The 57,671-nt window shown below is 64.8% G+C and carries 46 protein-coding genes and 1 tRNA gene (1 of these 47 running past the window's edge); 31 read left to right on the forward strand and 16 right to left on the reverse strand.

Annotated elements, in window-relative coordinates; genetic code table 11:
* Positions 1-381: 381 nt before the first annotated feature.
* The 4 genes from H8F01_RS15020 to H8F01_RS15035 form a co-directional block, all read right to left on the reverse strand.
* The gene (locus H8F01_RS15020; RefSeq protein WP_187055887.1) at positions 382-822 is read right to left on the reverse strand and encodes a nuclear transport factor 2 family protein; all 441 of its coding nucleotides are present in this window, start codon (positions 820-822) and stop codon (positions 382-384) included.
* A gap of 413 nt (positions 823-1,235) precedes the next feature.
* Entirely contained in the window at positions 1,236-1,751 is a 516-nt protein-coding gene (locus H8F01_RS15025; RefSeq protein WP_187055888.1) for an REP-associated tyrosine transposase, read from the reverse strand.
* Positions 1,752-2,376: 625 nt separating this feature from the next.
* A complete protein-coding gene (locus H8F01_RS15030) occupies positions 2,377-3,120 on the reverse strand; it encodes an FkbM family methyltransferase (protein ID WP_187055889.1) in 744 nt (247 codons plus the stop codon).
* A gap of 42 nt (positions 3,121-3,162) precedes the next feature.
* Entirely contained in the window at positions 3,163-5,379 is a 2,217-nt protein-coding gene (locus tag H8F01_RS15035) for a coiled-coil domain-containing protein (protein WP_187059426.1), read from the reverse strand.
* On the opposite strand from H8F01_RS15035, the gene H8F01_RS21970 reads away from it, so the two are divergent.
* The 4 genes from H8F01_RS21970 (at position 5,296) to H8F01_RS15055 (ending at position 8,470) form a co-directional block, all read left to right on the forward strand.
* The gene (locus H8F01_RS21970; protein WP_187055890.1) at positions 5,296-5,595 is read left to right on the forward strand and encodes a YadA C-terminal domain-containing protein; all 300 of its coding nucleotides are present in this window, start codon (positions 5,296-5,298) and stop codon (positions 5,593-5,595) included. The two genes, H8F01_RS15035 and H8F01_RS21970, sit on opposite strands and share 84 nt — an antisense overlap.
* Positions 5,596-5,775: 180 nt before the next feature.
* Positions 5,776-6,525 (forward strand): OmpA family protein, encoded by a 750-nt coding sequence (locus H8F01_RS15045; RefSeq protein ID WP_187055891.1) that lies wholly within the window; start codon positions 5,776-5,778, stop codon positions 6,523-6,525.
* A gap of 165 nt (positions 6,526-6,690) precedes the next feature.
* Positions 6,691-7,698: a fimbrial protein gene (locus tag H8F01_RS15050; protein ID WP_187055892.1), complete on the forward strand. Its 1,008-nt coding sequence runs from the start codon at positions 6,691-6,693 to the stop codon at positions 7,696-7,698.
* 319 nt (positions 7,699-8,017) lie between these two features.
* Positions 8,018-8,470 (forward strand): CopD family protein, encoded by a 453-nt coding sequence (locus H8F01_RS15055; RefSeq protein ID WP_187055893.1) that lies wholly within the window; start codon positions 8,018-8,020, stop codon positions 8,468-8,470.
* A gap of 1,057 nt (positions 8,471-9,527) precedes the next feature.
* Here H8F01_RS15055 and H8F01_RS15060 read toward each other — a convergent pair.
* A complete protein-coding gene (locus tag H8F01_RS15060) occupies positions 9,528-10,541 on the reverse strand; it encodes an NAD-dependent epimerase (protein WP_187055894.1) in 1,014 nt (337 codons plus the stop codon).
* 436 nt (positions 10,542-10,977) lie between these two features.
* On the opposite strand from H8F01_RS15060, the gene thrS reads away from it, so the two are divergent.
* The 9 genes from thrS to H8F01_RS15105 all read left to right on the forward strand — a co-directional run bounded on the left by thrS (position 10,978) and on the right by H8F01_RS15105 (position 18,908).
* Positions 10,978-12,879 carry a threonine--tRNA ligase gene (gene thrS, locus H8F01_RS15065; protein WP_187055895.1) on the forward strand — a complete coding sequence of 634 codons (1,902 nt, stop codon included), beginning with the start codon at positions 10,978-10,980 and terminating at the stop codon, positions 12,877-12,879.
* Between the two features lie 44 nt (positions 12,880-12,923).
* Complete coding sequence (gene infC, locus H8F01_RS15070) at positions 12,924-13,448, forward strand: translation initiation factor IF-3 (RefSeq protein WP_304529332.1); 525 nt, start codon at positions 12,924-12,926, stop codon at positions 13,446-13,448.
* Positions 13,449-13,836: 388 nt separating this feature from the next.
* Positions 13,837-14,034 (forward strand): 50S ribosomal protein L35, encoded by a 198-nt coding sequence (gene rpmI / locus H8F01_RS15075; RefSeq protein WP_019467379.1) that lies wholly within the window; start codon positions 13,837-13,839, stop codon positions 14,032-14,034.
* 16 nt (positions 14,035-14,050) lie between these two features.
* On the forward strand, positions 14,051-14,410 hold the full coding sequence (rplT, locus tag H8F01_RS15080) for a 50S ribosomal protein L20 (RefSeq protein ID WP_187055896.1): 360 nt from the start codon (positions 14,051-14,053) through the stop codon (positions 14,408-14,410).
* A 253-nt stretch (positions 14,411-14,663) separates the two neighbouring features.
* On the forward strand, positions 14,664-15,659 hold the full coding sequence (gene pheS / locus H8F01_RS15085; protein ID WP_187055897.1) for a phenylalanine--tRNA ligase subunit alpha: 996 nt from the start codon (positions 14,664-14,666) through the stop codon (positions 15,657-15,659).
* 21 nt (positions 15,660-15,680) lie between these two features.
* On the forward strand, positions 15,681-18,092 hold the full coding sequence (gene pheT, locus H8F01_RS15090; protein WP_187055898.1) for a phenylalanine--tRNA ligase subunit beta: 2,412 nt from the start codon (positions 15,681-15,683) through the stop codon (positions 18,090-18,092).
* A gap of 1 nt (position 18,093) precedes the next feature.
* Positions 18,094-18,393, forward strand: coding sequence for an integration host factor subunit alpha (gene ihfA, locus H8F01_RS15095; protein ID WP_019467382.1), 300 nt, complete (start codon positions 18,094-18,096; stop codon positions 18,391-18,393).
* The gene (locus H8F01_RS15100) at positions 18,374-18,730 is read left to right on the forward strand and encodes a MerR family transcriptional regulator (RefSeq protein ID WP_019467383.1); all 357 of its coding nucleotides are present in this window, start codon (positions 18,374-18,376) and stop codon (positions 18,728-18,730) included. Before ihfA ends, H8F01_RS15100 begins: the two co-directional genes overlap by 20 nt.
* Before the next feature lie 101 nt (positions 18,731-18,831).
* Positions 18,832-18,908, forward strand: a tRNA-Pro gene (locus H8F01_RS15105).
* A 266-nt stretch (positions 18,909-19,174) separates the two neighbouring features.
* Here the strand turns inward: H8F01_RS15105 and serA are convergent.
* Positions 19,175-20,407, reverse strand: a complete 1,233-nt coding sequence (gene serA / locus H8F01_RS15110; protein ID WP_187055899.1) for a phosphoglycerate dehydrogenase — start codon at positions 20,405-20,407, stop codon at positions 19,175-19,177.
* A gap of 123 nt (positions 20,408-20,530) precedes the next feature.
* Here serA and H8F01_RS15115 point away from each other — a divergent pair, with 123 nt between their 5' ends.
* The 3 genes from H8F01_RS15115 (at position 20,531) to pip (ending at position 24,306) form a co-directional block, all read left to right on the forward strand.
* Positions 20,531-21,913, forward strand: coding sequence for an FAD-binding oxidoreductase (locus H8F01_RS15115; protein ID WP_187055900.1), 1,383 nt, complete (start codon positions 20,531-20,533; stop codon positions 21,911-21,913).
* 262 nt (positions 21,914-22,175) lie between these two features.
* Complete coding sequence (locus H8F01_RS15120; protein ID WP_187055901.1) at positions 22,176-23,204, forward strand: YncE family protein; 1,029 nt, start codon at positions 22,176-22,178, stop codon at positions 23,202-23,204.
* Between the two features lie 145 nt (positions 23,205-23,349).
* On the forward strand, positions 23,350-24,306 hold the full coding sequence (gene pip, locus H8F01_RS15125; RefSeq protein ID WP_187055902.1) for a prolyl aminopeptidase: 957 nt from the start codon (positions 23,350-23,352) through the stop codon (positions 24,304-24,306).
* A gap of 65 nt (positions 24,307-24,371) precedes the next feature.
* Here pip and upp read toward each other — a convergent pair whose 3' ends face one another.
* From upp to H8F01_RS15150, 5 genes are all read right to left on the reverse strand, one after another.
* Positions 24,372-25,013, reverse strand: coding sequence for a uracil phosphoribosyltransferase (gene upp, locus H8F01_RS15130; protein WP_187055903.1), 642 nt, complete (start codon positions 25,011-25,013; stop codon positions 24,372-24,374).
* Positions 25,014-25,045: 32 nt separating this feature from the next.
* Positions 25,046-26,644: an ATP-binding cassette domain-containing protein gene (locus H8F01_RS15135; RefSeq protein ID WP_187055904.1), complete on the reverse strand. Its 1,599-nt coding sequence runs from the start codon at positions 26,642-26,644 to the stop codon at positions 25,046-25,048.
* A gap of 254 nt (positions 26,645-26,898) precedes the next feature.
* Positions 26,899-27,246 carry a PsiF family protein gene (locus H8F01_RS15140; RefSeq protein WP_187055905.1) on the reverse strand — a complete coding sequence of 116 codons (348 nt, stop codon included), beginning with the start codon at positions 27,244-27,246 and terminating at the stop codon, positions 26,899-26,901.
* A gap of 341 nt (positions 27,247-27,587) precedes the next feature.
* Positions 27,588-30,398: a lamin tail domain-containing protein gene (locus H8F01_RS15145; protein WP_187055906.1), complete on the reverse strand. Its 2,811-nt coding sequence runs from the start codon at positions 30,396-30,398 to the stop codon at positions 27,588-27,590.
* Between the two features lie 215 nt (positions 30,399-30,613).
* Positions 30,614-32,110, reverse strand: a complete 1,497-nt coding sequence (locus H8F01_RS15150; protein WP_187055907.1) for an aminotransferase class III-fold pyridoxal phosphate-dependent enzyme — start codon at positions 32,108-32,110, stop codon at positions 30,614-30,616.
* 285 nt (positions 32,111-32,395) lie between these two features.
* Between H8F01_RS15150 and H8F01_RS15155 the strand changes: the two genes are divergently transcribed.
* The 13 genes from H8F01_RS15155 (at position 32,396) to H8F01_RS15215 (ending at position 50,466) form a co-directional block, all read left to right on the forward strand.
* Positions 32,396-33,310, forward strand: coding sequence for an ABC transporter ATP-binding protein (locus tag H8F01_RS15155; RefSeq protein WP_187055908.1), 915 nt, complete (start codon positions 32,396-32,398; stop codon positions 33,308-33,310).
* Complete coding sequence (locus H8F01_RS15160; protein ID WP_187055909.1) at positions 33,310-34,095, forward strand: ABC transporter permease; 786 nt, start codon at positions 33,310-33,312, stop codon at positions 34,093-34,095. The genes H8F01_RS15155 and H8F01_RS15160 overlap by 1 nt, the downstream gene beginning before the upstream one ends.
* A gap of 6 nt (positions 34,096-34,101) precedes the next feature.
* Positions 34,102-35,352 carry a sensor histidine kinase gene (locus H8F01_RS15165; protein ID WP_187055910.1) on the forward strand — a complete coding sequence of 417 codons (1,251 nt, stop codon included), beginning with the start codon at positions 34,102-34,104 and terminating at the stop codon, positions 35,350-35,352.
* The gene (locus tag H8F01_RS15170) at positions 35,349-36,530 is read left to right on the forward strand and encodes a sensor histidine kinase (protein ID WP_187055911.1); all 1,182 of its coding nucleotides are present in this window, start codon (positions 35,349-35,351) and stop codon (positions 36,528-36,530) included. Before H8F01_RS15165 ends, H8F01_RS15170 begins: the two co-directional genes overlap by 4 nt.
* Positions 36,527-37,129 (forward strand): response regulator transcription factor, encoded by a 603-nt coding sequence (locus H8F01_RS15175; protein WP_019467421.1) that lies wholly within the window; start codon positions 36,527-36,529, stop codon positions 37,127-37,129. Before H8F01_RS15170 ends, H8F01_RS15175 begins: the two co-directional genes overlap by 4 nt.
* Positions 37,130-37,185: 56 nt before the next feature.
* On the forward strand, positions 37,186-38,394 hold the full coding sequence (locus H8F01_RS15180) for a DUF3142 domain-containing protein (protein WP_238481005.1): 1,209 nt from the start codon (positions 37,186-37,188) through the stop codon (positions 38,392-38,394).
* Between the two features lie 71 nt (positions 38,395-38,465).
* Positions 38,466-40,910, forward strand: coding sequence for a hypothetical protein (locus tag H8F01_RS15185; RefSeq protein WP_187055912.1), 2,445 nt, complete (start codon positions 38,466-38,468; stop codon positions 40,908-40,910).
* 55 nt (positions 40,911-40,965) lie between these two features.
* Positions 40,966-41,994 carry a tRNA preQ1(34) S-adenosylmethionine ribosyltransferase-isomerase QueA gene (gene queA / locus H8F01_RS15190; protein ID WP_187055913.1) on the forward strand — a complete coding sequence of 343 codons (1,029 nt, stop codon included), beginning with the start codon at positions 40,966-40,968 and terminating at the stop codon, positions 41,992-41,994.
* Positions 41,995-42,171: 177 nt separating this feature from the next.
* The gene (gene tgt, locus H8F01_RS15195) at positions 42,172-43,299 is read left to right on the forward strand and encodes a tRNA guanosine(34) transglycosylase Tgt (RefSeq protein WP_187055914.1); all 1,128 of its coding nucleotides are present in this window, start codon (positions 42,172-42,174) and stop codon (positions 43,297-43,299) included.
* A gap of 303 nt (positions 43,300-43,602) precedes the next feature.
* Positions 43,603-43,938, forward strand: a complete 336-nt coding sequence (yajC, locus tag H8F01_RS15200; RefSeq protein WP_187055915.1) for a preprotein translocase subunit YajC — start codon at positions 43,603-43,605, stop codon at positions 43,936-43,938.
* An 88-nt stretch (positions 43,939-44,026) separates the two neighbouring features.
* Positions 44,027-45,898, forward strand: coding sequence for a protein translocase subunit SecD (gene secD / locus H8F01_RS15205; protein WP_187055916.1), 1,872 nt, complete (start codon positions 44,027-44,029; stop codon positions 45,896-45,898).
* Positions 45,899-45,914: 16 nt separating this feature from the next.
* Complete coding sequence (gene secF / locus H8F01_RS15210) at positions 45,915-46,880, forward strand: protein translocase subunit SecF (RefSeq protein ID WP_187055917.1); 966 nt, start codon at positions 45,915-45,917, stop codon at positions 46,878-46,880.
* A 547-nt stretch (positions 46,881-47,427) separates the two neighbouring features.
* Positions 47,428-50,466: a TonB-dependent receptor domain-containing protein gene (locus tag H8F01_RS15215; RefSeq protein ID WP_187055918.1), complete on the forward strand. Its 3,039-nt coding sequence runs from the start codon at positions 47,428-47,430 to the stop codon at positions 50,464-50,466.
* A gap of 145 nt (positions 50,467-50,611) precedes the next feature.
* On the opposite strand, the gene H8F01_RS15220 is transcribed toward H8F01_RS15215, so the two are convergent.
* From H8F01_RS15220 to H8F01_RS15240, 5 genes are all read right to left on the reverse strand, one after another.
* Positions 50,612-51,724, reverse strand: coding sequence for a sterol desaturase family protein (locus H8F01_RS15220; protein WP_187055919.1), 1,113 nt, complete (start codon positions 51,722-51,724; stop codon positions 50,612-50,614).
* Between the two features lie 422 nt (positions 51,725-52,146).
* Positions 52,147-52,848 carry an N-acetylmuramate alpha-1-phosphate uridylyltransferase MurU gene (murU, locus tag H8F01_RS15225; RefSeq protein WP_187055920.1) on the reverse strand — a complete coding sequence of 234 codons (702 nt, stop codon included), beginning with the start codon at positions 52,846-52,848 and terminating at the stop codon, positions 52,147-52,149.
* Between the two features lie 148 nt (positions 52,849-52,996).
* A complete protein-coding gene (locus H8F01_RS15230) occupies positions 52,997-54,010 on the reverse strand; it encodes an aminoglycoside phosphotransferase family protein (protein WP_187055921.1) in 1,014 nt (337 codons plus the stop codon).
* Positions 54,011-54,152: 142 nt separating this feature from the next.
* Positions 54,153-55,481, reverse strand: a complete 1,329-nt coding sequence (locus H8F01_RS15235; RefSeq protein ID WP_187055922.1) for an ammonium transporter — start codon at positions 55,479-55,481, stop codon at positions 54,153-54,155.
* The gene (locus H8F01_RS15240) at positions 55,465-55,803 is read right to left on the reverse strand and encodes a P-II family nitrogen regulator (RefSeq protein WP_121878344.1); all 339 of its coding nucleotides are present in this window, start codon (positions 55,801-55,803) and stop codon (positions 55,465-55,467) included. The genes H8F01_RS15235 and H8F01_RS15240 overlap by 17 nt, the downstream gene beginning before the upstream one ends.
* A 336-nt stretch (positions 55,804-56,139) precedes the next feature.
* Here H8F01_RS15240 and H8F01_RS15245 point away from each other — a divergent pair, with 336 nt between their 5' ends.
* The gene (locus tag H8F01_RS15245; RefSeq protein WP_187055923.1) at positions 56,140-56,574 is read left to right on the forward strand and encodes an SUF system Fe-S cluster assembly regulator; all 435 of its coding nucleotides are present in this window, start codon (positions 56,140-56,142) and stop codon (positions 56,572-56,574) included.
* Positions 56,575-56,621: 47 nt separating this feature from the next.
* Positions 56,622-57,671, forward strand: partial view of a Fe-S cluster assembly protein SufB gene (gene sufB, locus H8F01_RS15250; RefSeq protein ID WP_222615670.1) — the 5' portion only. 432 nt of this gene lie beyond the right edge of the window; the window shows 1,050 of its 1,482 coding nt (coding positions 1-1,050); its start codon is at positions 56,622-56,624; its stop codon lies off the right edge, out of view.

Genomic DNA, 57,671 nt, shown 5'->3' on the forward strand with positions numbered 1-57,671 from the left:
GGGACCCTCCGGGGTCCCTCTTTTTTTTTGCGCCTGCCACCACCCCGTAACCCGGATGAAGCGCAGCGGGAATCCGGGGCAACCCGCGAAAGCGCCCGGGCGAATCCATCCACCATGACTCTCCATTCCCACCGGCAAGTACACGCAGGGTGAGGTACACCCTCCCGGATTCCCGCCTTCGGCTCCATCCGGGCTACGGTGCGACCAGCCCGTAGCCCGGATGAAGCGCAGCGAGAATCCGGGGCAACCCGCGAAAGCGCCCGGACGGATCCATCCACCATGGCTCTCCATTACCCACCCGCAAGTACACGCAGGGTGAGGTACACCCTCCCGGATTCCCGCCTTCGGCTCCATCCGGGCTACGGTGCTGGCCGCGAACCATCACCCCGGCGGCTGCTGCGACATCTGCGAGGCAATCACTCGCCATGCACCGTCGCGTCGCTGGAACACGTCCATGTACATGAAGTTGATCGCCGTCGCCGAGGGGTTGGTTCGATACTGATTGGTGCCGAGCACCACGGCGGTGTCGCCTGACACCTCGACGCGCAGGATCTGAATTTCCTGCATGGCACTTGCCGGCAAGGGCGGGGCAGAGAGCACGTCGGCCTTGGTGCGGATACTGCCGTTGGGCGTGCGCTCGACATACTGGTCGTCAAGCATCTGCTTCATCGCCGCTTTGTCGCCGGTCGACGCGGCCTTCAGCCAGGACTGTTCCATCGAGCGGACAGCCTGCTCATCGTTGGATACTTCAGCGGCGTGGGCATGGAAGCCCGACGCGACGACGGAGAGAGCGAAAAGAAAGGCGGAAACAAGGTATTTCATGGCGAATCCTCCTAGTGGGTACAAGGATTTTCCTCGCCGTCCCGAGGGCCCTCCATAAGACGTATCTCAATCACCCGAACGGAGGCCAGCCCGTAGCCCGGATGAAGCGCAGCGGGAATCCGGGGCAACCTGCGAAAGCGCTTGGACGGATCCATCCCCTTGGGCCTTTCATTCCCACCCGCAAGCACACTTAGGGTGAGGTACACCCTCCCGGATTCCCGCCTTCGGCTCCATCCGGGCTACCTGGTGCGACCAGCCCGTAGCCCGGATGAAGCGCAGCGGGAATCCGGGGCAACCTGCGATAGCGCTTGGACGGATCCATCCCCTTGGATCTTCCATTCCCGCGCGCGTGCACACGCAGGGGGAGGTACACCCTCCCGGATTCCCGCCTTCGGCTCCATCCGGGCTACGGGTCATTCGCCGAACTGACCGGTGGTCTCGCCCGACGAGGCCCAATCCACCGGCAATCGTCCATCACGCACGTAGAGATGGAACGAAGACCACGGCCAGTCGCGAACCCGCCTGACGTGCCCGTGCTTGACCGGGTTGTAGTGGATGTAATTCACGTGCGCGGTGAAATCTGCTTCATCGCGAATCAGGTGTTCCCAGAATCGGGCCTGCCATAACGATGTGCCATCAGCGGTCGCCCTCACGCCAAGCTTCGCCAGTTGCCGCACGAACAGCGATTTGCACATGCGCCATCGGCCTGAATAGTCAGCGTCCCCTTCCGGCAACGACCAGATCGCGTGCAAATGCTCCGGAAGCACCACCATGGCATCGATACGAAACGGTCGCCTCAACTGTGTGAGGTGCAATGCGTGGCGTAACGCACCAATGTGCGAAACCAGCGTATCCGCGCGACGGTCATTCAATGCGACCGTGAAGAAATACGTGCCGCCCTTCATCCGCGCTCGTCGATAATTGACCATCCATCCAACGTATCGAAATCACCCACTGATGCGACAGCGGCATACGCCGCATGAAGCGCAGCGAGAATCCCGAAAGACCGTGCGGCATTCCCCCGGCGTCATCCCTTTATTGCCGCCCAGCAAACACCAGAGCCGACGTAGCCCGGATGAAGCGCAGCGGGAATCCGGGGCAATCTGCGATAGCGCCCACATGGATCCAGCCACCACGTCTCTCCATTCCCACCCCGCGAGTGCGCGCAAGGTGAGGCACACCCTCCCGGATTCCCGCCTTCGGCTCCATCCGGGCTACGTGGGGCTCCCGTGGCCCGGATGAAGCGCAGCGAGAATCCGGGGCAATCTGCGATAGCGCTCGGGCAAACCCATCCATCAAAGCTCTTCGTTCAGACCCGCGAGTACGCGCAACCTGAGGTTTCCCCTCCCGGACTCCCGCCTTCGGCTCCATCCGGGCTACGTGGGCTCCGGTAGCCCGGATGAAGCGCAGCGAGAATCCGGGACGGCCTTGCGAATGCCCATGCTATGGCGACGCACAGGCCCTCACTTTTCCCCCGTTGCAGAGCGTCAACACGGACATCGCCCTGGGTTCCATGGACAAAAAAAAGCCCCCTTGCGGAGGCTTTTTCATCCATCAAATCTCCTGCAGGTGATCAAACGACAACCGCCCTTCGATCGGTGCCGCAATGACGTTCTGCGAGATGCGGCCCGGGAAGCTGTTGTCGGTCTGGTCGGCGTAGTTGTCCTTGTTGAACAGGTAGGGCAGGTGCGACCAGCAGCGGTAGCCGAGTTCCTTGATGGCCTTCACTTCGGCGATGGACTGCTCCACCGTGCCAAGGCGCAGGTAGATCACCGGGCGATGCTTGCGCACGGTTTCGTCGGCGCCGCCCAGTACGCTTTCCAGCGTGCCCGGCTGGTTCACCTTCAGCAGGTGCAGGGCTTCCAGGCCCAGGCTGTCGATGTTGGCCACGCGTACGCGCTCGTTGGCGCTGGCGCTCGTGTCGGGCACCAGGTCCGACAGCTGGGCCGAGGAGGCGTGACGGCCAAGCCATACCGGCAAGGTATGCACGTTGGTCAGGCCGTTGATGGCCAGGTTGGCGCACAGCTGCTGGAAGTCCAGTCGGCGCGGTTCGGCGGTGTGCACTTCGCCCTGCGCGCCCACGGCACGGGACAGCCACAAGGTGTGGGCGCCGTAGTCCGCGCCAAACTCGACCACGGTCTGGCCTTCTTCAACAAAGGTGCTGAGCAGATCCAGCTCCTGTTCCATCCATTCGCCCAGCTGCTTGAGCGAGCGGGAGGTGAGGTTGTCGGCGGCAACGGCATTCATCACGCCATAGCGGGTGTTCCACATGCGTTGTGACATTTCTGAGGCGTTCATGGGGGTGTCTCCGGTAGATGAGTAGGGGGTTTTGGATAGGGATTACTGAGTAGCAAGGCCAATGCTTTGCGCGAGGCGTGTGCACTGGTTCAAGCGTTTCCAATGCGGATCGTTGGCGGCATCGGCCAGCGTGTCCGGCAAGCGGTTGAGTGATTCGCGCCACAGGCGCAGCAGGCCCGCATCGCGGCAGCCGGCATCCCAGGCTGCTTCGCAGAGCTCGCTGGCTGCCTTGGCATTGCCGGCGGCGAACTCGCCGCGTGCCGACAGGTGCATGGCTTCCGCGTCGTACGGCGCAGCGTCCAGCAGGCGCCCGGCGAGATTCGCCAGTTCGCGTGATTCACTGGCCGACGGCGTGACGGTGTCGAACCGGGCAAGGCGTGCCGTGATGGCGCAGCTCAAGGCGCGCGACAGATTGCCGTCGTCCACCGACGTGGCGACATCCGCGTAGCGCACGGCTTGTTCCAGTGCGGTGTGGCGTTCGCTCCGGTCCACCAGCGGGGCACGGGCCAGCGCAACCTCCGCGCGTTCGAGCGAAATGGTTTCGCGGGAGAGCACCGGCGACTGTGCCTTGGCGAGCAGCGAGTCTGCCTTCTCCAGCGTGTCCAGCGCGGCGCCGATCGACTCGTGCGCCGAGCGCAGGCGCAGGTAGTACGCACGGGCAAAGTGCACGGAACCGATGTCCTCGGGCGAAAGCGACTCGACGCGTTCGAACATCGTTTCCGCTTCCGCCAGCTTTTCGCGGGCAGGGCGCTCGCTGAGCGCGGCTGCCCATTCGCGCAACACCTGAATCCACGACAGCAGCGGCAGGATGGAGCGCGCCTGGGCCAGCTTGGGCGCATAGTCATCGCGCAACTGGCGCAGGCGCATCAGGCGCGCGGCGCCCTTCAGTGGACGCACGCGCAGCAGTTCCACGTCGATCAGGCGCGCCAGCCAATGGTCACGCGTGTCCTGCGGCGCGTCGGCGGGTACGTCTGCCAGTGCTTCGGCGGCGCGGGCAAGGGCGGTGTCGGCGGCGCGGCCCTGCATCTGCTGGGCCTGGGCCAGTCCAATCGTCACCATCAGCCAGCGGGCGTCGAGGTCGATGTCCTTGGCAGGCAGGCCCGACAGCAGCTGTTGCGCCTGCTCCAGCCGTTGGGCACGTTCCTCCGGGGAGGCAAGCAGGGCGCGCTCGTACAGGGTGCTAGCGTGCTCCTGCACGAATTTCGCATCGCCGCTGCGACCGGCGGCAGAAGCGTTGCCCATCATGCGCAGGGCGGCGTCCAGGGCCTCCGCACGCGCGTCACCACGCAGGTGTTCGGCCATGAAAAGGTGGCAGCGGATCAGCGCGCTGCCCAGCATGGCTTCGCGATCGGGTTCGGCGGCCATGGCGCGATGGAAAGCCTGGATGGCCTGCACCACGGCCTTCTCCGCCTCCGGCCCGTTGTCGCGCGCCGTGCGCCACCAGCACCAGCCCGCCACCGTCCAGGCTTCACCCGTGGCATGCGGTGCGGCCAGCGCGGGCGCCAGTGCATCCAGTGCCTTCTGGGGATAGCCCGCCGTGAGCAGCTTCTTCGCCTCGGCGACGGCATCCTGTCGGGATACATCCTCGCGTCGTGTCACGGCTTCGGCGGCGGCGCGCTGCTCGGCCTGCACGCGCTGTGCTTCGCGCTCCATCGCCTGGCGACGTTCGGCTTCCACGCGCTCGGCTTCGATACGCGCGGCTTCGATCTCCATCGCCCGCTGTTGGGCAAGGTGTTGGGCTTCGCGTTCCTGTTGTTCGCGCTCCGCAGCTTCGCGATGCGCCGCTTCGTCGCGCAGCGCCTGGTCGCGTTCGGCCTGCGCGTTGTCTTCGGCCTGCACGGGTTCCTGCATCGGGAGCAGGGCAGGGGACGGTGCAGCTTCCTGCACACCCGACACCCAATGGATGAAGGCGTCGTCGTCCAGCGACAGGTCGATCTTCGGCGGGCGGGCCGGCTTCATCAGGCCATAGCGCGCATCGGTGGCGGGCTTCAGGCCGGGCGTGCTGCCGTGGGTCCAGACGTCCAGCTGCACGCGATCCACGGCCCATACCAGCGGCAGCTCGGGGCGCTCGGCGCCAAAGAATTCCGCGCGCGACGGTGCTACGGCGCGATAGCTCCAGCCCTTCCAGCCAATCAACGTCGTCGCGCTCTGCGCGGCATCAGCGGCCTTCCTGCGATGGCGACGGCGCTGGGCGAAAATCAGCAGCCCGGCCGTCAGCGCCACCGTGGCGGCGGCCGGCGCACCCCAGGCCATCCACATCGCATCCGCCCGCGCCACGGCCGCTGCACGCGAGCCCGTCGATGCGCCGGCGGCGATGTCTTCGGCGGCGGGCGCGCCAACTATCGCGGCCAGACCGCGCTGGGCGTGGGCATCTCGCGCTGGTCGGACAACGGTCGCGTCAACTTCAACGCCGGTGTCTCGGCCGCGAAGAACGACAGCCCGGTGGTGCGTGTCGGCGTCGGTTACGTCTTCTAAGCAAAGACCTCATGGAAAGGTGCGGCGGGTTCCGCCGCACCGACCTTCTCATCTTCTTCGCGCCGCTGGCCCGCGCCATCGGCGTCTCTTCCCGAGATCACGACCATGTTTACCCTGATCAAAAGGACAGTCTTCCTCCTGTCCGCCGCGAGCGTCCTGCTGCTCTCGGCCTGCGGCTCGATGAGCCAAGTGAAAAACGGCCAGACCACCGCGCCGGTATGGCCCGATGCGGCCAAAGCCAACCCGCTGATCCCCGGCAGCCAGTACCCCACGCTCGATGCCCTGCGTAACGTCGTGCCGGGCATCAGCAAGCTGGAGGTCTATCGCCTCATTGGCCACCCGCAGTTCCATGAAGGCATGGCCGGCGTGCACGAGTGGGATTACGTCTTCCACCTGCCCACCGGCAACGGCAACGAATTCGTGACGTGCCAGTTCAAGCAGTTGTTCGACGACAACATGCGTGCCGCCGAACACTTCTGGAAACCGGAAAGCTGCGCGCAGCTGGTCAACGCCGTGCCCGCGCCGGCACCGCCGCCGCCGGCCGCCAAGCCGCACGTGTCGTCGGAAATCGAGATCTCCGCCGACTTCCTGTTCGACTTTGACAGCGATCGCCTCTCGGCCAACGCGCCGGCGGCCATCCAGGGCAAGGTGGTGGAAGCACTGGAGAAGGCCAGCAACGTCGAAGTGCTCAAGGTCATCGGCTATACCGATCGCCTGGGCAGCGACGATTACAACCTCAAGCTGTCCATGCGTCGCGCGATGGCGGTGAAGAACTACCTCATCTCGCAGGGCATCCCGGCGGAAGCCATTTCGGCTGAAGGCCGTGGCAGCACGGATCCGAAGGTGCAGTGCAACCAGAAGGATCGTGCTGCGCTGATTGCGTGCCTCAAGCCCAACCGGCGTGTGCTGATCCAGGTGGTGGCGCGCTGATGCCAGCGTTATCGCCGTTGTCGCCGTGATCTCCGCAGCTGTCGACGATCCGTCCCTGATCCACCCCGCGCTATGCGCAGGGTGGATTTTTTGCTGTGGCATTCGCCACGTCAACGATGCGTCTGGCTGCGGCCGATGTGCATCGCATCAATCAGGAGTGAAGCCGTGAGAACTCTGCATAAACTGGGCATGCGTGTGCTGTGTGTGTTGGGCTTGCTGGTGATCGCCGGGCAGGCGCTGGCTACATGTACGGGAACGACCACGACGTCACCGTTTACGCCTGCGCAGGTGTCGATCAACAAGAACACTCCGGTCGGACAGGTGGTGAGCTCGGCTACCGTTACGTTGACAGTGACTTGCAATGGGTCGAGCGCGGTGGGTAACGGCTGGGCGATGAACTACACCCCGCAGGCGCCCCTGCAATCCGGACAGATGGTGCTCAACGCCTACGGCACGTCCATGGCGGGGCTTGGTTACCAGATGTTCGGGACAGGCGGGGTGCTCATTTCACCGACCACTTACGGAACAAACGGAGGCGACAACTTTGGTCCGTCGGGTATGGGTCCGAAGCATCTCGCCGGACTCAATTCAACAAGTACCTATCAGTTTTCTTTGAACCTGGTACGCACCAGTACCAGTCTGACCGCCGGGACCTTTTCCGATTCTCTGGTGAGATTTGGCTATCAGGACGGAAACTATGGCTGCGGTCCTTCGTTAGGCACTTGTACGTCCCAGTTCGGCAACGAGATCACGACGCCGGTGGTGTTCCATTTCGTCAACCCTGCCTGCACGATTACGACCGACACCGCCAATCAGGTGGTTTCCTTACCCAAGGCATCCACTGCGGATTTCGCAGCGGTTGGCGCCATCGCCAAGCCAACGAACTTCAAGATCTCGCTGCAGGATTGCGTTACCCAGACGATCGTTTCCATGCAGCTTGACGGCAATACCCAATTGCCGACCGTGCTGTCCAATACGGGGACGGCCCGTGGGATGGGTGTCCAGCTGACGCGCAACGGTGCTCCGGTATCCTTTGGACAGGTGATGACCATCGGTAACGTAGGCAACGCGACGACGATGGATATTCCCTTCACTGCACAGTATTACCGTACCGGCGCCATGTCCGGCGGCACCGTGCTCTCCGCGGCGACCATTACGATGAGTTATCTGTGATCTGGAAAGCGCACGGATTCGCAGGCCGAATCGAGTAGGGCGAGCCAAGGGGCGGTCAGGCCTGTCCGCCCGGCAGCCGGGCCATCGCGGCCCTGCGTCGAAATTTTGATAGCGAAGGGGCATTCGGGTAGTCCCGAATGCCCGCTATGCACCACCGTGGCCACGCGGTGATGCGCGCTCTGCCCAGTGGACAGGTTGCCGCGGATTGGCGTGAAACCTTGACGCGTCGGGATGCCGGTCCAATCCTTGGGCGACTTCCAGCACTTGCCGCGGGGTTTCCGCTCGGGCGATGGTGCGCACCTCCGTCCCCGAGGAAACCGTGATGACGTATCTCTGGATCAAGAGCTTTCACGTGGTGTTCGTCATCGCATGGATGGCTACGGTTTTCTATCTGCCACGCATTCTGGTCAACGTGGCCGAAGCCGGTGACGAGCCGGCCGTGAAGGCAAGGCTGGTGCTGATGGGGCGTCGCCTGTATCGCTTCGGACACAACATGTTCGGCATCGCGGCACTGCTTGGTCTGGCCCTGTGGGAGGGTTGGCGCGTGTTTCCGCAGACCTTGCCTAACGTGGTGGCATCGATGCACTGGATCGACGCGAAGCTCACCCTGGTGGTGCTGATGCTGGTCTATTTCGGCTGGACCGGTCGCCTGCTCAAGGGCCTGGAGAAGGGCGGGTCGCTGCCGTCGGCGAAGACCCTGCGCATCTTGAACGAGCTGCCGGTACTGGTGTTGCTGGGCATCGTGTTTCTGGTGATTGCCAAACCGTTCTGAGCGCACCGGAAAGCCGTGTAGCCCGGATGGAGCGAAGCGGAATCCGGGGGAATCTTGCGTCATCGCTATGGCTTGTTGGTTGTCGCAAGGCCATCCCGGATTGCGCTGCGCTTCATCCGGGCTACGGTCATTGGCGTCGTGTGGACCGGATGGAGCGAAGCGGAATCCGGGGGAGTCTTGCGTGATCGCTATGGCTGATGCGTGGTCGCAAGGACATCCCGGATTGCGCTGCGCTTCATCCGGGCTACGGTCATTGGCGTCGTGTAGCCCGGATGGAGCGCAGCGGAATCCGGGGGAATTTTGCGTCATCGCTATGGCTGATGCGTGGTCGCAAGGCCATCCCGGATTGCGCTGCGCTTCATCCGGGCTACGGTGATTGGCGTCGTGTAGCCCGGATGGAGCGAAGCGGAATCCGGGGGAATCCTGCGTCATCGTCACGGCTTATGCGTCGTAGCAGGGCCATCCCGGATTGCGCTGCGCTTCATCCGGGCTACGGTCATTGGCATCGTGTAGCCCGGATGGAGCGAAGCGGAATCCGGGGGAGTCTTGCGTCATCGTCACGGCTTATGCGTCGTCGCAAGGCCATCCCGGATTGCGCTGCGCTTCATCCGGGCTACGGTGATTGGCGTCGTGTGGCCCGGATGAAGCGAAGCGCAATCCGGGGGAATCCTGCGTCATCGTCACGGCTTATGCGTCATAGCAGGGCCATCCCGGATTGCGCTGCGCTTCATCCGGGCTACGGTCATTGGCATCGTGTAGCCCGGATGGAGCGAAGCGGAATCCGGGGGAGTCTTGCGTCATCGTCACGGCTTATGCGTCGTCGCAAGGTCATCCCGGATTGCGCTGCGCTTCATCCGGGCTACGGTGGTTGGCGTCGTGTAGCCCGGATGGAGCGAAGCGGAATCCGGGGGGGTGTCATCGCCACGGCTTATGCGTGTTCGCATGGCCTGATTTTGTAGGAGCGCACTTGTGCGCGATCGGGGCCCGGCAAAGGCCGGGCGCTGCAGCGTTACCGGTCGCGCACACGTGCGCTCCTGCAGGTGTTGGCGGCGATGGGTTACTCGCCCCGCTGGACGTATTCCTTGTACCAGGCCACGAAGCGCGCCACGCCTTCGTCGATGGTGGTGCTGGGCGCGTAGCCCACGTCACGACGCAGGGCTGATACGTCGGCCCAGGTGTCGGGCACGTCGCCGGGCTGCATGGGCAGCAGGCGCTTTTCCATGCTGCGCCCGAGGTTCTGCTCCATCAGTTCGATGAAGCGCAGCAACTGCACGGGCTGGTCGTTGCCGATGTTGTAAACGCGATAAGGCGCGCTGGACGTGCCGGGATTGGGGTGCAGCGCGTCGTAGGCGGCATCGGGCAGGGCAGGGTGGTCCAACGTGCGGATCACGCCTTCGACGATATCGTCGATATAGGTGAAGTCCCGGCTGTGGTTACCGTAGTTGAAGACGTCGATGGGCTCGCCGCGGCTGATGCGGTCGGCGAACAGCATGGGCGACATGTCGGGCCGGCCCCACGGGCCGTACACGGTGAAGAAGCGCAGGCCGGTGGTGGGCAGGTCGTACAGGTGGCTGTACGTGTGCGCCATCAGCTCGTTGGCTTTCTTGCTGGCGGCGTACAGGCTGACCGGATGGTCCACGGCGTCCTCGATGGCGAACGGCATCTTGCGGTTGGCGCCGTAGACCGAGCTGGAGGACGCGTAGACCAGATGCTCGATCTTGCCGTGGCGACAGGCCTCCAGGATGTTCACGAAGCCGACCAGGTTGCTCTGCACGTAGGCCTGCGGGTTCTTGAGCGAGTAGCGGACGCCGGCCTGGGCGGCCAGGTTCACGACGCGCTGCGGCCGGAAGTCGGCGAAAGCCCGGTTCACCGCCTCGCCATCGGCCAGGTCCGCGCGCAGGTGGGTGTAGTTGGCGTGGCCGTCGAATTGGGCCAGGCGGGCTTCCTTCAACGACGGGTCGTAATAGTCGTTGTGGTTGTCGATGCCGTAGACCTCGTCGCCGCGCGCCAGCAGGCGCTGGGCCAGGGCGGCGCCGATGAAGCCGGCTGTGCCGGTGACGAGAATGCGCATCGGAGAGCCTCGGGGAATGGGGCGCGCATTCTATCGCTGGCCGAACTGAGACGGGCGACCCTGCTGAATTGACACGGTTCAGTGCGCTAGACTAGCGTTCTGGCTCTATCTGCCCCGGAGACAAGGTGGCCCGCGCCCTGCGCCGGCCGAGTGTGTGACATGGCGACTACCCGCTTCCAATGTTGAGTTGAGCCACGCCTTGTTTTCCAAGAGGGCGCCTGGCGCCTTTTTTATTGATTTTTTCGGGATTCCGAATCGTACGGCTTCTACCTCACCGTCATTCCCGCGAAGGCGGGAATCCAGCGACTTTAGGCTCTAAGTGCAAAGGCACTGGATCCCTGCTTTCGCAGGGATGACGGATAGGAAGGTCTGAGGTTTTCGGGGTTTCTACAGAACCATGAGCACGCCCCATGGGGCGTCTCCTTCAGGTGCAAACATGATCGAAATCACGCTACCCGACGGCAGCAAGCGCCCGTTTGACCACCCGGTGACGGTGCAGGATGTGGCTGCCTCCATTGGCGCCGGCCTGGCCAAGGCCACTCTGGCGGGCAAGGTGGACGGCAAGCTGGTGGATGCCAGCTTCCCCATCGCGCAGAACGCCAGCCTGGAAATTGTCACGGAGAAGAGCCCGGAGGCGCTGGATATCCTGCGTCACTCCACGGCCCACCTGCTGGCGCAGGCCGTGCAGCGCCTGTATCCCGGCGCGCAGGTCACCATCGGCCCGGTGATCGACAACGGCTTCTATTACGACTTCGCCTACGAGCGCCCGTTCACGCCCGACGATCTGCTCAAGATCGAGGCGGAGATGGAAAAGATCGTCAAGGAAGGCCTGCCGGTGACGCGCAGCGTGAAGTCGCGAGACGAGGCGGTGAGCTTCTTCCGTGGCCTGGGCGAGGAATACAAGGCCGAGATCATCGAAAGCATTCCGGCCAATGAAGATCTCTCGCTCTACACGCAGGGTGAATTCACGGATCTGTGCCGCGGCCCGCACGTGCCCAACACGGGCAAGCTGCGCGCGTTCAAGCTGATGAAGGTGGCCGGTGCGTATTGGCGTGGCGATTCCAACAACGCCATGCTCACGCGCATCTACGGCACGGCATGGCTCAACGACAAGGATCTGAAGGCCTACCTGCATCAGCTGGAAGAAGCGGAAAAGCGCGACCATCGCAAGATCGGCAAGGCGCTGGACCTGTTCCACCAGCAGGAAGAAGGCCCGGGTATGGTGTTCTGGCACCCCAAGGGCTGGGCCATCTGGCAGCAGGTGGAGCAGTACATGCGCCGCGTGTACCGCCAGAGCGGCTACCAGGAAGTGCGCTGCCCGCAGGTGCTGGACGTGTCCCTGTGGAAGAAGTCCGGCCACTGGGACAACTACCAGGAGAACATGTTCTTCACCGAGTCGGAGAAGCACACGTACGCCCTGAAGCCGATGAACTGCCCGGGTCACGTGCAGATCTTCAACACCAGCCTGCACAGCTACCGCGACCTGCCGGTGCGTTACGGCGAGTTCGGCGCATGCCACCGCAACGAGCCCTCGGGCGCGCTGCACGGCATCATGCGCGTGCGCGCCTTCACGCAGGACGATGGCCACGTCTTCTGTACGGAAGAGCAGATCGAATCCGAGGTGACGGCGTTCCACCAGCAGGCCATGAAGGTCTACGGCGACTTCGGCTTCGAGGACATCGCCCTCAAGATCGCCCTGCGTCCGGACAAGCGCATCGGCAGCGATGAAGTGTGGGACCGCGCCGAAAACGCCCTGCGCGCCGCCCTGGGTGCCGCAGGCGTCAAGTGGGAAGAGCTGCCGGGCGAGGGCGCCTTCTACGGCCCCAAGATCGAGTACCACATGAAGGATTCCATCGGCCGTGCCTGGCAGGTGGGCACCATGCAGGTGGACTTCATGATGCCCGAGCGCCTGGGCGCCGAGTACGTGGACGAGAATTCACAGCGGCGTCACCCGGTGATGCTGCATCGTGCCATCGTGGGTTCGATGGAGCGCTTTATCGGCATCCTGATCGAGCATCACGCCGGCCTGCTGCCGACGTGGCTGGCCCCGATGCAGGCCGCCGTGTTCAGCATTACGGACGCCCAGGCCGACTATGTCCGCGAAGTGGCGCAAGCCCTTGTCGACAAAGGTTTCCGCGTGCATGCCGATTTGCGCAATGAGAAGGTCGGCTATAAAATCCGCGAACATACGTTGCAGAAAGTCCCTTACCTGCTGGTGGTCGGAGATCGCGAGAAGGAATCGGGGGCCGTTTCGGTGCGTACACGTTCCGGCGAGGACCTGGGCAGCATGCCGCTGGCCGCCTTCGTCGAACGCCTGGAAGCCGAGACCCGTCGCTAAGCGACGGGCCGGCATTAACAAGAACTCTTCTGGAGGATAGTGGTATCGCTACCACCGACACTAAGGGCAATCGCCGTAACCTCGAAATCCGCGTGCCGCGCGTTCGCGTGATCGGCGCCGATTCGGAACAGCTGGGCATCCTGACCCGTGACGAGGCGCTCGCCTTGGCACAGGAAGCGGGCATGGACCTGGTCGAGATTCAGCCGAACGGCGATCCGCCGGTCTGCCGCATCATGGATTACGGCAAGTTCAAGTTCGAAGCCCAGAAGAAGGCCCAGGCGGCCAAGAAGAAGCAGAAGCAGGTCGAGATCAAGGAAGTGAAGTTCCGTCCGGTCACGGACGTGGGCGACTACCAGATCAAGCTGCGCAACATGCTTCGCTTCCTTGAGGAAGGCGACAAGGTCAAGGTGACCATCCGCTTCCGTGGTCGCGAAATGTCCCACCAGGATCTGGGCCAGAATCTGGCCAAGAAGATCCAGGAGGATGTGGGCGAGAACGGCGTGGTGGAGTCCTTCCCGCGTCTGGAAGGCCGCCAGATGGTCATGATGATCGGTCCGAAGAAGAAGTAAGCTTCGGAAAGATATGGAAAAAGCGGCCCTTGGGCCGCTTTTTCTTTTTGGCGATCCACATCACTTCTTCCTCTCCCCTCCGGGGAGAGGACCGAGGTGAGGGGCGGGTGCTCGCGAAGGCCTGTCTATCTGATCGTTGGCCCTTTTGAAGCGTCTGGCGAGGTTGACCCCTCACCCCAACCCTCTCCCCGGAGGGGAGAGGGAGCCAAAAGCGATCCCGCCGCTAGCAAAACCCTGATTTCATCCGTATAATCGCCGGTTCGACCCACCAGGACGGGTCGTGAACCGATGCTGGCAGGACGGAAAGAGCGCCCCATGGGCGTCGCCAGATCAGTCAGAAACCGGGGCAGCTCTTTCAACGGAGCGGGTCCCATCAAGGAGCATTTCCATGCCCAAGATCAAGACGAACCGGGCGGCTGCGAAGCGTTTTCGCAAGACCGCGTCGGGTAAGTTCAAGGCCGGTCACGCCTTCAAGTCGCACATCCTGACCAAGAAGTCGACCAAGCGTAAGCGCAACCTGCGCGCTACCAACCACGTCAAGGCATGCGACACCAAGGGTGTGGCACGCATGTTGCCGTATCTCTAAGGCGGAGGACTAAACCATGGCTCGTGTTAAGCGTGGCGTTACCGCCCGTCGTCGTCACAAGAAGATCATTGGCCGCGCGAAGGGTTATTACAACGCCCGTCGCAAGGTCTTCCGCGTTGCTAACCAGGCTGTCATCAAGGCCGGTCAGTACGCCTACATCGGCCGCAAGCAGCGCAAGCGTCAGTTCCGCGCCCTGTGGATCGTTCGTATCAACGCTGCGGCTCGCCAGTTCGGCCTGTCCTACAGCCGTCTGATCAACGGCCTGACCAAGGCCGGCATCACCGTCGACCGCAAGGTGCTGGCTGATATCGCCGTGCACGACATCAAGGCGTTTGGCGCGATCGCAGAGAAGGCGAAGGCCAGTCTGGCCGCTTGATCGTCTTGCGCCTCGCGCGCTGACGATATGATGTGATCAAGCGGGGAGGAGGCCATCAGCCTCCTCCCCGTTTTTGTTTTGGTGGCTCTAGGTTTTCGCTCCCTCTCCCCGCCGGGGAGAGGGTTGGGGTGAGGGGACACGCTGGCCTCCTCCTCCCATCGAAGCGTGCTTCGATCAAGCGGTGACGCAAGAGTGACCCCTCACCCTAGCCCTCTCCCCAAAGGGGAGAGGGAATAAAGCGAGAGTCGCATCGATGGAAGATCTGGATAGCCGCGCGGCCGCCGCGCTGGCCGATATCGAGAAGGCCGACACGCTCGACGCGCTCGACGCGCTGCGCGTCGGCTTGCTGGGCAAAAGTGGCATTGTCACCGCCGCGCTGAAGGCGCTGGGTGCGTTGTCGCCCGACGAGCGCAAGGCGCGCGGCGCCGAGGTCAATCGCGTCAAGGATCGTCTTGCCGATGCGCTGGCGGCACGCAAGCAGGTGCTGGAGCAGGCGGAGCTGGATCGTCGCCTGGCCTCCGAAACCATCGATATTTCGCTGCCGGGCCGTAACGGCGAGCGCGGCGGCATCCATCCGATCACGCGTGCGCTTGAACGCATCTCGGCGATCTTCTCGCGCCTGGGTTACCAGCGCGCCGACGGTCCGGAGATCGAGGACGACTGGCACAACTTCGAGGCGCTGAACTTCCCGCCGCACCATCCGGCGCGCGCCATGCACGACACCTTCTACTTCGGCGACGGGCGCCTGCTGCGCACGCATACCTCGCCGGTGCAGGTGCGCTCGATGCAGGGGCGCCAGCCGCCCATCCGCATCATCGCGCCGGGCAAGGTGTACCGCAGCGATTCGGATCAGACGCATTCGCCGATGTTCCACCAGATCGAAGGCTTGCTGGTCGACGAGACCTCGAGCTTTGCCGACCTCAAGGGCACGCTGGCCGAGTTCATCCGCGCCTTCTTCGAGCGCGATTTCGAAATGCGTTTCCGCCCCAGCTACTTCCCCTTCACCGAGCCCTCGGCCGAAGTGGACATCCGCTGGGATGCCGAAGACGGCAGTACGCGCTGGCTCGAAGTGCTGGGCTGCGGCATGGTGCATCCGAATGTGCTGCGCAATTGCGGCATCGATCCGGAACGCTATACCGGCTTCGCCTTCGGCCTGGGCGTGGAGCGTTTTGCGATGCTCCGCTACGGCGTTTCCGACCTGCGCGCGTTCTTCGAGAACGACCTGCGCTTCCTCAAGCAGTTCGCGTAATCGAAGCAGGAAACGACACGCATGAAATTCTCGGAAAACTGGTTGCGCCACCATGTGCCGACGCAGGCATCGCGCGATGAACTCGCCGCGACGCTGACGGCGATCGGCCTTGAAGTGGAAGAAGTCACCGCACTCGGCGATTCGCTGGATGGCGTGGTGGTTGCGCGCATCGTCAGCGCGCAGCGCCACCCGGAAGCCGATCGCCTGCAGGTGTGCGAAGTCGATACCGGCAACGGCATGGTCCAGATCGTCTGCGGCGCGCCGAATGCGCGCACGGGCCTGGTCGCGCCGCTGGCGATGGTGGGTGCGCAGCTGCCGGGCGGCATCGCCATCAAGGCGGCGAAGCTGCGTGGCGTGGAATCGTTCGGCATGCTGTGCTCCGCCAAGGAGCTGGGTGTCGATCCGGACGCCTCGGGCCTGCTCGAACTGCCCGCCGATGCGCCGGTCGGCACGCCGCTCGCCACCTATCTTGGCCTGCCCGATGCCAGCATCGAGATCAAGCTGACGCCCAATCGCGCCGACTGTTTCAGCGTGCGTGGCATTGCGTTCGACGTTGCTGCTGCACTGGGCGGCAACGTGATTCCGCTCAATGCCGAACCCGTGCCTGCGCAGAGCGATGCCGCCATGAAGGTGGTGCTTGACGCCGGCGCTCGCGTGCCGCGTTTCGCGGGCCGCGTCATCGACAACGTCGACGCCACGGTGGCCACGCCGGTATGGATGGCCGAACGCCTGCGTCGCAGCGGCCTGCGTCCGATCAGCTTCCTGGTCGACGTGACCCAGTACGTGATGCTCGAACTCGGCCAGCCGATGCATGCGTTCGACAAGGACAAGCTGGAAGGCGAGGTGGTGGTTCGTCCTGCGCGTGCCGGCGAATCGTTGGCCCTGCTGGATGGCCGCACGGTCGAGCTGAGCGACGATTTCCTGGTGGTCTCCGACAGCCATGGCGGCAAGGGCGCTCGCGCTGTGGCGCTGGGCGGCATCATGGGCGGCTCGGAAACCCGTGTTACCGACACCACGCGCAACGTGTTCCTGGAAGCGGCGCACTGGATCCCCGAGGCCATCATTGGTCGCAGCCGCAAGCTGGGCATGCACACCGATGCCGGGCACCGCTTCGAGCGTGGCGTGGATCCGCAGCTGCCGACCATCGCTGTCGAGTACGCCACGCGCCTGATCCTGGACATCGCCGGTGGCGTGGCCGGTCCGTTGCTGGACGTCACGCTGCCCGAGCACCTGCATTCGCCGGAGCCCATCCTGCTGCGTCGCGCGCGCCTGGCCCGTGTGCTCGGCCTGACGGTGGCCGATGACGAAGTGGTGCGCATCTTCACCGCGCTGGGCATGGCGGTAGTGCCGCAGGCCGATGGCTGGCAGGTCACCGCACCGAGCCGCCGCTTCGATATCGAGCGCGAAGAAGACCTGATCGAAGAGGTCGCGCGCATCCATGGTTACGAAAACATCCCCACCAGCACCCCGTCCGGCGCGCTGACGCTGGCGGTGGAGCCGGAAGGCCGCCTCAACGAGCTGGCCGTGCGTGAGCAGCTGGCCGCGCGCGGTTACTACGAAGCGGTGAATCTGGCCTTCATCGGCAACGACGTGCTGCAGCGCTGGGGCATGACCGCTGACCTGGTGCCGCTGGCCAATCCGTTGTCGGCCGACCTGGCCGTGATGCGTCCCTCGCTGCTGCCGGGCCTGATCGTGGCCCTGTCGCACAACCGCGCCCGCCAGCAAGAGCGCGTGCGCCTGTTCGAACTGGGCCGCACCTTCCGCATCAGCGCCGAGGCCGCCGCCCGCAAGGATGCCCCGACCGAGACGCCGACGCTGTCCATCGTCGCCTGCGGGTCGGCGCATGCCGAGCAGTGGGGCGAGCCATCGCGCACGCTGGACTTCCATGACCTCAAGGGTGATCTCGATGCCCTGATCGCCTGGGGCGGCGAGCCGGATCGCTGGGCCGTCCATGCGGACGGCCTGCCGGGCTGGTTGCACCCGGGCCGCAGTGCCCGCGTCACCCGCGACGGCTTGACCGTGGGTTACCTGGGCGCGCTGCACCCGCAGCTTGCCAAGGCGCTGGACCTGGGCGCCGATGTGCATGTGCTGGAGCTCGAGCTGGATGCCGTCCTGGCCCGTCGCCTGCCCCGGGCGCAGGCCGTGCCGCGCTTCCCGTCGGTGCGCCGCGACATTGCCGTGGACGTGCCGGAAGCGGTCAGCTGGTCAGAGATTGAGCAGGTGGTGCGCAAGGCCGTGGGCGGCCAGCTCAAGGAGCTGCGCCTGTTCGATCGTTATAGCGGGAAGGGGGTCGAACTAGGCCGAAAGAGTCTCGCTATGGGCTTGATTTTACAGGACGCTTCACGCACCCTTACCGACGACGACGCTGACCGTAACATTCGTGAAGCAGTCGCAGCGTTGGAGATGGCATGCAAGGCGAAGTTGCGAGGATAAGATGGCGCTGACCAAAGCAGAGATGGCCGAGCGCCTCTTTCTCGAGGTGGGCCTCAACAAGCGTGAGGCAAAAGAATTCGTAGACGCCTACTTTGAGGTAGTCCGCGAAGCGTTGGAAAAAGGCGAGCAGGTGAAGTTGTCGGGTTTCGGCAATTTCGACCTGCGTCAGAAGAACCAGCGACCGGGCCGTAATCCCAAGACGGGCGAAGAGATTCCGATTTCCGCCCGCCGCGTGGTGACGTTCCGACCGGGTCAGAAACTCAAGGTGCGAGTCGAGGGCTATGCTGGACCAAGGGAATAACACCGAGCTCCCCGCCATTCCGGCGAAGCGCTACTTCACGATTGGTGAAGTGAGCGAACTGTGTGGCGTCAAGCCGCACGTGCTTAGGTACTGGGAACAGGAATTTCCCGCGCTCAACCCCGTCAAGCGTCGCGGCAACCGCCGCTACTACCAGCGTCACGACGTACTGATGATCCGTCAGATTCGTGGCCTGCTGTACGACGAAGGCTTCACCATCACGGGCGCCCGCGCCCGTCTGGAAGGCCCTCAGGCGCGCATGGAGTCGAGCATTTCCCACCAGATCGTGCGCCAGGTGCGCATGGAACTGGAAGAAGTGCTGGCGCTGCTGCGCCGCTGAGTTTTCATACGATCTCCGCGTGACGCGAAGATCGTAAATAAGTTCCTTGGGCTTCCGGTACTACCAGCCAAGCTGGTAGACTTGTCGTCTTGCCGTATCGTCGGGGCGTAGCGCAGCCTGGTAGCGCATCTGCCTGGGGGGCAGAGGGTCGTGGGTTCGAATCCCGCCGTCCCGACCAATTCGGCAACAAGATAGGAAAACGGCGCCCTTGGGCGCCGTTTTTTTTGCCTGTCATTCCAGGCGTCACGCTGGCTTGCCGTTCCACGCAGCTTGCCTCATCGTCCCGGCGTGCCTAAACGTCCCAGCGCGCCTCACCGCCGCAGCTCGCCTCACCGTCCCGCCTAGCCTCACCGTCATTCCCGCGAAAGCGGGAATCCAGTGCCTTTCGTGGTGACGCGAGATCCGGAAAGTCGCTGGATTGCTCGCGTTGCTCGCCAAAAGATCTCAATAAAGCACGCGACTGCGCAGCGTCCCCGGAATGGCCGCCAGCTGATCCTTCAGCGCCGCGGACTGCTTTTCGTCCGCCGCCACATCGATCACCACGTAACCCACTTCGCTGTCCGTCTGCAGGAACTGGGCGTCGATGTTGATGTTGCCGGCCGAGAACAGCTCGTTGATGCGCGAGAGCACGCCGGGCACGTTGCGGTGGATATGCAGCAGGCGGCGGCTGCGGGGGTGCTCCGGCAGCGACACCTCGGGGAAGTTCACCGCCGACAGGGTGGAGCCGTTGTCGCTGTAGCGAACCAGCTTGGCGGCCACTTCGAAGCCGATGTTGTCCTGGGCCTCCAGCGTGCTGCCGCCGATGTGCGGGGTAAGGATGACGTTGTCCATGCCCACCAGCGGGGACACGAAGGGGTCGTCGTTGCCCTTGGGCTCCACCGGGAACACGTCCACCGCGGCGCCGGCCAGGTGCTGGGAGCGCAGCGAGGCGGCGAGGGCGTCGATATCCACCACGGTGCCGCGCGAGGCATTGATCAGCACCGAGCCCTTGCGCATGTGCGACAGCTCGCGCGTGCCGATCATCAACAGGGTCGAGGGTGTTTCGGGCACGTGCAGGGTGACCACGTCGGCGCGTTCCAGCAGGTCTTCCAGGCTGTCGGCGGGGCGGGCGTTGCCCAGCGAGAGCTTCGACTCGATGTCGTAGAAGATCACGCGCATGCCCAGGCTCTCGGCCAGCACGCCGACCTGCGTGCCGATATGGCCGTAGCCGACGATGCCCAGCACCTTGTCGCGCACCTCGAAGCTGCCCGCCGCGGACTTGGTCCAGCCGCCGCGATGGCACAGGGCGTTCTTCTGGGGGATGCCGCGCAGCAGCATAATGGTTTCAGCGATAACCAATTCCGCCACGCTGCGCGTATTGGAGTAGGGCGCGTTGAACACCGGGATGCCCAGCCGGTGCGCGCTGCCCAGGTCCACCTGGTTGGTGCCGATGCAGAAGCAGCCCACGGCAATTAGCCGTTTAGCCTGCTGAAGCACCTCGTCGGTCAACTGGGTGCGGGAGCGGATGCCCACGATGTGCGCCTCGGCGATGCGGGCCTTCAAATCCGCTTCGGGCAAGGCTTTTTCGTGGTATTCGATCTGGCTGTAGCCAGCGCGATGGAAGCTTTCGACGGCACTGCGGCTGACGCCTTCCAGCAGGAGCACCTTGATGTCTTGTTTCGGGAACGAGGTCTTCATGGGCCGTTGCGCGATGGAGAACCCCTCCACTATGCCAGACCTTGAAGCGCTTTTGCGGCGTCGCAACACTGGACGATGCAACGCCGTGCTGGCAGGCTTGCAGAGCACCCTTGGGAACGCCTCATGACAGACGCTCGACTGGCCGCACTCACCACCCGGCTGCCCCACCTCCGCCTGCTCACCGACCCGGCCGACCTGGAGCACTACGGTCGCGACTGGACGCGTCGCTGGACGCCGGCGCCGCTGGCCATCGCCCTGCCGGCCGATGTCGCCGAGGTGCAGGCCATCGTGCAGTGGGCCAACGAACAGAACGTGGCGGTGGTGCCTTCCGGCGGTCGCACCGGGCTATCCGGTGGCGCCGTCGCAGCCAACGGCGAGCTGGTGCTCAGCCTGGAGCGCATGAATCGCGTGCTCGGCTTCGACGCGGTGGATCGCACGCTCACCGTGCAGGCCGGCATGACCTTGCATGCCGTGCATGAGGCGGCGAAGGAACATGGCCTGATCTATCCCGTCGATTTTGCCGCGCGCGGCTCGTGTTCCATTGGCGGCAACATCGCCACCAATGCCGGTGGCATCCGTGTGATCCGCTACGGCAATACACGCGAATGGATTGCCGGACTGACCGTGGTGGCTGGCAATGGCGAACTGCTGCAGCTCAATCGCGGGCTGATCAAGAACTCCAGCGGCTACGACCTGCGCCAGTTGATGATCGGTTCGGAAGGCACGCTGGGCGTGGTGGTGGAGGCGACCTTGCGCCTGAGCGAACCGCCGCCGCCGTCGCAGGTCATGCTGCTTGCGCTACCGACCATGGACGCGTTGATGGAAGTGTTCGCGCTATTCCGTTCGCGGCTCACCTTGCAGGCGTTCGAATTCTTCACCGATATCGCCTTGCGCCATGTGCTGGCGCATGGCGCGCAACGCGCCATCGAAGGCGACCATCCGTACTACGTCGTCACCGAGTTCGATGCGGACGAGGCATCGCAGGATGCCGCGCTGCAGGCCTTTGAAACCGGCGTGGAACACGGCTGGATCAGCGACGGTGTGATGGCGCAGAGCGAAGCGCAGGCCGCTGCACTGTGGCGCCTGCGCGAAGGCATCACCGAGAGCCTTGCGCCGCATCGTCCGTACAAGAACGACATCTCGCTGCGCATCAGCGCGCTGCCGGTGTTCCTGCACGAAATCCAGACCTTGCTGGGGCACGAGTATCCGCATGCTGAAGTGGTGTGGTTCGGCCACATCGGCGACGGCAACCTGCACATCAACGTGCTGCGCCCGCAGGACCTTTCAGAGGCCGATTTCATCGCGCAATGCGAGCATGTCACCAAGCTGCTCGCCGATACCCTGCAACGCCACGGCGGCAGCATCTCGGCGGAGCACGGCATCGGCCTGGTGAAGCGTGCGTATCTTGGCAGCACGCGCAGCGAGGGCGAGATTGCCTTGATGCGTGGGGTGAAGCAGGTGTTTGATCCGAAGGCGTTGTTGAACCCGGGCAAGTTGTTTGCCTGATGAGTCCCGCGAACCCCGAAACGGGGGCAAGAGCCCGTAGCCCGGATGAAGCGCAGCGGGAATCCGGGGTCGCGTCGCATGGCACGACAAGGCCGCTTTTTTGGCCTGCGCCAGGTCTTCGTCGGGTGGCATGACATATCGGCTGATCCGCGAGGTTGATCCCGGATTCTCGCTGCGCTTCATCCGGGCTACGGGGCTCGTAAGCAAGGCCTAAGTCACGCGTTGCATGCTCTGGTGGACTCATCCACCCACAGGCCATCCCATGCAACGCCCCATTCGCAACATCCTTGCTCTTGCGCTGCTCGCCGCGTGCTCCTCGCACGCCGTGGCCGCCCCCCAGGCCGCATCGTTCAAGGTGATCTCGCAGCTTCCGCTGGGCGGCGTCGGCGGCTGGGATTACCTCAGCTTCGACGAGCAGAGCCGCCACCTGTTCGTGACGCGCGGTGATCGCGTGGAAGTGGTGGACGTGGACCAGAACAAGCGCATCGGCACCATTCCGGGTACGCAGGGCGTGCACGGCGTGGCGCTGGATCCGACGTCGCACCGCGGTTACACCAGCAATGGGCAGGCGGCTTCGGTGACGGTGTTCGATCTCAACACGCTGGCTGTGGTCGGCACCATCAAAGGTACGGGCGAGAAGCCGGACGCGATTGTCTACGATGCAGCGTCGAAGCACGTGTTCACCTTCAACGGCAAAGGCAAGTCCTTCAGCGTGATCGACCCGGCCAAGAACACCGTGATCGCTACCGTGCCGCTGTCGGGCAAGCCGGAATTCGCGGTGACGGACGAAGCCGGGCATATCTTCGTGAACAACGAAGACACGGCCGAGCTGATCAAGATCGACACGGCCACAAACAAGGTGGCCGGCACCTGGAAGCTCGGGGCCTGCGAGTCGCCGTCGGGCCTGGCCATCGACCGCAAGTATCACCGGCTGTTCTCGGTCTGCGACAACAAGCTGATGACGGTGAGTGATGCCGAGGCCGGCAAGGTGGTGGCCAGCGTCGCCATCGGCGAAGGCCCGGATGCGGTGGCCTTCGACGAGGGCACGGGCATGGTCTACAGCTCCAATGGCGAGAGCGGCAACATCACGGTGGTGCACCAGGATGACGCGGATCATTACAGCGTCGCCGCCACCGTTCCCACCCAGCCCAGCGCACGCACGCTGGCGCTCGATCCCAAGCTGCATCGCCTGTACCTGTCGGCCGCCACGCTGGCCGGCCCGGCGCAGGAGGGACATCACCCGGCCATCAAGCCGGACAGCTTCACCGTGCTGACGGTGGGCGCACCGTAAGGGGCGAAAACGGCCTTCTGATCGTCATCCCCGCCTTCGCAGGGATGACGGCCTCGGCGGGCCGTGGCAAGGCGCCGATCGGCTCAGGCGGGGTGGGGCGGCGTGTTAGCCTAATCAGCCGTCCCCGCTGCTCCAGGAGCCCCGCATGTCGCAGGAACTTCGCACCCTTTATCCCGAGATCGAGCCGTATGACAGCGGCATGCTCAAGGTTTCGGACCTGCACACGCTGTACTACGAGCAGAGCGGCAACCCCAACGGCAAGCCGGTGGTGTTCCTGCATGGCGGCCCGGGTGGTGGCACCAACCCGAAGTGCCGTCGCTTCTTCGACCCGGCGGTGTACCGCATCGTGCTGTTCGACCAGCGCGGCTGCGGCAAGTCCACGCCGCACGCCGAGCTGCACGACAACACCACGTGGAACCTGGTCAACGACATCGAGCGCATCCGTGGACACCTCGGCATCGATCGCTGGCAGGTGTTCGGCGGTTCGTGGGGCTCCACGCTGGCGCTGGCCTATGCCGAAACGCACCCGGAGCGTGTGACCGAACTGGTGTTGCGCGGCATCTTCATGCTGCGTCGCTGGGAGCTGGAGTGGTTCTACCAGAAGGGCTGCGACGCGCTGTATCCGGATGCGTGGGAAACCTACCTGAAGGCCATTCCGGAAGCCGAGCACGGTGACCTGATGAGCGCCTATCACCGTCGCCTCACCAGCACCGATCCGGTGGTGCGCGTGGAAGCGGCGCGCGCATGGTCCGTGTGGGAAGGCGCAACCAGCTATTTGCATCAGGACGAGGGTCACATCCAGTCCAGCGGCGAGGACGAATTCGCGCTGGCTTTCGCCCGCATCGAATGCCACTACTTCGTGCACGGCGGCTTCTTCGAACACGACGACCAGCTGCTGCGCAACGTCGGCCGCATCCGCAACATCCCGGCTGTCATCGTGCAAGGTCGCTATGACGTGGTGTGCCCGATGCGCAGCGCGTGGGATCTGCACCGCGCCTGGCCAGAAGCCGACCTGCGCGTGGTGCAGGACGCCGGCCATTCCGCGTTCGAGCCGGGCAATATCTCCGAACTGGTCAAGGCCACCGACCGCTTCCGCGGCTGATCAAACCCGCCTTGCCCGTGGAACCCCGGCCGGTAACGGCCGGGGTTTTTCATGTGCGGTGGTGCTCAGCCGGCGGGCAGTTGCTTGGTGCCGAAGATCTTGTCCCCCGCGTCGCCGAGCCCCGGCAGGATGTAGCCGTGCTCATTGAGGCGTTCGTCGATGGAGGCGGTGTAGATCTCCACGTCCGGGTGCGCCGCTTCGATGCGCTGGAGCCCTTCGGGCGCCGCGACCAGGAACAGGCCCTTGATGCGCTTGCAGCCAGCGGCCTTGAGCATGTCCACGGTGGCGACCAGGGTGCCGGCCGTGGCCAGCATCGGGTCGACGATGAGCGCGATGCGCTCGTCCATGCGGCCGGTGAGCTTTTCGTAGTAGGCGATGGGCTTGAGGGTTTCCTCGTCGCGCTGCAGGCCCACCACGCTGACCTTGGCCGCGGGGATCATGTCGAGCACGCCGGGCAGCATGCCCAGGCCAGCACGCAGGATCGGCACGATGGTGACCTTCTTGCCCTTGATCTGATGCACGGTGAGCGGCCCGGCCCAGCCTTCGATGCGCTGCTCCACCGTTTCCAGGTCCTTGGTGGCCTCATAGGTGAGCAACGACGCCACTTCGGAGGCGAGTTCGCGGAACTCCTTGGTGCTGATGCCGGCGCGGCGCATCAGGCCGAGTTTGTGCTGGATCAGGGGATGGTGGACTTCGACGATCTTCATGGGGCAAACCTGGCTGCAGAGTCGGGTGATTGTCACTCACCCCGCGTGAGCGGGGCGAGGGGTTTGTGCAGGTGGAGTGCCTGATCGACGCGTGCATGCGCCACCAGATCCGCGTCGTGGCTGACCAGTACCAGGGTGCCACGGTACGTAGTGAGCGCCTGCTCGAGCAACTGGCGGCTGTCCAGGTCAAGATGACTGTCCGGTTCGTCGAGCAGCAGCAGGTCGTAGGGCTCGATGGCGCTGTCCAGTGCGAGCAACGCCAGCTTGACGCGTTCGCCGCCGCTGAGCTGGCCCGCCGGCAGGTCGGCGCGTTCAGCGCGAAGGCCGATGCCCGCAAGGAACTCGCGATAGCGCGTGGGTGCGTGTCCCGGTGAAAGCGCACGCAGGTTATCCAGCGCACTGTGCTCGTCGCGCAGCAGGCTGTAGTGCTGGTCGATCAGCAGCCGTCGTTCGCCGTGGCGCAGTCGGCCGGCACGCAGCGGTTGCGTACCTGCGATGGCGGCGAGCAGGCTGGATTTGCCGCTGCCGTTGTCCCCGCCCAGGTGCAACCGTTCTCCGGGCGCCAGGTAGAGGTCAATCGGCTGGTCGTGACCATGCGATGGAATCGCGCCTTCAAGCTGCAGCGAGGCATGCGTGGCCGGCTGGTGGCCGAGGTCGAAGCGCTGCGCACGATGCATGTCGACGCGTTCGCGGGCCTGGCTGAGCTGCTCACGCTGTCGCGCCTGCTGCGCACGTTGTGCCGTCAGCAGCCGGGCACCGGTGTCTTCCGAACGCTGTTTCTGGCGATCCAGCAGGATCGTGGGCAGGTTGGCGTTGGCACGCTCGCGGCTGGCTTTCTGTTGTCGCTGGGCGAGGCGCTGCCGGTCTTCCTGTTGCCGCCGGTCCAGGGCTTTCTGCTCGCGTCGTGCTTGTTCCAGCTGCCGTTCCGCAGCGTGTTGCTCGGTGTCGCGTTGCGCGGCGTAGCTCGCGTAGTTGCCGCCATAGCGGCGCAGGCCGAGCGGCGACAGCTCGTCGATGCTTTCCACGTCGCTGAGCAACTGGCGGTCATGGCTGATCAGCAGGTAGCCGCCGGCATGCGCGGCGAGGCTTTCGCGCAGCCAATGACGGCCACGGTGATCCAGGTGATTGCCGGGCTCGTCCAGGATCAGGAAGTGATGCGCGTGCGCGAACATCTGCACCAGTCGCAGGCGCACCCGTTCGCCGCCACTAAGGCTTGCCCAGTGGCGCGCCGGGTCATCGGGCAGGCCCGCATCGTCGAGCCAGCGACGGACACGCTCGCGCATGTCCCAGTCGTCGCCCAGCGTCTGGAAGTCGGCAGGGTCCACGCTGCCGGCCTCGATGCGTTGCAGTGCGTGAAGCTTGTGGTCGATGCCCAAGGCCGCCGCGATGCTGCCCGTATCGGGCGCCCATCGTTGCGGAAGGTAGGCTAGTTCGACATGACGCGTCACGCTGCCGTGCGTCGGTGCAAGCTGGCCGGCGAGCACGCGCGCCAGCAGCGATTTGCCGCTGCCGTTGCGTCCCACCAGCGCATGCCGGTTGACGGAAAAGGAAACGTCGATATCGCTGAAAACGGCGTCGCGCCCGGCCGGGGCAAAGCCGAGGTGTCGTGTGGTGATGGCTGGAACTGTCATAGACCCTCCGGGTGGGGAGTGGCATACGACAGGGGGTCTGGCGCGAAACGCGCGGGGATGTCGACCGCCCTGTCACTCGTGGCCGCACGCGACGCGCCTGGAAAGGCGACGGTCAGTGGGCAGGCGAGTGGCTTAGAGGCGCATGTCGGCGGTGAATCCCTGGGAGATGTGAAACGACAGCATAGCAGATGGGGCTTAACGCCCATAAAAAAAGGGCGCCGGTCCGCACCGACGCCCTTGTCGCCGCAGCGCGATCAGTGCGAGGCGCTGTGCTCGTTGCTCAGGCAGCTGCTCATGAACTGCTTGCGCGCATCACCCTTCAGCGACTTGGCTTGCGGATCGGCATTACAGGCCTTCATCTTTTCCTGTTGCGTCATCTTGGTCGGCGCCGCCGGGGCTTCACCCTTCAGGCAGCTGCTCATGAAGGCCTTGCGGTCGTCGCCGGTCTTGCCCGTCGCCTGCTTGTTGCAGTCGGTCATGCGTTGCTGCTGAGCATTCTTGGCGGGCGCGCTGCTGCCGGCGTCCTGCGGGGCGGCAAAAGCGGTGGAGGCGGCAAAGGCCAGCGCAACGCTGGCAACCATCAGGCTCAAACGCGAAGACATGCGGGTACCCTCCTTGATGACCGGCGAGTGCCGGTGGCACCAGTCTATGTCCGTGGGCGGGGTGGCGGGGAGGGGCGTTGGGGCCTGGGCGCCACGGGCCGTTCAGCCTGGCTGATGTCACTGGCGCATTTTCTGGTCCGCTGCTTGCACCGGCCGTCTGCCATGTCATCACTTCACCGTCATCCCTGCTTTCGCAGGGATGACGGTGAAGCAGGGTTGTGCGGAGCGGGAAGTGTGCAAGTCCGCTACCCCGATATCGCTCCGGCACCGCTCTCATGGCTGCAAAGAAAAAACCACGCCCGTTTCCGGGCGTGGTCTCCATGCAGTCTTGAAACGTCGGATCAGTGCCCGCGTCCGTGGCCCTGATCGTCGTGGTCCTCGCCCTGTTGGTCTTCGCTGCCATGCGGCTTCTGCTCGCCGAGCTTGCCCGGCACGAACAGATCCACCACGAAGCCATCGTGATCGGACACGCCGATGGCCTTGCGCGAGTCCGTGGCGGTGGCGGCGTCGGCCGCCATCTGCACCGGTGCGTCCAGGTCGGCGCGGCCGTACTGCATCTTCAGGAAGCGCAACCGCGCCGACTGATTGAGCAGGGCATGATCCAGCACCTGCACGGTCGGTACTTCGCGGCCGGAGTTGCCGGAACCCGCCACGGTGTAACCCTGGATGGGGCCGAACTTCTCGGTGAACAGGAACGAGTAGCGATCGTTCGCGGGCACCGATTCCACGGCATTCCAGAGCGCCGGGAACACGAGGTTCTTGCCCAGCTTCAGCTGGTTCTCGCTGTCCTTATACTTGCCCGAGATCAGGCCAACCATGTCCACCCAGCCGTCGCTGAACTGATAGGCGTTGAAGTCGCCCACGATCAGCAGCGGCTGCCACGGGTTGGTGGTCTGCAGGGTCTGCACCTGGCGCGCCAGTGAACTGGCCTGCAGGAAGCGCTTCTGGCGATCGCGCACGGCGGTGGCGTCATCCTTGTCCACGTTGGTGCGCGCCTTGGTGTGCACAGAGATCACCTGGAAGCGCACGCCGCGCGCTTCGGCCGTGATCAGCAACGGCGGATGATCGTGCACGAAGGCGGTCTGGCCGTTGTCGTTCCAGCTTTCATCCGCAGCCAGCTGCTGCACCGACACCACGTGGACACGATCGCTGCGCACCAGGAAGCCGACATTGATGCCGCTGGGGTCGTGACCCGGCAACAGGTAGGCGTTGTACTTGACGCGATAGTCGTCACCCAGCTGCGTGGCCAGGCCCTGCAGCAGCGGCAGGCTCTTCACTTCTTCCACCGACAGCACGTCGGGCAACTGCAGCACGCTGCCGATGTAGGCGGAAAGACGTTGCGTCTTCAGTGCCACGTCGGTCGCGGTGGGTTCCTTGCTGTCGCCGCTGCACGTGTAGACGGTGTTGAAGTCGGTGTCGCAGAAGCGCTCGGTGTTGAGTGCGCCGACGCGCAGGGCATACGGCGCGGTGGGCGACACCGCGCGCGGCATCTCCGCCACGTGCTTGAGCTTGATCGAGGTGGGGATGAATGTGTACGCGCCGAAGTCATACGAGATGACGCCTTCCGCGCGGAACGTGGTGCCGGCCACGAACGGCGTGTTGAGCGGCACGGCGCCGAAGTCGGCGGTGTTCATCTTGAACACCTCGGGGTTGCCGCTCCAGTGGGGCAGCGTGACGCCCTCGGCCACCTGCGTGCCGTAGCGCACGCCGGGCAGGCGCAGCGAACGCTTGCCGTTGGCGGTGATGCTGACCTCTGCATACGGCTCGGTGCTGAAGCGCTTGTTGCCCGTATTGATCATGCCGTTCTCGATCACCACGCGCATGCCCACGAAACACTGGAAGTTGGTGGTGCCGCAGGACAGCGTGTCGGGATCGGAGGAGGGCACCTTGTCGCCGAACACCACCGGTGCCGGCAGGCGGCTGCCATGCGCGGTCACGCTGATGACGGCGTTCTTCAGTTCCGGCAGGTTGTAGTAGTTGTCGACCGTGGCATCCACGTTCACCACGTCACCCACGGCCACTGAAGGCTGGGTGGAGGTGAACACGTAGATGCCGTTGGACGTGAGCGGGTCGGCATCGGCGCGGGCGTCCGGCGTCTGCATGGTGAAGCCCGCCGGGCCCACGGCAGTGACGATGTTGCCCCGGGTGATCACCGACTTGCCCACCAGCGGCGATACCTGCCCGCGACCCTGGATTTCCCAGATTTCGGCGGCCACCGGGATGTCGTACAGGATGGCACCCATGGCGGTGTCGCGCGCCAGCGGCAGGTTGCCGGAGGGGTTGCTCAGCTTGACCTCGAAGGCCTTGTCGTCGGCCGGCGTGCTGCGGCCGTGCACCACCACGTTGAAGCTGGCCTGGGTCTGCCCCTCGGCAATGTTCACGGTGGTGTCGAGCGCGTCGTAGTCACCGTTGGCGGCGACGGCGGTGAGGTCACGGGTGGTGGCCTGCACGGTGACGCCGCCGGTCGGGGCCGGCTGGGTCAGGGTGACGGTGAACGGCATCGGCACATCGGCGGCGCTGCGCACCTTCACGCTGGCGTCTGCAATGGAGAACGCCTGGCCCAGTACGGCGCACGGGCTGGTGCTGCTGCGCGGTGCGGTGGGCGATGCCACCACGAAATCCGCCTGGTTGTTGCCGGTGTTCACCGGCAGGCCGGAGGCATCGGTGCTGCGGGCGTAGCCCTTGTCGGCGTTGGTGCCGCCCAGCGAGGCGAGCGGGGTGCCGGCCTTGTAGGCCGAGCCGGAGGACAGGCCCACCTGATCGATCAGCTGGCCGTTGGCATCGAGAATGGCCAGGCCGCCGTCGTCGGTGACGCCGGTGCTGTACTTCACATCGCCGGCGACATTGCCGGAATAGCCGCCGCTGGCACCGTTGGTCAGCAGCAGGAAACAGCCGGAGGCGATGGAGGTGCCGCTGGGCAACGTCAGGCGCGTGCCGGTGGTACCGCTCGCATTGGACGCATTGAACTTGTAACCGGACAGGTCCAGTGCCTTGGTGCCGCTGTTGAACAGCTCGACGAATTCGTCGTTGCCGCCCGCCGGGCCACGAACTCGGAACTGGCTGATGCTCAGGTCGGCTGCCTGTGCGGAGGTCGCCGACAGCATGACCAGCAGCGCAGCCACCAGGGCGCGCCGTATGTGCGTAGGTTTCATTGACCACTCCCTTGCCTGGGTCCGGGCTGGACCCCATCGGCGGAGGAGGCTAGTAAGTTTTTACGACAGTTTCGCGAATGAAAACGGCGCCATGTCGCGCTTTTGCGAAGCCGGTAGCGTTTTTGAAACCGTACCGCTCCGCATGCATGCGGGACGCGGGTATCTGCGGCATGGCCGTTGTTCAACAGGCCATGCCGCTGACGCCTTCAATTGACTCAGGCCGCTTCGGCCTTGAGCTTGCGCGGCCCCTGCAGCAGGGCCTGGCGCACGTGCGACACCACCAGATCCACTTCGGCGCTGGTGACCAGGAAGTGCGGGGTGAAACGCAGCGAGTTGGTACCGCCGTGGATCACGCCCACGCCACGCAGGCGCATGAATTCCTCGGTGGAGTTGGCGCCATAGCACTTGAACTCCGGCGCCAGCTCACAGGAGAACAGCAGGCCGGTGCCCTGCACCTTGGTGATCAGGCCGCCCAGCTCGTTCTTCAGCGCGTTGAGCTTGTCGAAGAATTCCTTGCCGCGCTCGCGGATGTTGTTGCGCACCTCATCGGTGAGCTCGTTGAGCGTGGCCAGCGCCACGTCCAGCGCGCGCGGGTTGGCGGTCATGGTGTTGCCGTAGATGCCCTTGCGGTACAGCTCGGCAGTGTGCTCGGTCACGGCAAGCACCGACAGCGGATACTGGCCAGCGTTGAGCGCCTTGGAGAAGGTTTCGAAATCCGGCGGCGCGAGCTTCTCGAAGCCCGGGTAGTCGGTGATCGAGAGCACGCCATGCGCACGCAGACCCGCCTGGATGGAATCGACCAGCAACAGCGAGCCGTGCGCTTCGGTGAGCGCGCGTGCCTTCTGATAGAACTCCGGGGTTACCGCGCGACCTGGATCGCCTTCGCCCATCACCGGTTCCAGGAACATCGCCTCGATAAACCAGCCGTTCTTGTCGGCGTCGGCGAACACGGCTTCCAGCTGCGCGATGTCGTACGGCTGCACGGTGAGCAGCGTGTCTTCGTGGCGATAGCTCGCCAGATGCTGCAGATAGGTCTTGCGCGTGGAATCGGAATACAGCGCCGGCTTGTCGGTGCGGCCGTGGAAGGCGCCCTTCACCGCAACGCGCTTGATGGTGCGGCCCGCGTAACGCGCGCCAGCATCGGTGAGCAGCTTGGCGTTGACGTCGGCGATGCGGCAGGCGAGACCCACCGATTCGGAACCGGAGTTGAGCGCCAGGTAACGCGCGTACGGATTGCTGCCGCGGTTGCGACCCAGCTCGCGATCCATCGCCTTGGTGAAGCGCATCTGCGAAATGCTCGGCGTCATCACGTTGGCCATCACCTGCGGACGCGCCAGCGCGGCATCGATGGCAGCATGGTTGTGGCCGAAGCCGAGCATGCCGTAGCCGCCGTTGTCGTGGATCACCGCACCCTTGAAGCTCACCACCCACGGGCCGCGCGCGGCCGCCGGAAGGTACGGGTTGATGGCGTCGTCCGGGTAGAAATTGACGAACTCTGTCTGCGACGTTGCGAGCTGTTCGGCTTCGTCCAGCTTGAGGAAATCACCCAGCTCGCTGCGCAGTTCGCGGTGACGCGCCACGGCATCGCCGATGGCTTGCGTCAGCTCAGGATGAGTCGCGGCAAAGCGCTCGATCGTCGCGTCATCGAGGCCGGTGGTCAGCGGTGCGCCGCCGAATTCGCGCAGTTCGCGCAGCTGATCAATCACGCCCATGAGTTCCTCCTTCAAGGTCGACTTGCCTGCCGTCCCGATGGCAGCCGCATCGACATGTTCACGAATTGCATGGTTGTGGAAACGCGAGACCGAAGGCGTTTCCCGGCTCTGTGGCCATGTCGCACTGCGATCCTCACGGATGTGGCAGCGCAACGTCCGTCCGAGCATAACTCGGTGTTGTCGCCGCCGTAACCCCGGGTGACGCTTGTCACCTGCGCTGCCTGACGTGGGCAACTGCTGGCAAACCGTTGCCCTGCCTAGCATGGCAGGCAGGGAGGAGTAGCCATGGACAAACCTGCAGCAGTGGTCGCCAGCCTGGCTGGCGCCGTCAAACGTTATGGCGCTTTAACGGCGCTGGATGGTCTCGATCTCATGCTGCACCGCGGCGAATTGCTTGCGTTGCTCGGGCCCAACGGCGCCGGCAAAAGCACGGCAATCAGCCTGCTGCTGGGGCTGGTGCGGGCCGACGCCGGGCAGGTGGAATTGTTCGGCCGGGATCCGCAGGAGATCGACGCGCGTCGTCGCATCGGCGTGATGCTGCAGTCCGCGGCGTTGCCCCTGACCTTGCGTGTATCTGAACTGTTGCGGCTGACCATGAGCTACTACCCGGCACCGCGTTCGCTGGAGGAATCGGCACAGCTCGCCGGCATCAGCGATCTGCTGTCACGCCCTTATGGGGCACTCTCGGGCGGGCAGCAACGCCGCGTGCAGTTTGCGCTTGCGCTGTGCGGGCGGCCGGAGTTGTTGTTCCTCGATGAACCCACCGTCGGCATGGATATCGATGCACGCCAGAAACTGTGGCTGACAATACGGCGACTGGTCAGCGAAGGCTGCGCGGTAGTGCTCACCACGCATTACCTGGAAGAAGCCGAAGCGCTGGCCCAGCGCGTGGTGGTGCTGGGCAAGGGGCGCGTGCTGAGTGAAGGCAGCGTGGACGCCTTGCGCTCGCGCGTGGCAATGACACGCATCCGCTGCATCAGTGACCTCGATGCGGCGGCGCTGTTGCAATGGCAAAGCGTGTCCCTTGCGGAGCGCGATGGCGTGCATCTGCATGTGCATACCGATACGCCGGAGCAGGTGCTGCGACGGATGCTGGATGCCGATCCTGCATTGTCGGAACTGGAAGTCCGTCGCGCCGGCCTTGCCGAAGCGTTCACCGAACTTACCCGCGACGGCGGAACGGAAAAGGAGGCTGCGTGATGTCGAGCATTGCCATCGAAACGGCACCGTCGCGGATCATGCCGGTGCATCGCCTGGTCGGCGCCTACCTGGCCGAGGCACGCACGGAATGCGTGCGCTATCTGCGCGCTCCCGGTTTCCTGTTGCCGGTGACCTTGTTCCCGACCCTGTTCTACCTGTTGTTCGGCGTGGTGATGGCGCATGGCGCCGATGCGGACGCCGCGCGTTACCTGCTTGCCAGCTACGGCGTGTTCGGCGTGATGAGCCCCGGCCTGTTCGGTTTCGGCGTGTCGCTGGCGGTGGAGCGGGAAAATGGCCTGCTCACGCTCAAACGGGCCTTGCCCATGCCACCCGGCGCCTACCTGCTTGGGAAAATGGTGATGGCGATGTTCGCGGCGGGCGTGGTCATCGTGTTGTTGCTGGCGCTGGCTACGGGATTGGCCCATGTACGGTTGGATGCAACGCAGGCCTTGTCGCTGCTGCTCACCGGCGTGCTGGGTGTATTGCCGTTCTGCGCGCTGGGCATGCTGGTGGGCACGCTGGTGAAAGGGCAGAGCGCGGCGGGGGTGGTCAACATCATCTACCTGCCCATGTCCTTCCTGTCGGGCCTGTGGATTCCGCTGGCCATGCTGCCGACCGCCCTGCAGCGGATCGCGCCCGTCTGGCCCAGCGCCCACCTGCAGCCGCTGGCCCTGGCTGCGCTGGGCCTGGGGCATGGCAGCCCCTGGCCCCACGTGGGTGTGCTGCTGGCCTATGGCGTGGCGTTTTTTCTGCTGGCGGCACGCCGCCTGCGACGCGTGGGTTGAAGTAGCATGCACGGTGGACAGAGGGATCACGCAGAGGTAGGCACGGTGCATCAGAAGCTACGAGCCTGGTTCACGCCAGCCCCCGATTCGCTGGTGGCCATCAGTGTCCAGAAGGGCAAGTCGCCCTGGGTGGATGCCATCCACCTGCTGTGGTCGGTCTGGGTGTTCGTCATTCCGGCGTTCAGCACGTACACATGGCAGTGGGCGCTGTTCACGCTGGCCACCTATCCGCTGTTCCTGCTGCTGTATGCGAAGTGCTGCATCAGCTCGCGCCATCGTTCGCCGTATTACGCGTTCGGCCTGGTGGCCATGTCGCTGGTGCTGCTGCCGTTCTACCCCAGTGCGCTGACCTACTTCGTGTACGGCACCATCATGCTGCGCGGCTGCCGCATGGGGCTGAGCCGCTACATGGCCTTGCTGGTGCTGCTCAACGCGATCCTGCTGACGGAAACAACGCTGCTGCATTACCCGTGGCAGGCGGTGATCTGGATGCCGGTGACGTCGATCATCATCGGGTTGCTGGTGCATGCCGAGCGCCAGAGCGACGAAAAGGAAGCCGAGCTGCGCCTGTCGCATGACGAGGTGCGCCGCCTTGCCGCGCTGGCCGAGCGCGAGCGCATTGGTCGCGACCTGCACGATCTGCTGGGCCACACCCTGTCGCTGATCACGTTGAAGCTGGAGCTGTCGCGCAAGCTGCTGGACCGCGACACCGAGGCTGCCAAGCGCGAACTGACCGAAGCGGAACGCGTGGCCCGCCACGCCTTGTCGGAAGTGCGTTCGGCCGTGTCGAACATCCGCGCCACCGATCTGGCGGCGGAACTGGCCGCCGCCCGCCTGATGCTGGAGTCGTCCACCGTCTCGTTCGAATGCAACGAGCTGCCGTCGTCCTTGCCGGTCGAGGTGGAACGTGGCCTTGCGCTGGTGCTGCGCGAAGCGGTGACCAATATCGCCCGTCACGCGCGGGCCACCCGCGCGCAGGTGACGGCCAGCGTGGCCCATCAAAGCCTTCGGCTGAGCATCGAAGACAACGGACGTGGCGGCATCGACGCGCACGGCAATGGCCTCAAGGGCATGCGTGAACGCGTGTGTGCGCTCGGCGGCACGCTTGAGGTGATTTCGCCACGGGGGCGCGGTACGCGGCTGGAGATCGCCGTGCCCCTGCGTGCCCGCCAGACGCCACGCGCGAACGTGGCGGAGGCTGATGCGCCGGACGCCGTCGCGCCCGAGTGGACGCCGCAGGAGCACCACGCGACATGAAGGATTGGTTCAAGCCCCATCCCGATTCGCTGCTTGGCAAGCTGGGCTCGCCGACCTACCTGCGGTGGGAGTCGCTGGCGAACCTGGCCTGGGTGATTGCGCTGTTCATTGCGCCGCTGGCCGATCCGCGCATGAGCTGGACACGCTGGCTGCTACCTACCGCGGCGTCGGCGCCGCTGTACCTGTACCTGCATTTCAGGGTGTACACCGGACCGTATCGCCTGTTGCCCTGGTATGCCGGCGCGATGGCGGCGCTGGGGTTCATCGTGTGGCCGTTCAACGGCGTGGCGCTGGGTTACGTGGTGTCGGCGGCGATGTGCCTGGCCTATTTGCCATCGCTGCGGCGCTGGCTCGTTGCGCTGGTGCTGCTGGCCATTCCCACCGCCATTGTGGGGCAGTTGCAGCACGTGTCGCCCTGGATCATGCTGGTAGTGGGGCTGGCCTCGGTGGTGTCCGGCTTCGGGCATTTTCTGCGCATGAACAACCATCGCAAGGACGCCGCGCTGCGCCTTTCACAGGAAGAAGTCCGACGCCTGGCGACGCTGGCCGAGCGGGAACGCATCGGCCGCGACCTGCATGATCTGCTGGGCCATACGCTGTCCCTGGTAACGATCAAGTCGGAGTTGGCGCGCCGGCTGGCCCTGGTTGATCCCGAACGCGCCCAGCGAGAAATGGAAGAGGTCGAGCGCGTGGCGCGACATGCCCTGGCGGAAGTGCGCACGGCAGTCACCGGCATGCGTCGTGGCGATCTGGCGGCCGAGCTGGTGTCGGCGCGCCTCATGCTGGAGGCGTCCGGCGTCGGTTTCAATGGCGCCTTGCCGGAAGGCACACTGCTGCCGCCGCAGGTGGAGGCGCCTCTGGCGTTGGTGCTGCGCGAAGCGGTGACCAACATCCACCGGCACGCCAAAGCGCAGTCGGCCAGTGTCACCTTCCAGGTCGAGAAGGGGCATCTCCAGATGCAGGTCAGCGACGACGGTTGCGGTGGGCTCAGCGCGCACGGCAATGGCGTAAGCGGCATGCGCGAACGCGTGCGTGCACTCGGTGGCAATGTTCAGATCGATTCGCCGCCGCGACGTGGCACGGTGCTGACCGTGCGCGTTCCGCTGGACCGTAAAAGCGTGCCGGACGTCGCAGCGGATGCGCCGCCCACGGAGTTGGATAACAGGAGTGCTGCATGATTCGTGTTTTGCTGGCCGAAGACCAGGCGATGGTGCGCGGCGCATTGTCTGCGCTGCTCAATCTTGAAAGCGATATCGAGGTGCTGGGTTCTGCCGCGGATGGCGAAGCCGCGTGGCGCGAATTGCAACGGTTGAAGCCCGACGTGCTGGTCACCGATATCGAAATGCCGGGGCTCACCGGGCTGGAACTGGCGCAGCGCATCCAGCGCCATGAGTTGCCGATGAAGGTGATCATCGTGACCACCTTTGCCCGTCCTGGCTTCCTGCGTCGCGCGCTGGATGCCGGCGTGTCGGGTTATCTGCTGAAGGATGCGCCGGCCGAGAACCTCGCCGAGGCGCTGCGTATGGTGCACCGGGGTGGCCGTGCCATCGATCCGCAGCTGGCGCTGGAAGCCTGGTCGGAGGCGGATCCGCTGAATGACCGCGAGCGGCAGGTGCTGCGACTGGCCGGTGAGGGGCAGTCGGCCAACGACATTGCCACCCAGCTCAACCTGTCGCATGGCACGGTGCGCAATTATCTCTCCGAGGCCATCGGCAAGCTCGGCGCGGCCAATCGCATCGAGGCCTATCGTCTCGCCCGCCAAAAGGGCTGGCTGTAGCCAGCAGGCAGGCGTTCGGGTGCAATAGCGCCCGGAATGTTTTCGCGAGTGTGCCCTTGGTCTCCACGCTGTCCCGATGGATCACCCGGTTGGCGTGGCTGTTGTCGGCGGCCGCGCTGACGGCGTGCGCCGGCAAGACGACGCCGCTGCCCAATGATGCCTATGTGTGGCAGCGCCAGTGGACGCCCGGCCTCGTGCACGCGCTGGCCGAGGATGGCGCGTCGGTGCATGCGTGGCGTGTGTTGGCGGGTGAGATGGATGTGCACGGGCAATGGCGCACTTTCACGCCGGACTGGCGTGCGCTGGCCGGCAGTGGCAAGCCGGTGATCGCCGTGGTGCGTATCGAAGGGCAGCTGCAGCAATGGGACGAAGCAACGCTGCTGGCCGATGTGCAGGCCGTGCTCGCGCTCTGGCGGCAGCAGCCGTTCATGCTGGCCGGCGTGGAGATCGATCACGACTGTGCCACCTCGCGCCTGCCTGCCTATGCCCACTTTCTTCAGGCGCTGCGCCCGTCGCTGTGGCCGCACGAGCGGCTGTCGGTGACGGCCTTGCCCACGTGGCTGGACAGTCCCGATCTCGATGCCTTGCTCGCGCAGGCGGATGAATCCGTGCTGCAGGTGCACGCCGTGCAGTCGCCGCGCGCCGGCTTGTTCAATGCGGCATCGGCCGATCGCTGGCTGGCCGCGTTCGCCCACCATGCGCGCAAGCCATGGCGCGTCGCGCTGCCGGCGTACGGCACGCGGGTGAACTGGGACGATCAGGGCCGGGTCGCGTCGATTGATAGCGAACGTCCCACGCTGGTGAGTGCGGAAGGTGCCAGCGAACTGTTTGCCGATCCGCGTGCCATGCAGCGTTTCGTCGCCACGCTGGAGAAGGACGCGCCACGTGGCCTGGCCGGCATCGTGTGGTTCCGCCTGCCCACCGGCGACGATGCGCGCGCGTGGAGCGCGGCAAGCTGGCGAGCCGTGCTGGGCCGGACTCCGTTGCAGGCCTCGCTGCTGGCCCGGGCGGGCGCCACCGATGATCCGCATCGCTACGACGTCCAGCTGGTGAATGACGGCGATGCCGACCTGTCACTGCCACCCCTGATTCGCATCAACGGCGCGTGCCAGGCGGCCGATGGTGTCAACGGCTATGGGCTGCAGCGCGGTGAGCGTGGCCTCTATCTGCAGCGCGGGCGGGTGGGCGTGCTGAGGGCGGGCAGGCAGCTGGCGGTGGGATGGGTGCGTTGCGACGCCGCGCCCGGGCTTTCCGTCGAATTCTGAAGTTCGTGCACGCGGGCTTTCCGCCATAATCGCCGCTTGCGGGCGCGGAGCGCCCTTTGACAGGTGAAACCATGTTGAAGCGCCAATGGATCGTCGCTGCGGTGGTGGCCGGCCTTGCCGGTGCCGTTGCCTGGGCGTGTGGCCCCATGTTCCCCAACCAGTTGCTTGATCAGCGTGCCGCTACGCTGAAGGCGGTGCCGCAGAACAGCTTTGCGTTCGAAGCCCAGCACCTGCTGCCGGCCACTGATACGTTGTCGGCCGACGAAACGACGTCTTACGGCGGCGAGCAGAAGGATGGCGCCGCGGAGGCGAAATCGCAGGGCCTCTCCGTTGAGCAACTCGCACGCGTAAAGGCGTTGCGCGAACTCCCTTCCGGTGATGAGGCCTTTGAAGCGGGCAAGGACCTGCCGGCCGACTTGCGCGCCTACGTGGCTGGCGCGGTGGATTTCGCCGGGGACAAGGAAGACGCTGCCGTCGCCCGTTTCGAGCAGGTGCTGGCCTTGCCGCTGGAACAGGCCCGGCTGCGCTCGGTGTGGGCCGCCTACATGCTGGGACGCATCCACGCGGGTCGCGCGAACGATGCCGCTTCGGATCCTGCCGTGTTCCCGCGCGAACGTGCCGCGTCGGCCAAGGCCTTTGGGCTGGCGCGCGCCCGCGCGGTGGATGGCGCGTCCGACACGCAGGGCCTGGCCGTGGCCAGCTTCGGCGAAGAGGCGCGCCTGTATCTCTACGATCACGGCAGGCAGTGCAGCTGGGGTGATCTGAACGGCACGCCGGAACAGGACGCGGTCGACGGTGCCGACGGCGATGACGCCGGCAAGGACACACATGCCAAGGAAGCACGCCCACCCTGCGGTAATGGGATGGCAGCGGACGACCTGAAGAAGGCGATCACGCTTTACGCGGCACAGGCCGGGCATCGATCCGACAGTGCCGTGAATTCGCTGGTGGCCGTGGCCGACTTCGCCATGCGCCAGCCTCGCCTGGTCGACGCACTGATCGACAGCCCCGTGCCACAGCGACTGCTGGTGGCGTATGCGCTGGCGCGCATGGGTGGCGAAGCCGAAGACACCCGTGCGAATGCAGGAAAGCCCACGACCGACCCTCGCCTCGTTGCGCTGGTGCAGGGCATCGAAAAGCGCGGTCTGGAGCAGGTGGCAGGTGCGGATCGACTCGCCTCGCTGGCCTATCAGGTCGGCAATTACCCGCTTGCGACGAGCCTGGTCGGGAAGTCGTCCGGGCCGCTGGCGGACTGGGTGCGCGCCAAGCTTGCACTGCAGAAGGGCGACATGGCGGCTGCAGCGGCCGCCTATGCCGCCGCAGCGAAGGCCTTCCCCAAGGTGGGCGATGCACAGGCTGCCATCGAGCCTTCCAACGTCAACCTGATCACCGGTGAGCAGGGCGTGCTGGCGCTGGCGCGTGGCGAGTATGTCGAAGCCATGGGTCATCTGTACGACGCGGCGTCGTCGGTAGGTGGCGATGGCAACGTGTACGAGGACGAAGGCGATTTGGCAGGCATCGGTTACGGCAACGATGCGGCCTATGTCGCCGAGCGCGTGCTGACGGTGGACGAGCTCAAGCAGTTCGTGGACGCGCGTGCACCCGAATCGCCGGTGCCGCCCAGGGACAAGCAGGCGGACAACTATTACCGCACGCTGCTGCCCCTGGCGGACAACCTGCGCTGGCTGCTGGCACGCCGCCTGATGCGGGCGGGCCGGTACGACGAGGCCTTCGCTTATTTTCCCAAGGACGACGATCCGCGTATCCAGGTCTCCGACGACGACGGCAAGACGCAGCCCGCCAATTTGCGCAGCAAGGCACACGCGTACACCGACGCCCTGCACGACAGCCAGCATGCCTGGACGGATATCGGCAAGGCCGAAGCCCTGTACAAGGCCTCCGTGATCGCCCGCGAAGACGGCATGGAGATCCTGGGTTACGAACAGGATCCCGATTTCAACGACAACGGCGGTTCGTACCAGGGCGGCAGCGGGCAGACGGCCGAATCGCTGAAGCAGGCCTATGTCACCGATGGCGAGCGCCAGCGCCATGCCCAGAGCGTGGCAAAGCCGGATTACCGTTTCCACTATCGCTATATCGCCGCCGATACCGCGTCGCAGGTGGCGGACCTGCTGCCGCCGCGTTCGCAGGCATTCGCTGCGGTGATATGCAAGGCCACCGGCTGGATGATGGAGGGGCCGCCGGACTATGAGGACAACTACCAGGGGTACGGCGAGGCCAAGCCCACCGCACCGTCTGAGCGTGAGCGCCGCGTGGCGACCTACTACCAGCGCTACGTGAAGCAGGGCCCCTACGTGGCCTGGGCGGCGGACTTTGGCCGGGGTTGCGAGGAGCCGGATTTCGACCGCGCCCGTGCCTTCAAGCGCTCCCAGCTGCTGGCCGGGCTGAAACACGGGATGCATCGCCATTGGCCGGTCGTGCTTGCCGGTGTGCTGCTGCTGGGCGGCCTGATGGTAGGGATGGTGCGGCGCCGCCGGCGTAAGAGCGTGGCCTGAGGGGCTGGGCGGGGTTTTGCGCGATAATGGCGCATTCGACGCACGAACCCCGCCCGTGAAGAAGACCGATTTCGATTTTGACCTGCCGCCCGAGCTGATCGCCCAGATGCCCCTGGCCGAGCGCTCGGCCAGCCGCATGCTGGTGCTGGATGTGGACGCCCAGGCGCGCCAGGACCGCATGTTCCGCGACCTCCCGGCCTTCCTGCGCGAGGGCGACCTGCTGGTGTTCAACGACACCCGCGTGCTGCCGGCGCGCCTGTATGGGCGCAAGGAAACCGGCGGGCAGGTGGAGATCCTGATCGAGCGCGTCACCGGCACGCACGAAGCCACTGTGCAGCTGGGCGTGAGCAAGAAGCCCAAAGAGGGCGGGCGCATCGAGCTGGCCGATGGCAGCCATGCCGTGGTGCTGGGGCGCGACGGGCCGTTCTTCCGCCTGCGCTTCGAGTCGTCCGATCCGCTGGAGCGCCTGTTGTTGCGGCTGGGCGAAATGCCGCTGCCGCCGTATATCGAGCGCCACGCCGACGACAGCGACATGGAGCGCTACCAGACGGTGTTCGCCCGTGAGCCGGGCGCGGTCGCCGCGCCCACCGCCGGCCTGCATTTCGACGAGGCCATGCTGGCGAACCTGCGCGAGCAGGGCATCCAGTTCGGCTACGTGACCCTGCACGTGGGTGCCGGCACGTTCCAGCCCATGCGCGCGGACGACATCAAGGATCACCAGATGCACCGCGAATGGCTCAACGTGGGTGCGAGCCTGGTGGAGCAGATCCGCCGCACGCGCGCCGCGGGTGGCCGCGTCATCGCGGTGGGCACCACGGTGGTGCGCGCGCTGGAAAGCGCCGTGCGTGACGGCGAAGTGCAGCCATTTGCCGGCGAAACGCAGATCTTCATCTTCCCGGGTTACCGCTTCTCCAGCATCGATGGCCTGCTGACCAACTTCCACCTGCCGCAATCGACCTTGCTGATGCTGGTGTCGGCGCTGGCCGGGCGGGATTACATGCTGGCTTCGTACCGGCATGCGGTGGAGCAGAGGTACCGGTTCTTTTCGTATGGCGACTCGATGCTGATCCTGCCGAAGGGCTGAGCGGCAGGGCTTTGCCTTTCTGTAGGAGCGCACTTGTGCGCGACCATCCGACGACGCGGTCAGGCCGATGCTCCGCGGTCGCGCACAAGTGCGCTCCTACAAGGGCTGGGCCTGGGGCCGGGCACTGAAATCCCAGCCCCAGAGCACGAAATCGCCGGACAGGCGATAATTCCCCCCATGACTTCCCTGACTTTTGAACTCCAGGCCACCGACGGCGCGGCCCGTCGCGGCCGCCTCACGTTTGACCGCGGCACGGTGGAAACGCCGGCCTTCATGCCGGTGGGCACCTATGGCTCGGTGAAGGCGATGACGCCGCGGGACATCCGCGAGATCGGCGCCGAAATCATCCTGGGCAATACCTTTCACCTGTTCCTGCGCCCCGGTCTCGACGTGATCGAGCAGTTTGGCGGCCTGCACAAGTTCATCGGCTGGGACAAACCCATACTCACCGACTCCGGTGGTTTCCAGGTGTTCTCGCTGGCGCACAAGCGCAAGATCACCGAGGAAGGTGTGGCCTTTGCTTCGCCGGTGGACGGCTCGAAGGTGTTCCTGTCGCCGGAAGAGTCGATGCGCATCCAGAAGGTGCTCGATTCGGATATCGCGATGATCTTCGACGAGTGCACGCCTTATCCCGCGACGGAGAAGGTGGCGTCCACCTCGATGGAGCTGAGCCTGCGCTGGGCCGAGCGCTCGCGCCGCGCTTTCAACGACCTGAAGAACCCCAACGCGCTGTTCGGCATCGTGCAGGGCAGCGTGTACGAGAACCTGCGCCGCCGCTCGGCCGAAGGCCTGGTGAACATCGGCTTCGACGGCTACGCCGTGGGCGGCCTGGCCGTGGGCGAGCCCGAGGCGGAGCGCAACCACACGCTGGATTTCACCGTGCCCCTGCTGCCAGCGGACAAGCCGCGCTACCTGATGGGCGTGGGGCGCCCGGAAGACATCGTGGAGGCCGTGCGTCGCGGCATCGACATGTTCGATTGCGTCATGCCCACCCGCAACGCGCGCAATGGTTTCCTGTTCACTGCCGAAGGCACGGTACGCATCCGCAACGCCAAGTTCGCGCTGGATACCCGCGTGATCGAGGAAGGCTGCGACTGCTATGCCTGCAGCAATGGCTTCAGCCGCGCCTATCTGCGCCACCTGGATCGCTGCAACGAGATCCTCGGCAGCCAGCTCGCCACCATGCACAACCTGCGTCACTACCAGCGGCTGATGGCCGGCCTGCGCGAGGCGATCGCGGCCGGGAAGCTGGATGACTTCGTGGCGGAGTTCTATGCGCGCCGGGCGGGCGGCGTGTCGGCCTGACGGCAGTAGCCTGTCGTAGCCCGGATGGAGCGCAGCGAAATCCGGGAAACGCCTTCGCGGTAACGGCCTCCCTCCCGGATTCCGCTTCGCTTCATCCGGGCTACCGGGTCGGAGGCGCCTGAGGGAACCTTCGGCGTCGCTGGCCGGTCCAGCCCCTTGGAAACCGCCCGTCCCGCCGCCAGAACCCCTGTCGGGTGGGCCTTGCGACGCATGCAGGGCCCGGGGGCGCGTGGCATAATCCACGATCTTTTATCAGGTGTTGCCAGAAATGTCTGGCAATACCGCTACTTGCGAGACAAGCTGATGAATCTTCCGATGTCGTTCGTGATGGCCCAGGCCGCTCCCGCTGCCGGCCAGCAGGGCAATCCGCTCTTTAGCCTGGCCCTGCCGATCCTGCTGCTGGTGGTCATGTTCTTCGTCATGATCCGCCCGCAGATGAAGCGCCAGAAGGAGCACCGTGCAATGGTCTCCGCGCTGGCCAAGGGCGACGAAGTGGTCACGAATGGCGGCATTGCCGGCCGCGTGGATGAGATCGGTGAGAGCTTCATCACGGTCGAAATCGCGCCGAACGTGAAGATCAAGCTGCAGAAGGGCGCCGTGCAGCAGGTCCTGCCCAAGGGCACGCTGAAGTCGTCCTGACGACTTGCCGGGGCGGAGGGGCCCCGGTCTACCGATGCATTGCTCGCCGCGGCCTGCCTCGTGCCGCGGCTTTTGACGGATTCAAGGCATGAGTGATTTTCCACGCTGGAAATATGCGCTGGTCGCCATCGTACTGGTGCTCGGCATTGTCTATGCGTTGCCCAATGTGTTCCTGCCGGTGCCTGCCGTGCAGATCACGGCCAACCGCAACGGCACGGTCGACCAGGCGCTCGAACAGAAAGTGACCGACGCGCTGAAGAAGGCGAACGTCGTCAGCACCGGGGTCGAGCTCAACAACGACCATCTGCTTGCCAGCTTTACCAACCCGGACGTGCAGAAGAGCGCCTCGGACGCCATCAAGGCGGCTCTGGGTGACGACTACACAGTGGCATTCAACCTCAAGTCCACGGTGCCGCACTGGCTGACCGCCATTGGCGCGAAGTCGATGCCGCTGGGCCTGGACCTGCAGGGTGGCGTGCACTTCCTCATGCAGGTCGATCAGGACGACGTGATCGACAAGCAGGAAACGCGCTATGCGGACGACATCCGCAGTGCGCTGCGCGAAAAGAACATCCGTTATGACTCGGTGGTGCGCAATGGCCAGCGCGGCCAGGGCGTGTCGGTGGTGCTGAAGTCCGCCGAGGACCGCACGGCCGCCGCCAACCTCATTGCCACGGACTACCCGGACCTCACCCTGACGGACGGCGCCGCCACCGGCGACCGCTTCCCGATCATCGCGGTGGTGCGCCCGGACAAGCTGCGCGAGCTGTCGGTGAACACGATCCGCCAGAACCTTGGCACGCTGCGTAACCGCATCAACGCACTGGGCGTGTCCGAGCCGATCATCCAGCAGCAGGGCGACAGCCGCATCGTGGTGGAGCTGGCCGGCGTGCAGGACACGGCCGAGGCCAAGAAGATCATCGGCGCCACCGCCACGCTGGAATACCGTTCCGGTTATGGCACGCCGCAGCAGGCCATCGACGCCCAGCGCAGCGGCATCGTCCCGCCGGATGCGCGCCTGTACAAGGATCGCGACGGTCGTCCGTACCTGCTGAGCAAGAACATCATCGTCACCGGCGACCAGCTGGTGGACGCGTCGTCGTCCTTCGACCAGCAGAGCGGCAGCCCCGCGGTGTCGGTCACGCTGAATGCAGCCGGCGCCAAGAAGATGCTGGACTTCACCACCGGCAACGTCGGCAAGCCGATGGGCGTGGTGTACGTGGAGCGCGTGGTCGACACCAAGATCGTCGATGGCAAGGAAGTGCGCACGCCCAAGATCACGGAAGAAGTGATCAACTACGCCACCATCAATGGCGTGTTCGGCAAGAACTTCCAGACCACCGGCCTGCGCAGCGCGAAGGAAGCCTCCGAGCTGGCGCTGCTGCTGAAGGGTGGTTCGCTGGCCGCGCCGGTGGACATCGTCGAAGAGCGTGTGATCGGTCCCAGCCTGGGCCAGGACAACATCCAGAAGGGCCTGCGCGCCGTGACCCTGGGTCTTGCCCTGGTGCTGCTTGCCGCTGCCTTCTACTACAAGCTCTTCGGCCTGGTGGCCGACGTGGCGCTGTTCTTCAACCTGGTGATCCTGGTGGCCGTGATGTCGGCGGTTGGCGTCACGCTGACCATGCCGGGCATCGCCGGTATCGTGCTCACGCTGGGCATGGCCATCGACGCGAACGTGCTGATCTGCGAACGCATCCGAGAAGAACTGCGTAACGGCTCGTCGCCGCACGCATCCATCCGCGCCGGTTACGACAAGGCGTGGGCCACCATTCTCGATGCCAACGTCACCCACCTGATCGCCGCGCTGGCGCTGACCACGATGGGCTCGGGCCCGATCAAGGGCTTCGGCGTCACGCTGCTCATCGGTATTCTGACCTCGATGTTCACCTCGGTCACCGTGACCCACGCGATCACCGCGCTGATCCACGGCCATCGCAAGCTCAAGACGCTGTCGGTCTGAAGAGGCATAGAGAACAATGGAAATCTTCAACCACAACGCAAACGTGAACTTCCTCGGCATGAGGAAGTTCAGCGTGGGCATCGCGATTCTGCTGATGCTTGCCTCCATCGCACTGATCGCGGTGAAGGGCCTCAACTATGGTCTGGACTTCACCGGCGGCGTGTCGCTGGTAGTGGACTACGACCAGCCGGTGCAGGTCGGCGACGTGCGTGCCGCGCTCGAGAAGGGCGGCATGGAGCATGCCGTCGTGCAGAGCATGGGCGGCACCAAGGAAGTGTCCATCCGCCTGCAGCCGAAGGACGACCCGCAGTCGGGCGTGTCCACCGGCGGCAAGGTTAACCTGGACAAGATCGCCGATGACGTGACCAAGACGCTGCAGGCTGCCCGCCCCGACGCCAAGCTGAAGAGCCGCGACTACGTGGGTTCGGCCGTCGGTGAGGAACTGCGCAGCGACGGTATCGTCGCGGCCATCGTGGTGGTGCTCGGCATCGGCTTGTACCTGGGCATCCGCTTCGAATGGCGTTTCGCCGTGGCGGCCATCGCCACGGAAGCCCATGACGCGCTGGTGACCGTGGGCATCTTCGCGCTGACCCAGCGTGAGTTCGACCTGACGGTGCTTGCCTCGGTGCTGGCGGTGATCGGTTACTCCATCAACGACAAGGTGGTGGTGTTCGATCGCGTGCGCGAACTGTTCCGCCTGGCCCGCAAGGCCGAGCCGGAAGAGATCCTCAACCGCTCGATCAACAACACGCTGTCGCGAACCATCATCACCGCGCTGTTCACCGCGATCACCATGGCCGCGCTGTACTTCTTCGGTGGCCCGGTGGTGCACGGCTTCGCCATCACCATGCTGATCGGCATCCTGGTGGGTACGCTCTCCTCGATCTTCGTGGCGAGCCCGATCCTGCTGTGGCTGGGTGTGTCCAAGCAGGACCTGATGCCCAAGACCAAGGAAAACCCGGAGCTGGCACGTCGCCCGTAAGCGACCTGTCGCTCAGCACGAACGAAGAGGCCCGGATATTCCGGGCCTTTTTTTTTGCCCATGCAGCGGCTCGCAGCTGCCCGTGGGGGGGCGAGGGGCCCATTGCGAGGGAAGGCCCCCGGGAGCGAACGCGCCGCTGAAGGCGCGTGTGTCAGCCCGTCAGGGGAGCTGTGCAGATACCGGGCGTCGCGGGTACGCACCCCCGCAGCGGGTTGGTGCAGGTGGGTGTGCGATTTTGGGACGTGCCGCACAAACTTGCGTCAATCTTGCGAAATCTCTACTTGCGTCGATCTTATTTGTTAAATTGCGTTGACAGTTCGTAAGAATTCGCTCTATTTTCACACTTGCTTCTCTTTCGTCAGCTTGACGACAGCCTTGGGATGGGCGGTTCGCAAGCATCAATAAGCACGTGAGAGGCGCGTTCAGCGGGACCGCAGGGGGGACCTCCGGCCCGCACCAACCACACACATGAATCACCGGCCCGCAAGGGATGGCCGGGCGGGATTTTTTTGCCCTTTTGCTGGGCTGTTCGGGGAGATCCAATCAGATGAAGGCTAGTCGTTCCAATCGTCATGTCCTGTTGCGCCGCTCGTCGCTGGCGGTTGCACTCACCTTGGGCATGGCCGGCGTCGCCATGGCGCAGTCCACCACCGGTACCATCTTCGGCCAGGCCGAAGCCGGTGAAACCGTGTCCGTCACCAGCTCCACCGGCATCAGCCGTTCGGCCACGGTGGATGCTGCCGGTCGCTACCGCATCAGCAGCCTGCCGCTGGGCACCTATACCGTGGTGCTGCAGAAGGATGGCGCCACGGTGGATTCGCGCGACAACGTCGCCATCACCGTGAACGCGGGTACCGAAGTGTCGTTCGCCGCCGCTGCCGGCGCGAAGTCGCTGGCGTCCGTCACGGTGTCGGCCAATGCGCTGCCGCCGATCGACGTGTCGTCGGTCGATTCGCGCACCGTGATCACCTCGCAGACCCTCGAGCGCCTGCCGCTGGGCCGCAGCGCCGAATCCATCGCGCTGCTGGCGCCGGGCGTGGTGCAGGGCAGTGATTACTTCTCGGGCCAGAAGGCCGGCTCGAACGTGGTGTCGTTCGGCGGCTCTTCGGTCAGCGAGAACGCGTATTACATCAACGGTTACAACACCACCGATCCGCTGAGCAACCTGGGCGGCATCGGCCTGCCGTACGGCGCCATCGACCAGCAGGAAATCTACACCGGCGGCTACAGCGCCATGTACGGTCGTTCCGACGGCGGCGTGATCAGCCAGGTCGGCAAGCGTGGCACCAACGACTGGCATTTCGGTGGCCAGGTGCTGTGGTCGCCCGAATTCCTTGCGGAAGACCCCAAGAACGTCATGTACCCGAACAAGGCGCTGCCGAACGGTTACGGCTACACCGACGATACGCTGCCGGGCAAGCCGTACCGCAACCGCCAGGGCAACACGAAGTGGAACACCACCTACAGCGCGTACGTGGGCGGCCCGCTGATCAAGGACAAGCTGTTCTTCTTCATCTCCGCCGAAGCAGAGAAGCAGGAAGGCAAGACCACCTCCAGCGCCGCGGTGGGCCAGCCGAACAACACGTACTACACGTACAACATTCCCAAGTACTACGTGAAGCTGGACTGGAACATCAACGACAGCAACATCGTCGAGCTGACCGGCATCTCCAACAAGACGTCGTACGAAGGCACGCAGTACACCTACGACTACGACACCGGCAAGGAAGGCGGCTTCCTGGGCTACGACACCCACACCAAGACCGGTTCGGACATCTGGGTGGGCAAGTACACCAGCTACATCACCGATGACCTGACGTTCTCGGCCACCTACGGCCAGAACCGCGCGATCGATTACTCCGATGTGCCGGGCCTGGATCCGAACCTGGCCTACCTCACTGGCGTGACCACGCAGGATCCGGCCATCACCGGTGGCAACCCGATCCGCAACGGCAACACCATCCAGTACGTCAAGAACCCGAACGCGAAGAACAAGACGCACGGCCTGCGCCTCGACCTCGAGTACAAGCTGGGCGATCACACGCTGGCGGCCGGCATCGACAACATGCACTTCACCGCCACCGACGAAGGCCAGCAGACCAGCGGCCCGGGTTACTGGTGGCGCTACGGCCATGCCACCGATCCGAGCGTGGCGCTGGTGCCGGGCCTGGGCGTGGGCGCGCCGGGCGGCGACGGCTACTACGTGCGCAAGTACATCTTCGTCACCACCACCAGCATGTCGGTGGACCAGAAGGCGCAGTACATCGAAGACCGCTGGCAGATCAACGACAAGTTCCTGCTGAACCTTGGCCTGCGTGATGACCAGTTCACCAACTACAACGCAGTGGGCCAGGCCTATGTGAAGAACAAGAACCAGTGGGCGCCGCGCGTGGGCTTCAGCTGGGACGTGTTCGGTGACTCCACCTTCAAGGTGTTCGGCAACCTGGGCCGCTACTACCTCGCGCTGCCCAACAGCGTGGCGATCCGCGGCGCATCGCCGTCGACGTACACCAACGAGTACTTCACCTATACCGGCATCGACGCGAACGGCAACCCGACCGGCCTCAACCCGATCGGTCCGGGCCCGGTGTCGTCCAACGGCGAGTATGGCGAAGCGCCCGATGCGAAGACCGTCACCGCATCCAACCTCAAGTCGCAGTATCAGGACGAAGCCATCCTCGGCTTCACCAAGATGCTGAACCCGGAGTGGGTGTTCGGCGCGAAGGGTACGGTGCGCAAGCTGCAGTCGGCCATCGACGACGTGTGCGATATCGAGCGTCTGGTGGACAAGGCAACGGCGCAGGGCATTGATCCGGATTCGGTCAACTGGACCACCGGCTGCCTGATCTTCAACCCGGGCAAGACCAACACCTTCCTGCTTTCGAAGGTGGATGGCAGCGGCTATGACAAGGTCAGCATGTCCACCAGCGACTGGGGCTTCACCTCCGGCGCCAAGCGCAAGTACGTCGCGCTGGACCTGTTCCTGGAGCATCCGTTCGACGGCAAGTGGCAGGGTCGCGTGGATTACACGTTCTCGCGCAGCTACGGCAACACGGAAGGCCAGGTGCTTTCCACCATCGGCCAGGACGACATCTCCAAGACGCAGGACTGGGATGCCGCCGCGCTCATGGTCAACAGCAACGGCGAGCTGTCGAACAACCGCACGCACCAGTTGAAGGCTTACGGCAGCTACCTGATCACCAAGGAATGGATGGTGTCCGGTGCACTGCGCGTGATGTCCGGTGCGCCGAAGGCTTGTCTGGGTTACTACGGTACCGACGAAGCCGATCCGATCAGCTACGGCTCCGCGTATCGCTTCTGCGATGGCAAGTCGACGGCGCTGGGCAACAACGGCCACCTGCCTTGGCAGAAGATCGTGGACCTGGGCGTGACCTATCGTCCGGCCTTCGGCGACGGCAAGCTGGCGTTCAACCTGAACGTGTTCAACGTGTTCAACGAGCGCAAGCCGACCGTGCTGGATGCGACCTACGAGACGGCACCGTACACCGTGTCCAACTCTTATGGCGCCGCGCTGTACCAGACCACGCCGCGTTACGGCCGCTTCTCGGTCACGTACGACTTCTGATCGCTGTCCCCGGCCTTGTTTGAGGCCAACCCGCGCGATGCCAACCCTCCCGGTGTCGCGCGGTTCTTCGGGCAGGCATATCAGAAAACTGGTTGTTCTTTACCCGAGGCCGCCTTCCCCGAGGCGGCCTTTTTTCATGCGTGGATCAAGCTGTCTCGGCGACGGTGGCGTCGTCGGTGGGCGACGTGGCGTCCGCTGCATGCGCGGGCTGCATCACGTGATGCGCCAATCCGTGCAGGTCCAGCTGATCGACCGGGATAGGGCGATAGTCCGGGCCAAACGCGACCTCGCCGAATTTCCAGCCAGCCGGGCGGCGCACCGCGCCCCAGAAGCGCTTGGCGGCGTTCCAGTGCAGGCCGACCAGGCCATGGTTGTTGTCGTCGTCCACCATCGGGTCGCCCACGCCGGTAGGGCGCAGTGGCTCGTTGTAGAGCGCGGTGCCGAAGATCACGTCCCAGATGGAAAACACCTGGCCGAAATTGCAGTTGTGCAGGTTCGGGCGAGTGGGGTCGACCAGCATGTGGTGCAGGCGATGGAACTTCGGCGACACCAGCAGGCGGTTGAACACCGGGCCAAAGGCGATGCGCACGTTGGCATGCGAGAAGTTCTGCACCAGCTCGCCCATCAGCACCAGCCACGCGAACTGTTCGGGTTCCACGCCCATCACGATGCCCACGCAGGCGAGGATCATCGACTGGATGAAGCCGTCGATGAGGCTGCCGCGGTCATTGGTCCAGCAGCTCATCTGGCGCGTGCTGTGGTGCATGCTGTGCAGCGCCCACCACCACGGCAGCGCGTGCTGCAGGCGGTGCATCCAGTAGTACACCATGTCGTAGATGACGTAGTAGCAGCCGAACAGCAGCCACGGATGCTGCTTCAGCCACGGCACCCAGTGAGTGATGGCCAGCGGCGAGGCACTGGCATCGCCGGGGCCGGTGTCCGGGCCGCCGAAGTAGTTGGCGATGGGCGTGAGGATCAGATAGCTGAAGATGGGGAAGATGCCTACCAGCATCAGCAGGGTGTACTGGAAATCCACTTTGGTGAGCTTGCGGTCGTCCCACTTCTCCGCCGGCACGATGTTTTCCAGCGGGCGGAAGATCAGGCCGATCACGCACAACTGGAACGCCGCAATCAGCAGGGAGGCGGAGATGTCACCGGGATCGCCGGCAAGGCCTTCCAGATGCAGGAACTGCAGCACGGGCAGCACGCCATGGCTGGCGAACCAGCTGACCAGTTGGGACCACACTTCGGACATCATCAACACCTTGCAAGGAAACGTACTCGGTCCTGCAAGTGAGGGGAGGGCGCGTCGCGCTCTACAGAACCGGGCGGTTTAGGATACCCCCGGTATCCGGTGGCATCCATCCGGCAGGATTTTGCGCTGCCTGCCTTTCCGTCGGCTGCCTCAGCGATGTAGACGTTCGTCGAGTCAATGCCGGCGCGCCGGCCTGCCGATGTCGGCCCCACACGTAGCCCGGATGAAGCGGAGCGAAATCCGGGGGAGACGGCATCTGTCGATGGCCAGGCGCACTCAAGAGGGCGGGAATGGTGAAGTAACAGCCACCGTATGCGACTGTTGCCTGGTGGTGTGCGCTCCGCCTTGGAGGTCGTGGCGAGGTTGTCCCGGATTGCGCTTTGCTCCATCCGGGCTACGGTGGCGTGCTCGAGCTTGTTGGACGCTCAGCGACGTAGACGTTCGTCGAGTTCGCGCAGGCGCTCGGGTGTGCCCACATCCGTCCATGCACCACGGTAGTGGCTGCCGCCCAGTTGCTGGCGGGCAATGGCGCGTTCCAGCAGCGGCCTCAGCTTGAAGCGGGGCGGCGTTTGCTGGGCGCCGGCATCGTGGACCACGTCCTGCCACCCGTCGAGCAGCTCGCGGCGAAACACGCCGATGCCGCTGTAGGTGAGACGCGGCGAGCCGTTGTCCTGGATCAGCCCCTGCGCATCGAGCGCGAAGTCGCCGTCGGGATGGTGCGGCGGGTTGTCCACCAGCAACAGGTGCCCCACGCCGCGCGGTTCGCTGGGTAGCGCGGAGAAATCGGCATCGGTCCAGACATCACCGCTGATCACGATGAACGGCTCCGGGCCGAGCAGGCCCAGCGCATTGAGCATGCCGCCACCGGTTTCCAGTGGCGTGGGGCCTTCGTACGCATAGCGGATGCGCAGGCCCCAGCGCGAACCGTCACCCAGTGCGACGGGAAACTGCTCGGCAAGATGCGAGGTGTTGATCACCACGTACCGCACGTCGATGGCGGCAAGCTTTTCCAGATGCCATTCGATCAGGCGCTTGCCGGCGACCTCCAGCAGGGGCTTGGGCGTGTGGTTGGTGAGCGGGCGCATGCGCTCGCCCAGGCCGGCGGCGAAGATCAGGGCGTGGCGCATGGCGTCCTCGACGCGTGTGTTCTCGTCACCGTCATTCCCGCGAAAGCGGGAATCCAGCGCCTTCGCGCTTTCTCATGCCCATGCCAAAGGCACTGGATTCCCGCTTTCGCGGGAATGACGGTGAGGGATAAGTGGCTGCGTGGAAGGATCACGATGCGGCTACCTTGGTCAAATCCCGCCCCTCTGCATGCCGCTTCAATAGCGCGACGAAATCGGCAAGCTCCGGATAGCGCTCCGCCACGGACACCACGTAGTGATATACGGCCGGCACATCGGCGAGATAACCCGGCTTCCCGTCGCGATACCACAGGCGATAGAACTGGCCGAGCACGCGGATGTGGCGATGCAGCCCGGTCAGGTCGAACCAGCGCTGGAAATGTTCGCGGTCGATGGAGTCATCGATCACGCCGGCCGTGAGCAGACGCTGGCGGTACGACTCCACCCAGCCTTCCACGCGCTCGCGCGGCCACACCACGTAGGCGTCGCGCAGCAGCGAGGCGAGGTCGTAGGTGATGGGGCCGGAAAGCGCGCCCTGGAAGTCGATCACGCCGGGGTTGTTGTGCTCGACGATGAGCAGGTTGCGGCTGTGGTAATCGCGATGCACGAAGCGGCGCGGCTGCTCCAGCGCGTTGCGGATGATCACGCCGAACGCCGCCTCCAGCACGTCCCATTCGCCGCAGGTCGGCGTATAGCCGAGGTGTCGCTGCAGGAACCATTCCGGCATCACTTCCAGTCCGCTCACCAGTCGCTCGCGGTCGAACCTGGGCAGATCCGCGTGATCCATGCGCGTCTGCATCAGCAGCAGTGCATCCATGGCATCGCTGTAGAGGCTGTCGGCGGTGTCGTCATTCAGTGCGGGCAGGTAAAGCCGTGTGCCGAGATCCTCGATCAGCAGGAAGCCCTGCTCGAGATCGCTGGCATAGACCTTGGGCACATGAATGCCTGCGTCAGCCAGGCGTTCGCCAATGGCGATCCACGGCCGTGGATCTTCCTGCGCGGGCGGGGAATCCATCACCACCCAATCTTTGCCGTCGTGCCGTGTGCGCCAGTAGCTGCGGAAGCTGGCATCGGAGGATGCGGAGGCGAGTTCCAGCGTGGCGTCGCCGAGGGTGGCGCGGGTCCAGGCGAGGCGTGCGGCGGCGCGATCGGAAGCGGTGGTCATGGCGTGCTGCAAAGGGCGTTGCCACGCAGCTTAGCGGGAGCGGCGCTCGAACTACAGGCGCGCCAGTGCGGCAAAAGGCGGCCCCTCTCTCCACATCCGCCTCCCCAGACAGGGGAGAGAGGGGCCAGTAAATCGCTGCTTGCTATAGGTTGTAAGCCTTCTCTTCGTGCAATGCGATATCCAGGCCAATCTGCTCCTGCTCGTCATCCACGCGCAGGCCCAGCGTCCAGTCGATCAGCTTGAGGATGACCAGGCTGAGCACGGCACTCCACACGACCGTGAAGCCCACGCCCTTCGTCTGGATCCACAGCTGTCCCCACAGCGACTGCACGTCGCCGAACCCGCCCAGCTTTGGCGATGCCAGCGGTCCGGTGAGCAGCGCGCCGACGATGCCGGCCACGGCATGCACGCCGAACACGTCGAGCGAGTCGTCATAGCCCAGCTTGTGCTTGAGGCGCGTGGCGCTGAAGAAGCAGATCACGCCGGCGATAAGGCCAAGCACCAGCGCGCCGCCCGGGCCGGCGGTGCCGGCTGCCGGCGTGACCGCGACCAGGCCCGCCACCGCGCCCGAGACAATGCCCAGCACGCTGGGCCGCCCGTGCACGATCCACTCCACGAACAGCCAGCCCAGCGCGGCGCCGGCGGTAGCCACCTGTGTTGCCAGCATCGCCATGCCGGCGCTGCCATTGGCCGCCACGGCAGAACCCGCGTTGAAGCCGAACCAGCCCAGCCACAGCAGGCTGGCGCCCATCACGGTGTAGCCCAGGTTGTGCGGCGGCATGGGCACGTGCGGGTAACCGCGGCGCTTGCCGATCACCAGGCAGGCCACCAGGCCGGCAATACCCGCATTGATGTGCACCACCGTGCCGCCGGCGAAATCGAGCACGCCCAGATCGCCCAGGAACGAGCCCGGCCCGCTCCACACCATATGCGCCACCGGCAGATAGACGATGGTGAGCCACAGGCCGCTGAACCACAGCAGCGCACTGAACTTCATGCGTTCGGCGAACGCGCCGATGATCAGTGCGGGCGTGATGATGGCGAAGGTGAGCTGGAACATCACAAACACGCTTTCGGGCACCGTCTGGTAGCGCGAATCGGGCCTGAGTCCGGCCAGGAAACCGCGGTCCAGTCCGCCGATGAACGAGTGCAGGTTGGTCACATGCGCCTGCATGCCTTCCGTGCTGAACGCCAGCGAATAGCCGTAGACCATCCACAGCACCGACACCAGCGCCGTGATGGCGAAGCACTGCATCAGTACCGACAGCAGGTTCTTCGCGCGCACCATGCCGCCGTAGAACAGCGCCAGGCCCGGTATCGTCATCAGCAGCACGAAAGCGGTGGCGGTGAGCATCCACGCGGTGTCGCCGCTGTCGATGTGCGCAGGTGCGGCCGCTTGTGCCCAGGTGGGCGAGGTGGCGAGAAGGCCGAGGAGGGCGGGCACGGTCCGGCGATCAAAGCGCATCGACATCGACCTCCTGCGTGCGGATGCGGATGGCCTGCTCCAGCTCGCTCACGAACACCTTGCCGTCGCCGATCTTGCCGGTGCGTGCGGCGCCGATGATGGCTTCCACCGCCTGGTCCAGGTGCTCGTCGGCCACCGCCACCTCAAGCTTCAGCTTGGGCAGGAAATCCACCACGTACTCGGCCCCCCGGTAGAGCTCGGTGTGGCCGTGCTGGCGGCCGAAGCCCTTCACCTCGGTGACGGTCATGCCCGTCACGCCCACCTCGGTCAGCGCCTGGCGGACGTCGTCCAGCGTGAACGGTTTGATGATGGCCGTAATCCACTTCATCCCCAACGCTCCCCGTATGGTCGATATGTTGCGGTGCAGCAGGATGCGTGCCATCGGCGGAACGGCGCCTTCCGGCGCCCCCTCAGCGTCATTCCCGCGAAGGCGGGAATCCAGTGTCTTCAATGGGTTGCGAAAGAGGCTGGATCCCCGCCTTCGCGGGGATGACGGTGAGGGATGAGAAGTGTCACGACGGGTTGGCCGCCTCTGTTGCCCGCAAACAGGGCAACGTTTTCCGGCCCGAATCCCGCTTTTGGTGCACCGCCGCGGTTTGACCCCAAGGGCATTAATCAGTACCATTTTGGTACCGATTCCAGCAGTCCCCTGGCCGATTCCCCCATGCTCCGCGTCAGCCGACTTACCGACTACGCCACGGTGGTGATGACCTGCATCGCCGCCCACCCCGACGACGTGCTCAGCACGGCGCAGATCGCCGATGAGGCGCGCCTGGAGCTGCCCACCGTGAGCAAGCTGCTGAAGTCGCTGGGCCACGCCGGCCTGGTGGAATCGTTCCGCGGCGTCAATGGCGGCTACCGCCTGGCGCGGCCGGCCGGGGAAATCACCCTGGCCCAGATCGTCGAAGCGCTGGAAGGCCCCATCGGCATGACCGAATGCAGCCTGGCCGACGGCCAGTGCGAGCGCGAGTCGCAATGCGGCGTGCGCGCCAACTGGCAACACGTCAACAGCGTCGTGGACAGCGCCCTGCGCGCGGTCAGTCTCTCCGACATGCTCAAACCACCCAGTCGTCGTATCGATATCCATCCGATCGGATGAGCACGACCCATCCCGCGACCGAACACGACGACGACACGAAGAACGCCATGACTACCGAAACCACCGAACGCAGTGATCTTTCCGCCACGACACTTCGCGACAACGCCGAAGTGGCCGAAGCGCTGGGTCGTCGCTACGAAGCCGGTTTCACCACGGACATCGAAACGGAATACCTGCCGGCCGGTCTGTCCGAAGACATCGTGCGCCAGCTTTCCGCGCTGAAGAAAGAGCCGAAGTGGATGACCGAGTGGCGCCTGAAGGCCTATCGCCACTGGCTCACCATGCCCACGCCCGACTGGGCCAAGCTCAATCTCTCGCCGATCGATTACCAGTCCATCAGCTATTACGCCGCACCGAAGTCCGCGCCGAAGTCGCTGGACGAAGTCGATCCGAAGCTGCTGGAAACCTACGACAAGCTCGGCGTACCGCTGCATGAGCGCGCCAAGCTGGCCGGCGTGGCGGTGGATGCCGTGTTCGACTCCGTGTCGGTGGGCACCACCTTCCGCAAGGAGCTGGCCGAAGCGGGCGTGATCTTCTGCTCCATGAGCGAAGCCATCCGCGAACATCCCGAGCTGGTGCAGCAGTACCTCGGCAGTGTGGTGCCAGTGGGCGACAACTACTTCGCCGCGCTCAACTCCGCCGTGTTCTCCGACGGCTCGTTCGTGTTCATTCCCAAGGGCGTGCGTTGCCCGATGGAGCTGTCCACCTACTTCCGCATCAACGCCATCAACACGGGGCAGTTCGAGCGCACGCTGATCGTGTGCGAAGAGGGCGCCTACGTGTCCTACCTCGAAGGCTGCACCGCGCCCATGCGCGACGAGAACCAGCTGCACGCCGCCGTTGTTGAACTGGTCGCGCTGGAAAAGGCGCAGATCAAGTATTCGACGGTGCAGAACTGGTACCCGGGCGACGAGAACGGCGTCGGCGGCATCTACAACTTCGTGACCAAGCGTGGCGATTGCCGCGGCGACGATTCCAAGATCTCGTGGACGCAGGTGGAAACCGGTTCGGCCATCACCTGGAAGTACCCCAGTTGCGTGCTGCGCGGCGACCGCTCGGTGGGCGAGTTCTACTCGGTGGCGCTGACCCACCATCGC

Origin of the sequence: Dyella telluris (assembly GCF_014297575.1) — a bacterium.
GTDB lineage: Bacteria > Pseudomonadota > Gammaproteobacteria > Xanthomonadales > Rhodanobacteraceae > Dyella > Dyella telluris.

Excerpts from the sequence above, each read along its gene's own strand:
- H8F01_RS15150 (WP_187055907.1), bottom strand. The coding sequence starts at position 32,110 with ATGGGCGTGATTGATCAGCTGCGCGAACTGCGCGAATTCGGCGGCGCA.
- H8F01_RS15140 (WP_187055905.1), bottom strand. The coding sequence starts at position 27,246 with ATGTCTTCGCGTTTGAGCCTGATGGTTGCCAGCGTTGCGCTGGCCTTT.
- H8F01_RS15155 (WP_187055908.1), top strand. The coding sequence starts at position 32,396 with ATGGACAAACCTGCAGCAGTGGTCGCCAGCCTGGCTGGCGCCGTCAAA.
- tgt (WP_187055914.1), top strand. The coding sequence starts at position 42,172 with ATGACTTCCCTGACTTTTGAACTCCAGGCCACCGACGGCGCGGCCCGT.
- secF (WP_187055917.1), top strand. The coding sequence starts at position 45,915 with ATGGAAATCTTCAACCACAACGCAAACGTGAACTTCCTCGGCATGAGG.
- upp (WP_187055903.1), bottom strand. The coding sequence starts at position 25,013 with ATGAAGATCGTCGAAGTCCACCATCCCCTGATCCAGCACAAACTCGGC.
- H8F01_RS15185 (WP_187055912.1), top strand. The coding sequence starts at position 38,466 with ATGTTGAAGCGCCAATGGATCGTCGCTGCGGTGGTGGCCGGCCTTGCC.
- H8F01_RS15160 (WP_187055909.1), top strand. The coding sequence starts at position 33,310 with ATGTCGAGCATTGCCATCGAAACGGCACCGTCGCGGATCATGCCGGTG.
- H8F01_RS15245 (WP_187055923.1), top strand. The coding sequence starts at position 56,140 with ATGCTCCGCGTCAGCCGACTTACCGACTACGCCACGGTGGTGATGACC.
- H8F01_RS15025 (WP_187055888.1), bottom strand. The coding sequence starts at position 1,751 with ATGGTCAATTATCGACGAGCGCGGATGAAGGGCGGCACGTATTTCTTC.
- H8F01_RS15145 (WP_187055906.1), bottom strand. The coding sequence starts at position 30,398 with ATGAAACCTACGCACATACGGCGCGCCCTGGTGGCTGCGCTGCTGGTC.
- H8F01_RS15230 (WP_187055921.1), bottom strand. The coding sequence starts at position 54,010 with ATGACCACCGCTTCCGATCGCGCCGCCGCACGCCTCGCCTGGACCCGC.
- rplT (WP_187055896.1), top strand. The coding sequence starts at position 14,051 with ATGGCTCGTGTTAAGCGTGGCGTTACCGCCCGTCGTCGTCACAAGAAG.
- H8F01_RS15020 (WP_187055887.1), bottom strand. The coding sequence starts at position 822 with ATGAAATACCTTGTTTCCGCCTTTCTTTTCGCTCTCTCCGTCGTCGCG.
- murU (WP_187055920.1), bottom strand. The coding sequence starts at position 52,848 with ATGCGCCACGCCCTGATCTTCGCCGCCGGCCTGGGCGAGCGCATGCGC.
- H8F01_RS15215 (WP_187055918.1), top strand. The coding sequence starts at position 47,428 with ATGAAGGCTAGTCGTTCCAATCGTCATGTCCTGTTGCGCCGCTCGTCG.
- H8F01_RS15165 (WP_187055910.1), top strand. The coding sequence starts at position 34,102 with ATGCACGGTGGACAGAGGGATCACGCAGAGGTAGGCACGGTGCATCAG.
- H8F01_RS15030 (WP_187055889.1), bottom strand. The coding sequence starts at position 3,120 with ATGAACGCCTCAGAAATGTCACAACGCATGTGGAACACCCGCTATGGC.
- H8F01_RS15045 (WP_187055891.1), top strand. The coding sequence starts at position 5,776 with ATGAGCCAAGTGAAAAACGGCCAGACCACCGCGCCGGTATGGCCCGAT.
- H8F01_RS15235 (WP_187055922.1), bottom strand. The coding sequence starts at position 55,481 with ATGTCGATGCGCTTTGATCGCCGGACCGTGCCCGCCCTCCTCGGCCTT.
- pip (WP_187055902.1), top strand. The coding sequence starts at position 23,350 with ATGTCGCAGGAACTTCGCACCCTTTATCCCGAGATCGAGCCGTATGAC.
- ihfA (WP_019467382.1), top strand. The coding sequence starts at position 18,094 with ATGGCGCTGACCAAAGCAGAGATGGCCGAGCGCCTCTTTCTCGAGGTG.
- secD (WP_187055916.1), top strand. The coding sequence starts at position 44,027 with ATGAGTGATTTTCCACGCTGGAAATATGCGCTGGTCGCCATCGTACTG.
- H8F01_RS15175 (WP_019467421.1), top strand. The coding sequence starts at position 36,527 with ATGATTCGTGTTTTGCTGGCCGAAGACCAGGCGATGGTGCGCGGCGCA.
- serA (WP_187055899.1), bottom strand. The coding sequence starts at position 20,407 with ATGAAGACCTCGTTCCCGAAACAAGACATCAAGGTGCTCCTGCTGGAA.
- pheT (WP_187055898.1), top strand. The coding sequence starts at position 15,681 with ATGAAATTCTCGGAAAACTGGTTGCGCCACCATGTGCCGACGCAGGCA.
- H8F01_RS15115 (WP_187055900.1), top strand. The coding sequence starts at position 20,531 with ATGACAGACGCTCGACTGGCCGCACTCACCACCCGGCTGCCCCACCTC.
- H8F01_RS15220 (WP_187055919.1), bottom strand. The coding sequence starts at position 51,724 with ATGATGTCCGAAGTGTGGTCCCAACTGGTCAGCTGGTTCGCCAGCCAT.
- H8F01_RS15035 (WP_187059426.1), bottom strand. The coding sequence starts at position 5,379 with ATGTGGATGGCCTGGGGTGCGCCGGCCGCCGCCACGGTGGCGCTGACG.
- yajC (WP_187055915.1), top strand. The coding sequence starts at position 43,603 with ATGAATCTTCCGATGTCGTTCGTGATGGCCCAGGCCGCTCCCGCTGCC.
- H8F01_RS15135 (WP_187055904.1), bottom strand. The coding sequence starts at position 26,644 with ATGACAGTTCCAGCCATCACCACACGACACCTCGGCTTTGCCCCGGCC.
- pheS (WP_187055897.1), top strand. The coding sequence starts at position 14,664 with ATGGAAGATCTGGATAGCCGCGCGGCCGCCGCGCTGGCCGATATCGAG.
- H8F01_RS15100 (WP_019467383.1), top strand. The coding sequence starts at position 18,374 with ATGCTGGACCAAGGGAATAACACCGAGCTCCCCGCCATTCCGGCGAAG.
- H8F01_RS15170 (WP_187055911.1), top strand. The coding sequence starts at position 35,349 with ATGAAGGATTGGTTCAAGCCCCATCCCGATTCGCTGCTTGGCAAGCTG.
- rpmI (WP_019467379.1), top strand. The coding sequence starts at position 13,837 with ATGCCCAAGATCAAGACGAACCGGGCGGCTGCGAAGCGTTTTCGCAAG.
- H8F01_RS15120 (WP_187055901.1), top strand. The coding sequence starts at position 22,176 with ATGCAACGCCCCATTCGCAACATCCTTGCTCTTGCGCTGCTCGCCGCG.
- H8F01_RS15060 (WP_187055894.1), bottom strand. The coding sequence starts at position 10,541 with ATGCGCATTCTCGTCACCGGCACAGCCGGCTTCATCGGCGCCGCCCTG.
- thrS (WP_187055895.1), top strand. The coding sequence starts at position 10,978 with ATGATCGAAATCACGCTACCCGACGGCAGCAAGCGCCCGTTTGACCAC.
- H8F01_RS21970 (WP_187055890.1), top strand. The coding sequence starts at position 5,296 with ATGGCGACGGCGCTGGGCGAAAATCAGCAGCCCGGCCGTCAGCGCCAC.
- H8F01_RS15240 (WP_121878344.1), bottom strand. The coding sequence starts at position 55,803 with ATGAAGTGGATTACGGCCATCATCAAACCGTTCACGCTGGACGACGTC.